At 61.6% G+C, this 57,073-nt stretch carries 47 protein-coding genes (2 of these 47 cut by a window edge); 18 read left to right on the top strand and 29 right to left on the bottom strand.

Going from position 1 to position 57,073, the window contains the following annotated elements:
• From ACZ5WW_RS18115 to tkt, 3 genes are all read right to left on the bottom strand, one after another.
• Positions 1-238, bottom strand: the start of a protein-coding gene (locus tag ACZ5WW_RS18115) for an MFS transporter (RefSeq protein ID WP_377165642.1). The gene continues 1,010 nt to the left of window position 1, outside the view; only the first 238 of its 1,248 coding nucleotides appear in the window; its start codon is at positions 236-238; its stop codon lies off the left edge, out of view.
• Positions 239-292: 54 nt separating this feature from the next.
• A complete protein-coding gene (locus ACZ5WW_RS18110) occupies positions 293-1,192 on the bottom strand; it encodes a helix-turn-helix transcriptional regulator (RefSeq protein ID WP_377165644.1) in 900 nt (299 codons plus the stop codon).
• 126 nt (positions 1,193-1,318) lie between these two features.
• Positions 1,319-3,295, bottom strand: coding sequence for a transketolase (gene tkt / locus ACZ5WW_RS18105; RefSeq protein ID WP_377165646.1), 1,977 nt, complete (start codon positions 3,293-3,295; stop codon positions 1,319-1,321).
• 160 nt (positions 3,296-3,455) lie between these two features.
• Here tkt and ACZ5WW_RS18100 point away from each other — a divergent pair, with 160 nt between their 5' ends.
• The 3 genes from ACZ5WW_RS18100 to ACZ5WW_RS18090 all read left to right on the top strand — a co-directional run bounded on the left by ACZ5WW_RS18100 (position 3,456) and on the right by ACZ5WW_RS18090 (position 5,868).
• Positions 3,456-3,854, top strand: coding sequence for a thioredoxin family protein (locus ACZ5WW_RS18100; RefSeq protein ID WP_377165648.1), 399 nt, complete (start codon positions 3,456-3,458; stop codon positions 3,852-3,854).
• 104 nt (positions 3,855-3,958) lie between these two features.
• On the top strand, positions 3,959-4,345 hold the full coding sequence (locus tag ACZ5WW_RS18095) for a BlaI/MecI/CopY family transcriptional regulator (RefSeq protein ID WP_377165650.1): 387 nt from the start codon (positions 3,959-3,961) through the stop codon (positions 4,343-4,345).
• The gene (locus ACZ5WW_RS18090) at positions 4,342-5,868 is read left to right on the top strand and encodes a M56 family metallopeptidase (RefSeq protein ID WP_377165652.1); all 1,527 of its coding nucleotides are present in this window, start codon (positions 4,342-4,344) and stop codon (positions 5,866-5,868) included. The genes ACZ5WW_RS18095 and ACZ5WW_RS18090 overlap by 4 nt, the downstream gene beginning before the upstream one ends.
• A 78-nt stretch (positions 5,869-5,946) precedes the next feature.
• Here the strand turns inward: ACZ5WW_RS18090 and ACZ5WW_RS18085 are convergent, their stop codons facing one another.
• Entirely contained in the window at positions 5,947-7,431 is a 1,485-nt protein-coding gene (locus ACZ5WW_RS18085) for a sulfatase family protein (RefSeq protein ID WP_377165654.1), read from the bottom strand.
• Between the two features lie 30 nt (positions 7,432-7,461).
• Entirely contained in the window at positions 7,462-9,363 is a 1,902-nt protein-coding gene (locus tag ACZ5WW_RS18080) for a sulfatase family protein (RefSeq protein WP_377165656.1), read from the bottom strand.
• Positions 9,364-9,506: 143 nt separating this feature from the next.
• On the opposite strand from ACZ5WW_RS18080, the gene ACZ5WW_RS18075 reads away from it, so the two are divergent.
• Complete coding sequence (locus tag ACZ5WW_RS18075; protein WP_377165658.1) at positions 9,507-10,937, top strand: DUF1501 domain-containing protein; 1,431 nt, start codon at positions 9,507-9,509, stop codon at positions 10,935-10,937.
• Between the two features lie 24 nt (positions 10,938-10,961).
• Here the strand turns inward: ACZ5WW_RS18075 and ACZ5WW_RS18070 are convergent, their stop codons facing one another.
• A complete protein-coding gene (locus tag ACZ5WW_RS18070; protein ID WP_377165660.1) occupies positions 10,962-12,236 on the bottom strand; it encodes a Gfo/Idh/MocA family protein in 1,275 nt (424 codons plus the stop codon).
• A 133-nt stretch (positions 12,237-12,369) separates the two neighbouring features.
• On the opposite strand from ACZ5WW_RS18070, the gene ACZ5WW_RS18065 reads away from it, so the two are divergent.
• Positions 12,370-12,999, top strand: a complete 630-nt coding sequence (locus ACZ5WW_RS18065) for a cyclase family protein (RefSeq protein ID WP_377165662.1) — start codon at positions 12,370-12,372, stop codon at positions 12,997-12,999.
• Positions 13,000-13,003: 4 nt separating this feature from the next.
• Here ACZ5WW_RS18065 and ACZ5WW_RS18060 read toward each other — a convergent pair whose 3' ends face one another.
• The 5 genes from ACZ5WW_RS18060 to ACZ5WW_RS18040 form a co-directional block, all read right to left on the bottom strand.
• Positions 13,004-13,612, bottom strand: a complete 609-nt coding sequence (locus ACZ5WW_RS18060; RefSeq protein WP_377165664.1) for a L,D-transpeptidase family protein — start codon at positions 13,610-13,612, stop codon at positions 13,004-13,006.
• A gap of 69 nt (positions 13,613-13,681) precedes the next feature.
• Positions 13,682-13,882, bottom strand: a complete 201-nt coding sequence (locus ACZ5WW_RS18055; protein ID WP_377165666.1) for a hypothetical protein — start codon at positions 13,880-13,882, stop codon at positions 13,682-13,684.
• A gap of 8 nt (positions 13,883-13,890) precedes the next feature.
• Complete coding sequence (locus tag ACZ5WW_RS18050; protein ID WP_377165668.1) at positions 13,891-14,736, bottom strand: DUF6576 domain-containing protein; 846 nt, start codon at positions 14,734-14,736, stop codon at positions 13,891-13,893.
• Between the two features lie 95 nt (positions 14,737-14,831).
• Positions 14,832-20,165, bottom strand: coding sequence for a C39 family peptidase (locus ACZ5WW_RS18045; protein WP_377165670.1), 5,334 nt, complete (start codon positions 20,163-20,165; stop codon positions 14,832-14,834).
• Positions 20,166-20,260: 95 nt separating this feature from the next.
• Positions 20,261-21,562 carry an ABC transporter permease gene (locus tag ACZ5WW_RS18040; RefSeq protein WP_377165672.1) on the bottom strand — a complete coding sequence of 434 codons (1,302 nt, stop codon included), beginning with the start codon at positions 21,560-21,562 and terminating at the stop codon, positions 20,261-20,263.
• A gap of 98 nt (positions 21,563-21,660) precedes the next feature.
• On the opposite strand from ACZ5WW_RS18040, the gene ACZ5WW_RS18035 reads away from it, so the two are divergent.
• A complete protein-coding gene (locus ACZ5WW_RS18035; protein WP_377165674.1) occupies positions 21,661-22,302 on the top strand; it encodes a DUF4412 domain-containing protein in 642 nt (213 codons plus the stop codon).
• Between the two features lies 1 nt (position 22,303).
• Here the strand turns inward: ACZ5WW_RS18035 and ACZ5WW_RS18030 are convergent, their stop codons facing one another.
• Together ACZ5WW_RS18030 and ACZ5WW_RS18025 are read right to left on the bottom strand one after the other, a co-directional pair.
• Complete coding sequence (locus ACZ5WW_RS18030; protein ID WP_464694176.1) at positions 22,304-23,323, bottom strand: beta-ketoacyl synthase N-terminal-like domain-containing protein; 1,020 nt, start codon at positions 23,321-23,323, stop codon at positions 22,304-22,306.
• Between the two features lie 2 nt (positions 23,324-23,325).
• The gene (locus ACZ5WW_RS18025; protein WP_377165678.1) at positions 23,326-24,597 is read right to left on the bottom strand and encodes a beta-ketoacyl-[acyl-carrier-protein] synthase family protein; all 1,272 of its coding nucleotides are present in this window, start codon (positions 24,595-24,597) and stop codon (positions 23,326-23,328) included.
• Positions 24,598-24,659: 62 nt separating this feature from the next.
• Here ACZ5WW_RS18025 and ACZ5WW_RS18020 point away from each other — a divergent pair, with 62 nt between their 5' ends.
• On the top strand, positions 24,660-25,847 hold the full coding sequence (locus ACZ5WW_RS18020; RefSeq protein ID WP_377165680.1) for an AMP-binding protein: 1,188 nt from the start codon (positions 24,660-24,662) through the stop codon (positions 25,845-25,847).
• A complete protein-coding gene (locus tag ACZ5WW_RS18015; RefSeq protein WP_377165682.1) occupies positions 25,844-26,518 on the top strand; it encodes a class I SAM-dependent methyltransferase in 675 nt (224 codons plus the stop codon). The genes ACZ5WW_RS18020 and ACZ5WW_RS18015 overlap by 4 nt, the downstream gene beginning before the upstream one ends.
• Here the strand turns inward: ACZ5WW_RS18015 and ACZ5WW_RS18010 are convergent.
• On the bottom strand, positions 26,465-27,292 hold the full coding sequence (locus ACZ5WW_RS18010) for a polysaccharide deacetylase family protein (RefSeq protein ID WP_377165684.1): 828 nt from the start codon (positions 27,290-27,292) through the stop codon (positions 26,465-26,467). The genes ACZ5WW_RS18015 and ACZ5WW_RS18010 overlap by 54 nt on opposite strands.
• Entirely contained in the window at positions 27,289-28,089 is an 801-nt protein-coding gene (locus ACZ5WW_RS18005) for an LpxL/LpxP family acyltransferase (protein WP_464694175.1), read from the bottom strand. Before ACZ5WW_RS18005 ends, ACZ5WW_RS18010 begins: the two co-directional genes overlap by 4 nt.
• 224 nt (positions 28,090-28,313) lie before the next feature.
• On the opposite strand from ACZ5WW_RS18005, the gene ACZ5WW_RS18000 reads away from it, so the two are divergent.
• Positions 28,314-29,867, top strand: a complete 1,554-nt coding sequence (locus ACZ5WW_RS18000) for an NAD(P)/FAD-dependent oxidoreductase (protein WP_377165688.1) — start codon at positions 28,314-28,316, stop codon at positions 29,865-29,867.
• A 3-nt stretch (positions 29,868-29,870) separates the two neighbouring features.
• Here ACZ5WW_RS18000 and ACZ5WW_RS17995 read toward each other — a convergent pair whose 3' ends face one another.
• Positions 29,871-30,626, bottom strand: a complete 756-nt coding sequence (locus ACZ5WW_RS17995; protein ID WP_377165690.1) for a phosphodiester glycosidase family protein — start codon at positions 30,624-30,626, stop codon at positions 29,871-29,873.
• 74 nt (positions 30,627-30,700) lie between these two features.
• Between ACZ5WW_RS17995 and aroC the strand changes: the two genes are divergently transcribed.
• Both aroC and ACZ5WW_RS17985 read left to right on the top strand, forming a co-directional pair.
• On the top strand, positions 30,701-31,786 hold the full coding sequence (gene aroC, locus ACZ5WW_RS17990) for a chorismate synthase (protein WP_377165692.1): 1,086 nt from the start codon (positions 30,701-30,703) through the stop codon (positions 31,784-31,786).
• A 4-nt stretch (positions 31,787-31,790) separates the two neighbouring features.
• Positions 31,791-32,492 carry a hypothetical protein gene (locus ACZ5WW_RS17985; protein ID WP_377165694.1) on the top strand — a complete coding sequence of 234 codons (702 nt, stop codon included), beginning with the start codon at positions 31,791-31,793 and terminating at the stop codon, positions 32,490-32,492.
• Here the strand turns inward: ACZ5WW_RS17985 and ACZ5WW_RS17980 are convergent.
• Genes ACZ5WW_RS17980 through ACZ5WW_RS17970 form a run of 3 tightly spaced genes read right to left on the bottom strand, consistent with a single transcriptional unit; the run spans position 32,473 to position 35,952 of the window.
• A complete protein-coding gene (locus ACZ5WW_RS17980; protein ID WP_377165696.1) occupies positions 32,473-33,099 on the bottom strand; it encodes a hypothetical protein in 627 nt (208 codons plus the stop codon). The genes ACZ5WW_RS17985 and ACZ5WW_RS17980 overlap by 20 nt on opposite strands.
• 30 nt (positions 33,100-33,129) lie before the next feature.
• Positions 33,130-34,572, bottom strand: coding sequence for a C39 family peptidase (locus tag ACZ5WW_RS17975; protein WP_377165698.1), 1,443 nt, complete (start codon positions 34,570-34,572; stop codon positions 33,130-33,132).
• A gap of 45 nt (positions 34,573-34,617) precedes the next feature.
• Positions 34,618-35,952: a glucose-1-phosphate adenylyltransferase gene (locus ACZ5WW_RS17970; RefSeq protein ID WP_377165700.1), complete on the bottom strand. Its 1,335-nt coding sequence runs from the start codon at positions 35,950-35,952 to the stop codon at positions 34,618-34,620.
• Positions 35,953-36,077: 125 nt separating this feature from the next.
• On the opposite strand from ACZ5WW_RS17970, the gene ACZ5WW_RS17965 reads away from it, so the two are divergent.
• Together ACZ5WW_RS17965 and ACZ5WW_RS17960 are read left to right on the top strand one after the other, a co-directional pair.
• Positions 36,078-37,043: a c-type cytochrome domain-containing protein gene (locus tag ACZ5WW_RS17965; protein WP_377165702.1), complete on the top strand. Its 966-nt coding sequence runs from the start codon at positions 36,078-36,080 to the stop codon at positions 37,041-37,043.
• Positions 37,044-37,066: 23 nt separating this feature from the next.
• Positions 37,067-37,597 (top strand): peroxiredoxin, encoded by a 531-nt coding sequence (locus ACZ5WW_RS17960; protein WP_377165704.1) that lies wholly within the window; start codon positions 37,067-37,069, stop codon positions 37,595-37,597.
• 133 nt (positions 37,598-37,730) lie between these two features.
• Here the strand turns inward: ACZ5WW_RS17960 and accD are convergent, their stop codons facing one another.
• The 6 genes from accD to ACZ5WW_RS17930 all read right to left on the bottom strand — a co-directional run bounded on the left by accD (position 37,731) and on the right by ACZ5WW_RS17930 (position 44,590).
• A complete protein-coding gene (accD, locus tag ACZ5WW_RS17955) occupies positions 37,731-38,567 on the bottom strand; it encodes an acetyl-CoA carboxylase, carboxyltransferase subunit beta (RefSeq protein WP_377165706.1) in 837 nt (278 codons plus the stop codon).
• A gap of 142 nt (positions 38,568-38,709) precedes the next feature.
• The gene (locus ACZ5WW_RS17950; protein ID WP_377165708.1) at positions 38,710-39,468 is read right to left on the bottom strand and encodes a ComF family protein; all 759 of its coding nucleotides are present in this window, start codon (positions 39,466-39,468) and stop codon (positions 38,710-38,712) included.
• Between the two features lie 209 nt (positions 39,469-39,677).
• Positions 39,678-40,862, bottom strand: coding sequence for a DNA methyltransferase (locus tag ACZ5WW_RS17945; RefSeq protein ID WP_464694257.1), 1,185 nt, complete (start codon positions 40,860-40,862; stop codon positions 39,678-39,680).
• Positions 40,859-41,812, bottom strand: a complete 954-nt coding sequence (locus tag ACZ5WW_RS17940; protein WP_377165712.1) for a hypothetical protein — start codon at positions 41,810-41,812, stop codon at positions 40,859-40,861. The genes ACZ5WW_RS17945 and ACZ5WW_RS17940 overlap by 4 nt, the downstream gene beginning before the upstream one ends.
• A 3-nt stretch (positions 41,813-41,815) precedes the next feature.
• Positions 41,816-44,146, bottom strand: a complete 2,331-nt coding sequence (locus tag ACZ5WW_RS17935) for a toll/interleukin-1 receptor domain-containing protein (RefSeq protein ID WP_377165714.1) — start codon at positions 44,144-44,146, stop codon at positions 41,816-41,818.
• Positions 44,147-44,428: 282 nt separating this feature from the next.
• On the bottom strand, positions 44,429-44,590 hold the full coding sequence (locus tag ACZ5WW_RS17930) for a hypothetical protein (protein ID WP_377165716.1): 162 nt from the start codon (positions 44,588-44,590) through the stop codon (positions 44,429-44,431).
• 366 nt (positions 44,591-44,956) lie between these two features.
• Here ACZ5WW_RS17930 and purT point away from each other — a divergent pair, with 366 nt between their 5' ends.
• On the top strand, positions 44,957-46,138 hold the full coding sequence (gene purT / locus ACZ5WW_RS17925) for a formate-dependent phosphoribosylglycinamide formyltransferase (RefSeq protein ID WP_377165718.1): 1,182 nt from the start codon (positions 44,957-44,959) through the stop codon (positions 46,136-46,138).
• A 56-nt stretch (positions 46,139-46,194) separates the two neighbouring features.
• Complete coding sequence (locus tag ACZ5WW_RS17920) at positions 46,195-47,037, top strand: transglutaminase-like domain-containing protein (RefSeq protein ID WP_377165720.1); 843 nt, start codon at positions 46,195-46,197, stop codon at positions 47,035-47,037.
• Positions 47,038-47,043: 6 nt separating this feature from the next.
• Here ACZ5WW_RS17920 and mtnP read toward each other — a convergent pair whose 3' ends face one another.
• Positions 47,044-47,916: an S-methyl-5'-thioadenosine phosphorylase gene (mtnP, locus tag ACZ5WW_RS17915; protein WP_377165722.1), complete on the bottom strand. Its 873-nt coding sequence runs from the start codon at positions 47,914-47,916 to the stop codon at positions 47,044-47,046.
• A 136-nt stretch (positions 47,917-48,052) separates the two neighbouring features.
• On the opposite strand from mtnP, the gene ACZ5WW_RS17910 reads away from it, so the two are divergent.
• Both ACZ5WW_RS17910 and ACZ5WW_RS17905 read left to right on the top strand, forming a co-directional pair.
• Positions 48,053-48,298, top strand: coding sequence for a DUF903 domain-containing protein (locus tag ACZ5WW_RS17910; protein WP_377165724.1), 246 nt, complete (start codon positions 48,053-48,055; stop codon positions 48,296-48,298).
• Positions 48,295-48,864, top strand: a complete 570-nt coding sequence (locus ACZ5WW_RS17905; protein WP_377165726.1) for a Maf family protein — start codon at positions 48,295-48,297, stop codon at positions 48,862-48,864. Before ACZ5WW_RS17910 ends, ACZ5WW_RS17905 begins: the two co-directional genes overlap by 4 nt.
• Before the next feature lie 2 nt (positions 48,865-48,866).
• Here ACZ5WW_RS17905 and ACZ5WW_RS17900 read toward each other — a convergent pair whose 3' ends face one another.
• Positions 48,867-50,558: a vWA domain-containing protein gene (locus tag ACZ5WW_RS17900; protein WP_377165728.1), complete on the bottom strand. Its 1,692-nt coding sequence runs from the start codon at positions 50,556-50,558 to the stop codon at positions 48,867-48,869.
• A gap of 113 nt (positions 50,559-50,671) precedes the next feature.
• On the opposite strand from ACZ5WW_RS17900, the gene ACZ5WW_RS17895 reads away from it, so the two are divergent.
• Positions 50,672-50,962 (top strand): hypothetical protein, encoded by a 291-nt coding sequence (locus ACZ5WW_RS17895; protein WP_377165730.1) that lies wholly within the window; start codon positions 50,672-50,674, stop codon positions 50,960-50,962.
• A gap of 75 nt (positions 50,963-51,037) precedes the next feature.
• Here the strand turns inward: ACZ5WW_RS17895 and ACZ5WW_RS17890 are convergent, their stop codons facing one another.
• Together ACZ5WW_RS17890 and ACZ5WW_RS17885 are read right to left on the bottom strand one after the other, a co-directional pair.
• Positions 51,038-53,464, bottom strand: coding sequence for a U32 family peptidase (locus tag ACZ5WW_RS17890; RefSeq protein WP_377165732.1), 2,427 nt, complete (start codon positions 53,462-53,464; stop codon positions 51,038-51,040).
• A gap of 85 nt (positions 53,465-53,549) precedes the next feature.
• Positions 53,550-57,073 carry the 3' portion of a beta strand repeat-containing protein gene (locus ACZ5WW_RS17885; RefSeq protein ID WP_377165734.1) on the bottom strand. 577 nt of this gene lie beyond the right edge of the window, so the window shows 3,524 of its 4,101 coding nt (coding positions 578-4,101); the start codon falls outside the window, past its right edge; it ends in the stop codon at positions 53,550-53,552.

The raw sequence follows: 57,073 nt of genomic DNA, 5'->3' as shown, positions 1-57,073 counted from the left end.
GCTGCAGCAGCGAGGCCGTGACCTGAAAGGTCAGCGTGATGAGCCCGAGCTGTGTGAAGGTGAGGCCATACGAATCCTTGAGCACCGGATAGATGGCGGGCAGCAGGGCCTGGATGGTGTCATTCAGCATGTGGGAAAAGCTGATGGCAAACAGCAGCGCAAAAACGGTCTGCCCCGGGTCCGTGGCCGCTGGGGTGACCGCATGAGGTGGTTGGTCCTCGATCAGGGTCTCTTTCATAAGGACCGTGACTCTTCGGCTGAAGCTGCGGGCGGACAATGCCGGCCTCTGGTGCTAGGCGGACTCCGGCTGGTATTTTTCTCGGATTTCCTCGCGGAACTCCATGGGGGTCTGTCCCTCATGACGGCGGAAAAAGCGCGTGAAGTAGGACGGGTCCTGAAAGCCCGTCTGGTAGCCGATCTCGGAGACGCTGAGATCGGAGTGCAGCAGCAGGCGCTTGGCATCCAGCAGACGGCGCAGGCGTATCAGTTCCCCGGCGGCGTGGCCGGTTTCCTCGCGGATGACATCGTTCAGATGGTTCACGGTGATGCCCAGTTCCTTCGCATACGGCGCCAGCGCCGGCCATTCACGAAAGTGCTGCTCCAGCGCCAGATGAAACCGGCGCGTCAGCTGTGTCGCACGCGTGGTTTCGCGCACCGCGTGCTTCTTCGCATAAAGGCGTGCCGCATGGATGAAGACGATGCGCAGTGTGGCGCGCAGCACCTCCTGCACGCCGCTCTGCGGGGCATCGTACTCCGTCTGCAGCTCGGCAAAGAGGGAGATGATCTTTGCCGCCTCCGCCTTGCTCACCGTCAGCCAGGGCGTCACGCCTGAGCCGAAGAAGAAAGGCAGCTCAAAGAGCAGGCTGGGCGGCGGCGCATGATCATCAAAAAACGCCTGCGTGAACGACACCACCGTGCCGCGCATCTGCGGCGCGGGGTGGATGGTGTGCACCTGCCCGGGGCTCAGGAAAAACAGCGTCACCTGTTTCACCTCATGGTCACGGAAATCATGCATCAGCCTGCCTCCGCCCGTGATGAGGAAGAGCTGGAAGAAATCATGGAAATGGGGAATCAGCCGCTGCGGCTCCTGCATCATGGAAAACTCCAGCGGCATGACCACACAGCCCTCCGCACGCAGCCGGTCCTGCCCGTACCTGCTCATCTGCAGGGAGGGGATGGTGCGGCGGTTCATGGTGTACGGCGATGAGTGGACATGTGATTACGAGGTCCGGCGAGCCGAAGATGTGTGGACATAAAAAAGAGAGGCTGTTTCCAGCCTCTCTTCGTGAGTTTTCAGAACTGTTGGTTATCAGTCCGCTTACGCCAACGCCGCAGCCACGGCCTCGGCGGTGATGCCGAGCTCCTTGAAGACGGTGGCGCCGGGGGCGCTGATGCCGAAGCGGTCGATGCCGATCACCTGGCCCTGCGTGCCGACGTATTTCCACCACAGACCGGAGACGCCGGCCTCGATGGCGATGCGCTTGGTGCAGGCGGCGGGCAGGACGGATTCGCGGTAGGCGGCGTCCTGACGGTCAAAGCGCTCAAAGCAGGGCAGGCTGACGACGCGCACGCCGGGCTTGCCCTTGGCACCTGCCACGGCCCACTGCACTTCGGAACCAGTGGCGATGACGATGGCTTCCAGCGGAGCGGTTTCCTTCACCAGCACGTAGCCGCCCTTGAGGGTGCCTTCGCGGCGGGTGGCGGCGCTGGCGATGCCCTGGTGTGGCAGGTCCTGACGGCTGAGCGCGAGGAGCGTGGGGCCGTCTGCGCGGCTGAAGGCGGCGGCAAAGGCGGCGGCGGTTTCTTCGGCGTCGCCGGGGCGGATCACGTCCAGATTTGGGATCACACGCAGGCCGCTGACGGTTTCCACCGGCTGGTGGGTCGGGCCGTCTTCACCCACACCCACGGAGTCATGGGTGAAGATGTAGGTGACGGGCAGCTTGGCCAGGGCGGCCAGGCGGATGCTCGGGCGGCAGTAGTCGGCAAAGACGAGGAAGGTCGCGCCGCTGGCGAGGAAGAGGCCGTCGTAGGCCAGGCCGTTGCAGATGGCGCCCATGGCGTGCTCACGGATGCCGAACCAGATGTTGCGGCCGGTCGGATTGGCGGCGCTGAAGTCGCCCATGCCGGTGAGGTAGTTCTTGGTGGAGCCAAAGAGGTCGGCGCTGCCGGTGACGAGATGCGGCACGGCCTTGGCGATGTGGTTGAGGATCTCGCCACCGCTGTTGCGCGTGGCGGCCTTGCCTTCGGCGGGATATTCCGGCACCACCTTGAGGAGGTCTTCGGCCTTCAGGCTGCCATGGCGGGCGGCGTCCAGTTCTTTGGCGAGAGCAGGGTTGGCGGCGCTCCAGGCCAGGAAGACCTTGTTCCATTCGCCGTGGGCGGCGGCGCGCTTGTTCTTCAGGTCGGCAAAGTAGGCCTTCACCTCGTCGCTGACGTAGAAGTGGGTGCCTTCGGGGATGCCGAGGCCCTTCTTGGCGGAATCGACAAACTTCGCACCGCCCTCGCCGTGGCCCTTGGCCGTGCCGGCCACTTCGGGGATGCCTTTGCCGATGATCGTCTTGGCGATGATGATGGTGGGCTTGCCGTTGTCGCTCTTCTTGGCGGTGTCGATCGCAGCCTTGATGGCGTCGAGGTCGTGGCCGTCGATGGTAACGGCGTTCCAGCCCAGCGCGGTGTAGAGCGCCTGGGTGTCTTCGCTCTGGGTCACCTTGGCCATGGCGTCCAGCGTCACATCGTTGGAGTCATAGATGACGATCAGGTTGTCCAGGTGGTTGTGGGCGGCAAAGGCCACAGCCTCACGAGCCACACCTTCCTGAAGGCAGCCGTCGCCAGCGAGGGCGATGACGTGGTTGTCGATGATTTTGTGCTCGGCGGTGTTGTACTTCGCCGCAGCCATCTTGCCGGAGAGCGCGTAGCCCACGGCATTGCCGATGCCCTGGCCCAGCGGGCCGGTGGTGGACTCCACGCCGGGGGTCTCATGGAATTCAGGATGCCCCGGGGTGATGGAATGCAGCACGCGGAACTTGGACACATCGTCGATGGACACCTCGTAGCCGCTGAGGTGCAGCCAGGAGTAGATGAACATGGAGCCGTGGCCGGCGCTGAGGATGAAGCGGTCGCGGTTCAGCCATTTGGGGTCGGCGGGGTCGCACTGGAGGGTTTCGCCGAAAAGGACGGCGCCGACTTCAGCGGCACCGAGGGGCAGGCCGAGGTGGCCGGAGGAGCACTTGTGCACGGCATCCATGGCGAGACCACGGGCTTCGTTGGCAGCTTGAGCGAGGAGGGTTTTGTTCATGAGAGTTGGTTCAGGATCAGGTAGGGTCAAAAAAGCGCCAGATGCGGCCAAGCGCGGGAGCCTTTCTTACTAGTGCAGGGGTGGGTTTCAAGGTCGAAAACTGGGGGGAATCGGACGTTATCGTCCCTTGCCATCCGGCCTCCTGCCCGGATGGTACCACATGAACAAAGGAAACCTGCCCATCTGGATCGCCGGGGCTGTCCTGCTGTACATTGGCTGGATCGCCTTTGACATGCTGCGTCCGGTGTCTGGCGGCGGCAGCGGGGCTCTCACCACGATCAGCACCGTGCGCACGGCCAAGCTTCCCGTGCTGGTGGAGTTTTACGCCGACTGGTGCGGCCCCTGCAAGGTGGTGGGTCCCATGGTGGAGGAACTGGCCCAGGAACTCAGGGGCAAGGCCCTGGTGATCCGCATCAACATTGATGAAAACCCGACGCTGGCACGTGAGCATGGTGTCGGCCCCATCCCCACCTTCATCGCCTTCAAGTCGGGGCGCGAGACGGGCCGCGAGATCGGCGGCATCCCCAAAGAGCGCATGCGGGAGCTGCTGGGGCTGTGAGAGGCCCTGCTGAACAAGCAAAGCGAGGGCAAGAGTCAGCCACCTGCTGAAATTTCAACATGGAGCCTTGACATTGGCCTGCTGGTGTTGAAAAATCAACACCCATGTGGAACGACAAACATTCCAGTGAGCTCAGCCGTCGCGAGCGGCAGGTGGTGGAAATCGTGATGAAGCATGGGCGGCTCTCCGCTCGTGAGATTGAAGAAAAGCTGCCGGACGCTCCCACCTACTCGGCGGTGCGGTCCATCCTCCGCCTGCTGGTGGAGCGCGGGCATCTGATCAAAACACAGGCGGATGGGCGGGACTGGTTCTCGCTGCCGGTCTCGCCTCAAAAGGCGCGTGTCAGCGCGCTGCACAGCTTTGTGAGCCGCTTTTTTGAAAACTCCGCAGGCGAGGCCGCGCTGGCGCTGCTGGGACAGAAAAATGTGAAGCTGTCCAAGGAGGAAGCGGAAAAACTCATCCAGCTCATTGAGGAGGCACGCGAATCATGAACATCTGGTTCGAAGACTTGCTCCGTTTTCTCACCCAGAATCCAAACTTTGGACTGCTCGCGTCCGCCTTGCTCACCAGCACGGCGGTGGTTTGTGTGGCGAAGACCGTGGCTCTGCAACTGCGTCGGCGCTCCGCCCGGGCGCGCAGCATTGTCTGGCGGATCGCCATGCTGGCGCTGCTGGCAGTAGGTGTGTGGCGGCTGATGCCGGAGGCGGCTCCTCCTGTGGCGGTGGTGGAATGGCGTGTGTCATTCCCTGCTGCTTTGCCAGATGAGCCTGCTTTACCTGCACTGGTGCTCCCAGAGAAAAGCGCATGGCAGCGCGTTCTGATGTTTCTGGAGGGAGCCAGCATCCAGCTCTGGCTGGGCACGGCCACAGTGCTGCTGCTGAGGCGCGTGCTGAGGGCGTGGGCCGGACTGCTCTGGCTGCGCCGACGGAGTGATCAGGCACCTGATTTCATCCAGCGGCTGCTGTGGAAAATGAATGCACCGGATGGCCTGCAGTGTCGTGTCGCACAGCGACTCCATTCCCCCATGCTCTCGGGCTGGCGCAGGCCGGTGATCTGGCTGCCGCCAGATGCGGCCCAATGGGATGAGCGGCGGTTGGGCGTGGTGCTGCGCCATGAGCTGGCCCACCTGCAGCGTGCAGACGTGGCGTGGCAATGGCTGGCGCAATGCACCGCCTGCCTCTGGTGGTGGCAGCCGCTGGCATGGCTCGCGTTGAGTTCTCTGCGAAACGAAACTGAACACGCCGCGGATGACGCCGCTGTGCTCGCCGGAGAGAGCATGCATGATTATGCGCGGACGCTGGTGGAGATCGCCGCCAGTCTGCCCTCATCTCTGGGCAAATTGCCGGGGGTGGCGATGTTTGGAGGAGAGTCTGTACAAAGGCGCGTGCGGGAGCTGATGAAGGCCAGCCAGTGGCGCGGCCGCATCGGTGTCGGGGCGCTAAGTTTGATCTCCCTCGTAGCGGTGATCCTCGCGGTGCTGGCGGCGACGAAGGTGGAATTCAAACCGAAGGCACCGATGTATCAGAGCGAGGCAAAACTCGTAGCCGGAGGTCTGGATGACAAAGTTGAAAACTGGCAGGCCTGGCGCGATGATTTTAACGGCACAATCACTGAAACGCTGGAGTCTTCGGAAATGAAACGCCGGGCTTTGGAACGCACTCGGGCCTTACATCCAGACCTCAGGGGCAGAGATGTTGAAATCCATGTATCACTCCAGGAACCACAGATGCAGGGCTCGAGCATGTTTGGCGTGCAGGCGCTCAGTGAGGACAGGGAATACGCCCGGGTCTTCCTGGATGCATTGCTGGATGAATTCATCGCTTTTCGACAAGCGATCCGCAGACAGTCTGGCGGCAAAGCTCTGCAAAAGCTCAGTCAGGATGAGCGGGCGAATCCTCCTCCGGGGTCTGCCGAAAGCAGAGATTACGTAGCGATCCAGAAGCGCGCTCAGCCCGCCACCGAAGTCATGCAAAGCGGATTGGTTCCCGTTTGGAAGCTCTGGAGGAAAGAATAGAAACAGCCCGCTGAAGAAAGCACGACTAAGAAGCCGGTTCACAACAAAAAGGACCCCGCCAAAGCTACGGGCTGAACATCACCTCGGCCCAGGCGCATTGATGTGCGCGGCATCCTTGTCCCAGCCTGCGGGAGTGCCGCGATAGTCGGCTTCCTTGAGCTTGAGTTTGTTGCCGGTTTCGCGGTCAAAGGAGTCTTTGGAGAGGCTCGCCGGAGCGGAGTCGCCGGTGGCGGTGGTCCATTCGGTCATGGCTTTGGCGAGACGTGCTTTGACGGAGGCGTAGTTGGCATCATCGGCGAGGTTCTGCAGTTGCAGCGGGTCAGCGTCAGTGCGGTAGAGCTCCACGGTGGGGCGTGGGGAAAGGAAGACATCTGCCTGCGGTGGCGTGAGCTTTCCGGCATCGCGCACGGCGCGCAGGCTCTGGAAGGAGGGCGAGTGCACGGAGTCCGCCGGCCCCTGCCACGCGAGGTCGGGGCGTGAATTGACGATGTATAGAAAGCCCTCTGAGCGCACCGAGCGGCCGTGCGCCTCGTAGTCGTGCCAGTTGTGCTCGGAGAAGGCGTACTTGCGCGGGGTGGCAGCGGGATCGGCCAGCACGGGCGCAAAGCTGAGCCCCTGCATGGTGGGCGGTACTGCGACTCCAGCGAGCGTGAGCACGGTGGGCGCGATGTCGATGCTGCTGATGAGGCTTTGTGTAGGAGTGCCTGCTTTGGCGATGCCCTTGGGCCAGTGCGCGATGAAGGGCGTCTTCATGCCGGAATCATGCAGGCGTGTCTTGGCGCGGGGGAAGGGGCGGCCGTTGTCCGCCATGATCATGATGAGCGTGTCGTCCAGCGTGCCTTCCTTCTCCAGCTCTGTCACGACGAGGCCGATGAAGTAATCCCAGCGCGTGATCTCGTTGTAGTAGGAGGCCAGGTCATCGCGCGTGGCGGCATCGTCATTCAGGTAAGGCGGCACGATGACCTTGGCGGGATCGTGCTTGGGACCGTAGAGGTCGGCCTTCCAGTCCTTGTCGGCGTCCCAGGCGCGGTGAGCGTCCAGGGAGGCAAACCAGAAGAAGAACGGCTTGTCTTTGGGGCGCTGCTGCACGGTCTTCACCCAGGTGGCGTGGCCGCCTTTGTTGCCGGGCTCGTTGCCTGCATCCACAAGATCAAACGGCTCGGGCTGCGGCTGCTCGCCAGCGGCGGGTTTGTCGGAGGTCATGTGGTGCTTGCCCACCAGTGCGGTGTACCAGCCCGCCTCACGCAGCAGGCGCGGAAACCACGGCAGGTGCGCAGCGATGGGCTGGTGCAGCTCGGAGGCACGCCCATTGTTGTGCGGATAGCGGCCGGTGATGACGCTGGAGCGGCTGGGGCTGCAGCTGCTGGCCACCAGGATGGCCTCGTCAAAGCGCCGCCCTTTGGCTGCGAGCCTGTCGATGTTCGGCGTGCGTGCGGCTGCGTTGCCGTAGCAGCCGAGGTCGTCATAGCTCACGTCATCGGCGATGAAGAGGATCACATTGGGCGCTGCTGCAGCATTGCTGATGCAAAGCAGCAGGCAGGCGAGGAGGCGGGGCAGGGACATGGGGCAAAATGCAGATGAGAATCCGAGCGCCTACTTTTTCTTCCCCTTCTTCTTGGCGGCAGGCGCGCCTTCGGCATCACCTGCGGGGAGTTTTTCGCCCTTCAGGTCTGCCAGCAGGCGGGACACGTAGCCGTTGAAGCGGGCATCGGGAGACTCGCCTTTCGCTGGCAGTGCTTTGATCTGCTCGGCGATGGGCTGGGCCTTGTCGCCGAGATCGCCGATGGCATTGAGTGCGCTGATGGAGGTGAAGACATCGTGCTGGCTCCAGTTGGCCAGATTTGCCAGCGCGGTCAGGGCGGCGGCGCGTTCGGAGTCGCTGCCGTATTTGGCCAGCGTCCAGTGGGCCACGACCTGCACATAGGTGGAGCTGTCTTTGGCTGCTTGAGCAATCTCATCGTGTGCTGCGCTGAGTCCGGCACTGCCGCGCATCAGGATGCCCATGGCGGACCAGTAGCGCAGCGCGCTGTCTTTGTCGGCAAATCCGGCCTTCAGATCCGGCATGGCGTCCGCCTTCATGGAGGATGCCTGGCCTGCGGCTTTGAGGATGCGGGCCAGCGGATACATCTTGTCATCGTGCGCCATGTCGTAGGGCGTGGTGCCTTCGGAGCGGTGATGCATCTCGCCCTCGCAGATCATGCCCACATCGCGGATCTTCAGTGCCAGGCCTTCCTGCGTGGCGCGCATCCTGGCCAGCGTCTCGGCGTGCTCGGGTTTGGCGGCGAGGTTGTGTACTTCATCGGGGTCGCTCTGCAGATCGTAGAGTTCCTCGGCATCTTTGGGTGTCTTCCAGAAGATGGACTGCTCCGGCGTGGTCTTGCCCGCATCGTAGAGCTTGCGCCACACGGCGGTGGTGGGGGTTTCAAACTGGTAGTTCACATGCTGGCCCTGCGAGAGGTGGGGCATGTAGTTGCGCAGATAGACAAAGCGCCCGTCCGTGACGCTGCGCACGCAGTCGTAGCGCTCGTCCATGCGGCCGCGGAAGCCATACACGTAGGGCTGCGGCTCGGTCTGAAACTTGCCGGCAAAGGCGTGGCCCTGCATCCACTCCGGCGGCTGCACGCCGATGAGGCTGAGCAGCGTGGGCGCGAGATCGACAAAGCTCACGAGGCGGTCTGACTTCACACCGGCGCCATACTCCTTCGGCGCGAGGTGCTTCCACTTGGGCGGGAAGTACACGACCATGGGCACCTGCAGGCCGGAGTTGCTGGGCCAGCGCTTGTTGCGCGGCATGCCGCTGCCGTGGTCGGCGTAATAAAAGACAATGGTATCTTCTGCCAGGCCGGCGGCTTCCAGTTCCTTCAGGCGGTTGCCTGCCGAGGCATCCGCGAGCGTCACCTGATCATAGTACTGCGCCCAGTCCTGACGCACCTCGGGCGTGTCAGGGTGGTAGGCAGGCACTCGGGCCTTGGCGGGATCGTGAATGGCCACATGCGGGCGTTTGCGGATCTGGCTCTCGTGGCTGCACTGCTCATTGAAGATGGCAAAGAAGGGCTGGCCGTCCTTGCGGTTCTTCCAGTGCGCCTTGCCGTTCGACTCACCCCACACGCCCTCGGGTTTCTGCAGGTTGTAGTCCTCCTTGTTGTTGTTCGTGCAGTAGTAGCCCGCCTCGCGGAGAAACTGCGGATACATCTTGGTCCCCTTGGGCATGGCCGCCATGCTGCGCATGTGCTCGCCGCCGGTGGAGGGGGAATACATGCCCGCAATGATGGTGGTGCGCGCTGCTGCGCAGACGGGGCCGCAGGACCACGCGTGCTTGAAAAGCATGCCCTTCGCCGCCAGTGCATCCACATTCGGCGTGTCGGCATACGTGTCGCCATAGCAGCCCATGTGCGGCCCGTGGTCCTCACTGGTGAGCCAGAGGATGTTGGGCCGGTCTGCGGCAGATGCCGAAACGACAATGAAGGACGAAAGGAAGAGGCTGAGGAGCTTCATGGGCCGGGTGGAACGACGGCACTAGCGGCGATCCTTCACATGAATTCGCCCGCATGGACAAACCCGCCGCACGGATTGTGCTGCGCCGCTGGCCTGGATAGACGGCGTGGCCAATCAGCGATTTCTATGCGTCAATCAACGCCATGAACCTCCGCCACGAACTCCAGGCCGAATACGCCCGCTACCGCACCCGCCGCTGGTTTTTCAAAGACTGCGGCGTGGGGCTGGCCAGCATCGCGGCGGCGGATCTCATGTCGCGCACGGCGGGTGCCGCACCGGTTCCGGCAAATCCACTGGCGGTGAAAAAGCCTCACTACCCTGGCAAGGCCAAGCGGGTGATCTACCTCTTCATGGGCGGCGCGCCCAGCCATCTGGAGCTTTTTGACAACAAGCCCGAGCTTTCCAAATGGGACGGCAAGCTGCCACCGCCGGACCTTCTCAAAGGCTACCGCGCCGCGTTCATCAATCCCAACAGCAAGCTGCTCGGCCCGAAGTTCAAATTCGCCCGCCATGGCCAGAGCGGCGCGGAGCTGAGCGAGCTGCTGCCACATCTCTCCGGAATCGCGGACGACCTCACGATCGTGCGGTCGATGAAGACGGACGCCTTCAATCACGCGCCGGGGCAGATCTTGATGAGCACCGGCTCGCAGATTTTTGGCCGCCCCAGCTTTGGCGCATGGACGCTCTACGGTCTCGGCACCGAGAATCAGGACCTGCCCGGCTACGTGGTCATGCAAAGCGGCCAGAAAGGCCCCAGCGGCGGCATGAGCAATTTCGGCTGCGGCTTCCTGCCCACCGTCTATCAGGGCGTGCCCTTCCGCAGCAGCGGCGAGCCCGTTCTCTACCTGAGCAATCCGGAAGGCGTCAGCGATGCCACGCAGCGCGACACGCTGGACGTACTCAAGCAGCTCAACGAAGAACGCCTCGGCGCAGTGGGAGATCCCGAGATCGCCAGCCGCATCAACAGCTTTGAGCTGGCCTACCGCATGCAGCAGACCGCGCCTGAGCTGATGGACATCTCCCAGGAGCCCAAGCACATCCTCGACATGTACGGAGCCAAGCCCGGCGAGGCCTCCTTTGCCAACAACTGCCTGCTCGCGCGTCGCCTCATCGAAAGCGGCGTGCGCTTTGTGCAGCTCTTCCATGAAGCCTGGGACCACCACGGTGGTCTGGTGAACGGCCTCAAGCAGCAGTGCGGTCTCACCGACAAGCCCTGCGCCGCTCTCGTGCGCGACCTCAAGCAGCGCGGCCTGCTGGAGGACACCCTCGTCATTTGGGGCGGTGAATTTGGCCGCACGCCGATGGTGCAAGGCGGCAGCGATGGCCGCGACCACCACCCGAACTGCTTCAGCATGTGGTTCTCCGGCGGCGGCATGAAGCCCGGCATCACCCTCGGGCAGAGCGATGAGTTTGGATTCAATGTGACCGAAGACCCCGTGCACGTGCACGACCTGCACGCCACGCTGCTGCACCTCCTCGGCTTCGAGCACACAAAGCTCAACCAGCGCTTCCAAGGGCTGGATATGCGCCTCACCGGCGTCGCTGGTGAGCTGGTGCCCAAGCTCCTGGCGTAGGACAACCGTCCCGGTTGTCCCACCTCAGATCCCATACCCCGCCCGGTACGCCTTGTGGATGATCGCATCCGCCTCCGGCGTATTCGGCGACTTCATCGCCTTCGCATCCCACTCCACACGTTTGCCGAAGCGCACCGCCAGCAGTCCCACCAGCAGCGATTCCGTGAACGGCGCTGAGTACCAGAAGCCGCTCTTCGCATCCTGTGGGTTGCCGGTTTTGCAGGCTTCCAGGAATTCCTTGCGGTGGCCGCCCAGGCAGCGTGGGATGGTCTTCGCGGGGATGACGAACTGCTGCATATTCGTCTCCGGCACGAGGCGCGGTGTGCCAGACCAGCCACCGGCGAGGATGCAGCCTTTGTCTCCCACAAAGTAGATGCCGTTGTCGCCGAGGTTGCGGGTCTCCTCCAGGCCCTCGGGGCGTGGGGGCAGCTTGCCGCCGTCATACCACACCATCTTCACCGCAGGGCGGTCACCCTTGGCTGGGAAATGGTAGGTGATGATGCTCCATACGGGATAGGACTGGTTGTTGTTCGGCCCGCTTTCCGCCTCCACCCAATCGGGGGGATCGAGATCCAGCGCATAAAAGGCAGGATCAGCGTTGTGCACAGCCATGTCTCCCAAAGCACCGCAGCCAAAGTCCCACCACCCACGCCATTTGCGCGGGCAGAAATCGGGATGGTAGGCGCGTTCCTTGGCCGGGCCCAGCCACAGGTTCCAGTCGAGGTTCTTGGGCACGGGCGGCGCGTCCGTCGGGTAGGCCTTGCCCTGCGAGTCCCAAAACTTGCCAGGTCGATCAGACCACACATGCACCTCGCTCACTTTGCCGATGGCTCCGGCCTGGATCCACTCACGCGTCAGGCGGATGCCCTCGCTCGCGTGGCCCTGGTTGCCCATCTGCGTCACACGCCTGGTCTCCGCCGCCACGTCGCGCATGGCACGGGCTTCCGCAATGGTGTGCGCCAGCGGCTTCTCCACATACACATGGCGCCCGGCGCGCATGGCCATGATGCTCGCAGGCGCATGCACATGGTCGGGCGTGGCGACGAGCACGGCGTCGATGTCCTTCTGCTTGTCGATCAGCTCGCGGTAGTCGCGGTAGAGCTTCGCATTCGGGTACTTTTTGAGGGTGCCTGCCGCATGGTCCAGATCCACGTCACAGAGCGCCACGATGTTCGCCAGGCCGGAGTCGTCCAGGTCCCGAATGTCTCCCCCGCCCTGCCCCCCGATGCCGATGCAGCCGAGGTTCACCTTCTCACTCGGCGGCGTGAAGCCCGGACCGCCGATGACATGGCGAGGCACGATTTGAAAGCCGAAAACGGCCGCTGCAGTGGATTTAACAAACTGACGACGAGGAAGCTGGGACATCCCAAGAAAACGCAAAATAAAAACAACCTCTTGCTTAGAGCCTGCCCTCAGGCTCGTATTAGTCCTTATGAAACGACCTTGGAAAGACGTGTCCGTTCCCTTGCGCGATGGTATGGCACACTGGCCCGGTGATCCCGAGTGCCACATCAAACGCGTAGTCAGCATGGACGACGGTGCGGTATGCAATCTCACCCACCTCTCCATGAGCGCCCACACCGGCACCCACATGGACGCCCCGCGTCATTTCGTCGCCGATGGCATGACCATGGAGCAGATGCCGCTGGAGCCCGTCATAGGCCGTTGCCGCGTCTATGAGCTCGACTGTGAAGACCAGATCACCGCCGACGACCTCAGAAAGCTCAAGATCGCCCCGCGCCAGCGCCTGCTCTTCAAGACACGGAACTCCACCCGCAGCTGGGCCATGAACGAGTTCGACAGGGATTTTGTCTCCATCCGGGCTGATGCCGCCCAGTATCTGGTCGACCAGGGCGTCACCACCGTGGGCGTTGACTACCTCAGCATCGGCGGCTTCAACAAGGACGGGGTGGAAACGCACCAGATCATGCTCGGCGCTGGTATCTGGGTGATCGAAGGCCTCAATCTGGCCGAGATCAAACCCGGCTACTACGAGCTCATCTGCCTGCCCCTCAAAATCGAAGGCGCAGATGGCGCCCCCTGCCGCGTGGTGCTGCGCTAGCCGGCTACGGGTCCAGCTTTGAAGGGGCCGCATGAGCGGCCTTGTGGATGTGCACATGCACGCCGGGCCTGCACAGCTCCCAGCATTTCTGCTGCGGTGCCTCGGGGCAGCGCACGCAGCCGTGGCTGGTACAGCAGCCGCGCTCAAAGCCGCCGACGTGTACGCCCACGCCGTCGTCAGTCAGCCGCAGCCAGAACGGCATGGCGATGCCGAGATACTTGGTGCCCGCAGGCTTCGGCCCCTGGTGCTCCCAGGCCCGCGCCACCACGACCTCTCCGCCATCCGTCCTGACGTACTGGCCGTAGAGATCGGAGCGCTTGAGCGGCAGTTTTTCCTTCACCACAAAGTCACCCGTCGGGGTCTCATGGCCGGGCAGCCCGGGAGACACATCCATCTCCACCAGCACACACGCATTTTCGTCCAGCAGCTGTGCCGTCTGGCTGGCCAGCGAGATGTCCATGCGCACCTTGCCTGGCTTGGTGGCGGCACACCGTTCCTCATCGATGTGCCAGCGAGGATGCCTGAATGCCGGTGCGGCAGGCTGCTTTTTCACAAGCTGGCAGGCGGCGAGGCAGACAGGCAGCAGCAGGCAGAGATGGAGTTTGGTGGGCATGGTCAGGCAGAGGGTCCGTGCGAAATGTCAGGACACCCGTTGCATCATACGGGCTGCCCTGCGGCGGGATCAATGCCTGGCGGCGGCTTTTCTGGCCAGTTCAAACTGCGCAGTCTCCTCCTTCGTCATGCCAAAAAGGCGGAGCCTTTCAGTGCCACGCCAGCCTTTCGGCTCCACCCAGCGAACGGACCAGCCTGAGAGGTCCAGTGATTGGCGCGAGGTGGTGACAAACAGGCCTGCAAGCACCGGAAAGCAGCGGACCAGATTCATGGAAAAGGTCAGTTGGCCCGCCGCTTCATTTCCTCGCTCGCCTTGTCCAGGATGCGCCTCTCTTCGGCACTGAGGCTGTGCATGCCCTTGTGGCTGATCTTGTCCAGGATTTCATCCACCGTGGGCACGCTGCTGCTTTTGGGCGCGGCTTTGGCGGCCCGTGCGGCTGATGGCGCACGTCTGGGCCGGGAGGGGAGCTTGAGCGCGCCGGTCTCGTAGCGGATGAAAAGCCAGGCCACGGCGATGCACCCCAGGAGGATCAGCAAACCGGCCCAGTCGCGCACCAGGATTCGCTGCAGGGCATAGACGGCGTTGAAAATGGCCGCCAGCTGCCAGGCATCAATCGTGATCACGAGCAGCGATATTTTGGCGCGGGCATACAGCGCCGCGAAGGCGTTGAACACGCCAAACTCGAGCATTTGGATCCCTGCGGCAAAGGGCAGGCCCAGCATCATGGACATCCCGAAAGGCCCGCGATACCCCGCCAGCCCCAGCAATGTGGCCAGGAGGGGAGGCGTCAGCCAAAGCAGGATCAGCAGCTTGATGAAGGCACGCCTGCCCAGATGCCGCTCCACAGCCTCCCCAAAATTCCAAAGCATGTAGCAGCCCAGCACGACCCAGATGTCCGGCGGATTGAAAAGGACGTAGCTGAACAAGGTCCAAAACCGCCATTCAACGAATGCATTGTGGTATGTGTAGATGAGCCATGGAGCACCCGCGATGCCCAGGATGGAGGTCAAAACAATGCTCGCCACCCCCACAAGGGCGATGATGGCGGCGAGATACACAGGGTGTGTCTTCCACCACGTCAGCGGCAGGTGGTCTTTGGAGTCGGGAAGCCAGGAGTCAAACATGGTGGGGAAAGCGCACAGAAGTCACCCATGGTACGCTCCAGCGCCAATAAAGACTGTCATCCATTGACGCCATCTGCACACCCGGCGGCCTCCGTTCACTGCCTCAGCGGGGCTGGCATCGTCTGGGATCTGCGCAGCAGATCCTCCACCCTTTTTTCAAGATCCTGATCTCCGGCAGATTTGCCAGGGCGCTCGACAGGCGGCGTGTAAGGCATGGCCCGCGACGGCAGCTCGTAGATGGGTGTTCGCGACGGCGTCGTGGATGAGCCGCAATGGCGGAGCACGTTGATCGAAAAAATGACCGCGCAGACAAAGGCCGCCCTGGAAAATCCACCGCCCGATGCGGGCCGCTGCTCCCAGCTCCCGGTGCGGCCCCTCGTCTGCGGCATGGCCTCCGTTCGCGGCTTTGGCTGCTGCCAGGGCAGCACGCTTGCGCCGGTGTGCTCGCGCATCAGCCTCATGGCGCGCTCAAAGTCGCGCTTGGCCTGCAGCGAGACCGCCTGCTTCATGAAGTACTGGTTGCAGTCGGCCAGGAATTTCCTGTACCGCTCCCGCCCTGCGGCGGCCGGTTTCGTCATCACCTCACACAACGCACGGGTGATGTACATGGGCAGCCGCACCGGCGACTCCACATCGTCGTTGATGTCCGTGTCTTTCAGCAGCAGCAGCGCCTGGTCATAGTCCTCCTTCCAGGCACACCCCAGCGCCGCGATCACCGAGTGCAGGTTCCACGTGGAATCGCGGATTCCCTTCGTGACCACATGCATGCAGACCTCCTCCGCACGCTCCGGGCGCAGCAGCTCGCGCAGGCTCACGGCGAGATTCCACAGCACCCAGCCTTCCGCATCATCCCTCAGGTAGTCCGGCTCCAGCCAGTCTGCACAGGCCTGAAACTCCCCGCTCCTGGCGAGCGCGTAGCTCACCTTGCCCCAGATCTCCCCGCGCTGGCGCAGCTGCGGCTCGCAGGCCTGGATGAAGTTGATCACGTGCGGTTTCGCCGCCTGCGCCTCTCCGATTAGGTCAAGGTAGAGCGAAATGGCGGGATCCAGTCTGGCCCCGAGCCTCGGCAGCCATTCGACCAGCCGGCTCCAGCACTGCCAGCGCCGGTTCTGGGCCTCCCGGTGGACCCACAGCATGGCAAAGGCAGGCCCGAGCGTGTTGCTCTCCGCAGCAGCGTTGAGCGTCTGGTCCAGCATCAGGGCAAACTTGCGCCTGGAGTCGGTGAAGTAATCGAGAATGAGCTGCAGCAGCCCTCCCATCATGTCTGGGTGCACGGCCAGCGCGGAGAGATCCCTGCGCACCTGCTCCACATCATCCTTGCTGGCGGCTGCCAGCATGAGATACACACGGCTGATAAGCGCCGGCTGGCCGATGCCTGGCAGCAGCGCCGCCGCAGCACGCAGCCCATCCACATCTCGTTTTTCCCAGTAGAGGCCGAGCAGCCGCTCGGCAGCATACGGGCTGGAGGGGGCCACATGCAGCGCCTGCTTCAGGTGCTGGATTCCCTCCTCGCGTTTTCCCAGGCGCAGAGCCGCATCTGCCGCGACGCAGTAGGCACCGGCAGAGCGGGGCGCCAGGCGCACCATCTCCGTGGCCGCCTGCTGCAGCGCCGTCCAGTCTGAGCTCTGCTCCGCCCACTGCGCATACATCTCCCAGCCCCAGTAATAGTCCCGGTGCCTGTCCAGGATGGCGCGCATCTGGCGCATGGCTTCGGGCACGTTGCCCCGGACGGCGCGCAGCCAGGCCAGCCGCCCCTGCACCGTGTAGGGCACTTCACTGCCCCACGGTCCTTTGGCCGGCACCGCCATCGCTTCATCCAGTCGGCCCAGTTGCGCCAGGATTTCCATCCGGTAATCCCAGGCATCCAAGAGCCACGGATTGAGCCCCGTCGCATGGTCGAGCGCGCTGAGTATCGAGGAGATTTTTGCCAGCGGCAGGAGTTTGGCCAGGATGAGCCATGACCGCGCTTCATCAGGCCGCGTCTCTGTGAGGCCCGTCGCAGCCTCGATGAGCCGGTCCCTTTTCCTCAGCGTCTCCGCCCAGTTTTGCATGCAGCCCCACGCCCAGTTCTGCCCCGGGTCCTCCTTCACGGCGTTCTCCGCCAGCTGCCATGCCTCCTCACGTCGGTCCGTCTGCCAGAACAGCAGGGCCAGCGCTCGCCGGATCGTCATGTCCAGGGGCAGGCGGGTGCGTGCACGCAGGAGTTCTTCGATCGCCTCGCCCCCTTTGCCGTTGTCCTCCAGACATTCGGCCAGCAGGCACCAGCCATCCGTCCAGTCAGGGTTCAGATTCACCACATGCCTCGCGCAGGCGATGGCGGCATCCGGACGCTCCAGTGCCCGCCACACCAGCGCCATGTCACGCCAGGAGCCGGGTGTGAGCGCAAATTTTTGCGTGGCTTCCTGCGCCAGCAGCACCGCCTCGTGCTTGTGGCCGGAGTCAATCATCTGCGCCAGCAGCACAGACCACGCCTCCCACAGGTCCGGGCGCGCCTGCCAGATCTCACGCAGCTCCGCCAGCAGCTCCTCCTGGGAGAGGACGGTGAAGGCCAGCTCCCGGTAGGCATGCAGCGCGTTCCCATTCAGCACCTGCCGGATCATTTCCCGGCGGATGAAAGCCAGCCCCTCACGCTTGGCGGCGGTGTCCTCGCACAGCGAGAGCAGCCCTTCAAAGGAGGCAGGAAAGTTCACATCCAGCCGGATGGAAGTTTGGAAATGTTCGGCGGCTTGCTTCTCACGCTTGCAGCCGGCCAGCACCAGCCCCAGCACTCCATGGCTGGCTGCCTGGTCGGGGGCCACCTCCACCGCCTGCGACGCCGGCTCCACAGCCTCTTCGGCACGCCCCCCGTCACGCAGGATCAGCGCCAGCTCCCGCCATGCCCACGGATCTTCCGGGTGCAGCGCCGCCACTCGCCTGGCCTCCCTTTCCGCCAGCTTGGAGTCCTCCTCGCGCAGCCAGTGGATGTGGAGCTGCGCCAGATCGTGGTGGTGCGGGAAGCGCGCGCACACCTCCGCGAGATGGTTCAGAGCCGCCTTCTGCCCCCGCGTGGCCGCCAGCTCACGCACGATCCAGCCATGGGCGTCCAGCGCCAGCGGTTCCTTTTCCAGAATCTGCCGCCACACCCCCATCTCACTGGCGTGATCTCCAAACCGCCGGTGCAGCGCGGCACAGGCACGCAGCCACTGGCCCGGCGAGCACCGCCCCTCCGCACGCCGCAGCAGCTCCCAGGCCTTCGTCTGCTCCCCCAGGCGGGCCTCGATGCGCGACAGCTGGATCAGCAGCTCGCCGTCATCCGGCCGGCTTTGGACCGCAGCACGCATCACATCGACCGCTTCTGGCAGGCACATCGAGTCCAGCGCCTGCGCCAGCGTCAGCGCCGGCCCTCCGGACCTAGCCCCATAGCGGCGCCAGCGCTGCCTCAGCCACTCCAGCGCTTTCTCCGTGTGCCCCTGGGTCTGCGCATGCGCAAACCACGTCTGCACCACGTTCTCCACCTTGTCCGCCAGCGAAGCCGCGAAACGGTGAAACGTCAGCCATTCCTCCACCGGCGCACGCTGTGTGCGCCGCAGCATCTCCGCCAGGCTCACCACGCTGCCCGCATCTCCCGCCATCCGTGCATGCACACGCCACGCCAGCAGCCTCGCCTCATCCCAGTCACGTGCGTCTTCCATCAGCACGTCCACGAGGTTTTTGTACAGCGTCACAGGCGCCTTGTCCTCTTTCACCGCCTCGCGCAGCAGTTGCAGCCGCTCAGCCCGCCGGCCCATGGAGCGGAGCGCGGCGTTCTTCCAGTGCACCAGCCGTGGGTCTCCCGGAAATTTTTCCAGCAGCCGGTTGATGCTGTGCAGGCGCTCCACCTCATTGCCGTCAAAGTTCGCCAGCGACATCTGCCCGACGAGCACCAGCCGGTGCTCCGGCGCCAGCATCTCCATTTCCTTGAGCGCGGCGGCAGCGGCAGTGCGGTCATACTCGGCCAGCGCGCTGATGAAGCGGTGGTTGATGTCATAAAGCCCGCTGTCAGGCAGGTTCAGCCCGTTGATTTGCCCTGCCTGCTCCGGCGGCACCATCACCATGCCCTGCGGGCCCGTCAGCCTGTAATTCTCCAAAAACTCGGCGGCTTCGATCTCCCGGTAGTGCGGTTCGGACGGGTCTTGGATGAACAGCGTCTCCCGCAGCAGGTCATACCCGATGACTGCCTGAGCGTGAGCGGACCCCGCCTCCACAGTGCGCAGCACAAACGGCACCTTCAGGCTGATCAGCTGCCTGGCCGCCTCCAGCGTGACGGTGAATTCGCGCACAAAGAAACCGTTCGCGAGCGCCCATGCCCGTTCGCCATGGTCGTAGGTGCCGTCATAGCAGATGGCCTCGGCAATCTGCTCCATCGTCACAGGCCTGTCCCAGAAATGGGCCATGGCTGCCAGCGTCGCAGGTGCGCAGGTGTTGTGCTTCTGGTGCACAAACTCAAAAGGCAGCCGCTCGCGCACATGCGTGGCATCAGGAGCTTCCAGGCGCTTTGCCAGCGCGTTGTAGTAATCAGATTGGATCCCCCTGGCAAGCACCGCCGCCCCTTTGAAATCCCCCCTCAGGGTCAGCAGATCCACCCGCCTCGCAGCCAGCCACTCCCGGCTGTCCGCTTCAGACAGCACCGCCAGCTTCTCGTAGGCGTCTGCCAGCTCCTCCATGCCCGCGTGATCGTCATCCTCCCGTTTCAGCGCCATCAGCTGCGCCGCGATGGCGCACGACTGCATCTCTCCCATCGCCGCAGTGAGAAAGCCCACCGCCTCATCCCGGCGCCCCAGCAGGTGCAGCATGCGCGCGCGAAACTGCACTGCGGGCCGGAACCACGGGCGCAGCACCAGCGCTTCGTCCAGCGCCTCCAGGGCCTCTTCCCGGCGCTCCTCACTCGCCAAAATGCTGCACTTCTCCACCTGCAGCCACGCACTGGGCTCATGCACCGCCACCGCCTCGTGCCAGAGCTGCCAGGCCGTGTCAAAGTCACGGTACCCTGCGGCGATGACCGCCCGCATCGCCTTGAAATCTGAGAGCTGCACCGGCATGAGAGCCGTCATGGATTCCGCAGCCATGCAATGCCGCCACGCAGGCAGCGGACCCCGCCGCTGCTGCAGGTAAAAACCATAGTGCACCGCAGCCTCCGTACTCTGCCGGTCTTCATGCCGAGCCCGGCAGATCAGCAGAGACGCCAGGCGTCCCGCTCCCAGATTTCCGGCCAGCCGGTATCCAAAAGTCTGCGCTTTGGCCCCCCGCCACAGGTCCAGCGGTCCCGCCTTCAGCGCACTCTGATACGCCTCCACATACTGCCCCCGCTCATAGTGGGTCAGCGCCTCTTCAAGCACCGCCTCCTGGACATTCACCCGTTCCTGCGGCCGCTCACGCCTCTCCAGCTTGCTGATTTTAATCGGTTTTCCCATGCTATGACATGGAGATAGTGAATCACCCCGAACACATCAAGCATCAAACTTTAAATCAATCCGTTGTTTTGCTCAAAAATGGATAAAAATCATGCCTATCTTCGGGCACGATCCACAAGCACGGCCCCCAAAATCACCAGTCCAAGCACGATCTTCTGCGTGTTGCTTTCGACGTTGGTGAGATTCATGCCGTTTTGAATCACCGCGATGATGAAGGCCCCGATCAAGGTTCCCGCCATGGTGCCCCGGCCGCCGCTCAGGCTGGTCCCACCCACCACCACGGCCGCGATGACATACAACTCATACATCTGCCCATAGGTCGGCGAGCCGCTTTTCAGCAGTGAAGCCGTGACAACTCCGCCGAGGCCCGCCAGCAGCCCGCACAAAACGTAGGCTGTCAGGACCACACGCCGGACCGGTACGCCGGAAAGCTGCGCAGCCTCCACATTGCCGCCCACCGCATAGAGGTTTCTGCCCAGCCGGGTCTGCGTCATCATCACATGCGCGGCGGCGTACAGCACCAGCATCAGCACCACGGCATTCGGCAGCCCCAGCAGGTCCGCACCGCGCCCCAGCCACACAAAGGAATCCGGCACCTGGTACACCGACTGGTTCTCCGCCAGCCGGTAGGCCAGCCCGCTGCCCACCAGCATCATCGCCAGCGTGACGATGAAGGGCGGCATGCGCAGGCCCGTGATGAAGACGCCCGAGGCCAGCCCGCAGGCCCCGCTCAGCGCGATGCCGCAGAGCCCCGCCGCCAGCATGCCACCCACGCCCGCCTGCGTGCCGCCGCACACATCCCGCACAAAGAGGGTCGTCACCACTGCCGACAGCGCGATGAGGCTTCCCACGCTCAGATCAATGCCGCCGGTGATGATCACCAGCGTCATGCCAATGGCCAGAATGGCGATGACCGCGATCTGATTGGCGATGTTCAGCAAATTGTCCGTCTTCAGAAAAACCGGCCACGCATGCGCCCGGGGCTGCAGCACCACGGCGTTTTTAAGCGCAGGAAAATCACGGCCCAGATTGGCAAACACCAGCCACGCGGCGGTGGCCCGGTTGCAGGCGATCACGTCCGGCCCGCTGCCCGTCGCAGCCGCACGCTCCAGCGCGGCTCGGGCGTCCCGGGGCTCCCCTCTCACCACCTCGGCACGTGCTCCGAGTTCTGCCTTGAGAGCCTCGGCAAAGCCCGCGTCTGCCGCAGTCGGGCGCACCGCGATCAGCACTTTCGCCTTCGGATCAATCTGCGAAGCGACGTCTCTGGCCGCCGCCTCATCCTGCGGATACTGCCGCGTCCAGGTGGCAACGCTGAAAAAGGCGCACAGCAGCAGCAGCGCGAGGAGCATGCCGGAGCCGGCGAAGCGGTGTCGTATGTTGGCTGTGGGGCGGCTCATGGGGAAATCAGAATCAAATCAGGATCAGCCGCACAGTTCAAGACCGGAGACGTTCAGCATTGACCGCCGCCGTGAAATCGCGCTAGGATTTGACCGCCATGAAAACTCCAGCCCTTTCCTGCATCGCCCTGCTGCTGACCGCCACCTTTGCCAGCGCCGACTGGGTGATGGTGCAGAAGGTGGACACCGCCGGCCAGCCCAGCGAAGTGACCACCAAGATCAAAGGCGAGCAGGCACGCGTGGACATGGGGGAGAAGATGACCGTCATCGTGGGTGCCGAGGGCATCACCATGCTCATGCACGAGCAGAAGATGCTCATGAAGATGGACCCTGCCGCGCTCAAATCCGCTGCAGGCATGGCCGGCAAGATGGCCGGCGGCCCCGTCGCCAAACCCGTGGCCACCGGGCAGAAGGAAAAGGTGGGCGAATGGGAGACCGAAATCTACACCTGGGAGAGCTCCATGGCCAAAGGCCGCTTCTGGGTGGCTAAAAATTTCCCCGGCTACAAGGAGCTCAGCGCCGCCAACGACAAGCTCGGCAAGGTCGTGGGTGGCGCCATGTCCAGCCTCTCGCCGCAAGCTTCCGATTTTGACGGCATGGTCGTGAAGTCAGAGATGACCATGATGGGCAAAAACGTGGTCTCCCTGCTCGTCTCCGCCAAAGAGCAGGACGTGGATGCCAAGGACTTCGTCCCCCCTGCCGGCTACAACGAAATGAAAATGCCAGCCCTGCCGAAGTAGCCTACGGTTCCAGCACGCACGCATAGGCGGCGGTGTTTGCCCCCGGCATGGAGATCACCACCGGGCGCTGCGTCTGCCTCGCCGCCAGAGTTCCCAGCACCAGTTGCAGGGCGCACCCCGCCCCCATGCTTTCCCCCAGCACATGCTTCGGGCTCAGCACCGCCTCCCATGGCCGCACCGCCCAGGCGGCGGCTTCGGCATGGTCGATTTTGGAGATTCCCGTCCGGTCATTGATCAGCGTCGCCGGCCCCTCCACCCGCGCCAGCGTCCTCGCTGCAAGCTCCGGCAGCAGTCCACAGCGCTCCTCCCAGGACAGGTAGGCCAGCGGCCCTGTCACTTCGCTGACACGCGGCCCACCGCCGCCCGCAGCCAGCAGCAGCGCCCCCGCGCCTTCGGACGCCACGAGCTTCGGATGGTAATACGTCAGCGCCTCCGCGCTCAGCCAGTCGCACTCCTCGGCGGCGAGCACCAGGCACTCCTCCACAATCCCGCTCCTGATCCAGAACGCCGCGGTGTCCAGCGCCTCCATGATCGAGTTCGGGCTGCCCACCAGAGTGCTCACCGCACCGTCCACCCCCAGGAAGGAGGCAAGGTGCGAGGCCGGCGCGTTAAACACCGTCTCAGGGAAAATCAGCGGGCTCGCCTGCGCCGGATTTTGCAGCACCTCGTGGTAAAAGCGGCCGGTGTAGTTCACACACCCGTTCATCATCACAAACAGGATGCCCAGACCGCTTGGCGGCGCCGCCGGGTCATGCCCTGCATCCGCCAGCGCCTCCATCGCCGCTGCCACGGAGTAGCGCGTGATCGCGCTGGAGCGGCGCAGGCGCGGATGCCGCGCGACCTTCTCCGGCGGCGAAGCCGGCGCAAAGCGCGATTCACATGGCCAGTTCCTCCCATCCCCAGGACGCGCGCATGTTTGGGCTGGCAGCGGCCTTCCTGCCCGCACGGCCTCGTGCAGCGCCGCTGCGTTCCAGCCGGCAGAGCTCACCGCACCGACTCCGCGGATGCAGATCTTGTCCATGTTCATGCCGACCTCCTTTGCAGCACCAGCGTTGCGTTCGTACCGCCAAATCCAAAAGAGTTGGTCAGCGCATAATCCAGCGAGGCCCGGCGGAACTGGCGCACCAGGTCAAAGCGCACCGCCGCATCGGCCTCACGCACATTCAGGCTCGCCGGCAGCCACTGCCCCTGCAGCGCCATCAGGCAGATCACCGCCTCCACGGCTCCCGCACCGCCCAGCAGGTGTCCCATCGCGGACTTCGTGGAGCTCACGGGGATCCCCGCCACCGCATCCCCCGCCCACGCGGCGATCGCGGCCGCTTCAGCCACATCATTAAACGGCGTCCCCGTGCCATGGGAGTTAATGTAGCCGATCTGCTCCGGCAAAACTCCCGCCTGCTTGCACGCGGCAGTCATGGTGCGGATCGCCGCACGGCCCGCCGGATCAGGCTGCGTCAGGTGGTGCAGGTCCGTCGCCGTCGCGTAGCCGGAGACGTCTGCCAGCGCCGCGCTCTGGCGCACATCCTCCGCCTCCAGCAGCATGACCGCAGCCCCTTCACCCAGGGCCAGCCCGTCCCTCTGCGCATCAAACGGGCGCGGGATGCCGCTCGGCGCCAGCGCATGCAGACTGTCAAAACCGGCAAACACCAGCCGCGCCAGCGCATCGTAGCCGCCCGCCAGCACACGCTTCGCACGGCCGGACCGGATCATCTCCGCCGCCCAGCCGATCGCATTGGCCCCGGAGGCACAGGCATTGGAAACAATGATGACCGGCCCGCGCCAGTCAAACTCGGCCGCCAGGCTGCTCATCTGCCGCTGCGGCTGGTAGTGCTCCGCACGCGAGAGCTGCGAAGGCACACGCCCCGCCTCATGCCTCGCATGCTCAAAGTAGGACTCCCCCAGCGGCATCGCACCGGCGGACGTACCGATGACCATCGCGTCGATCCCCTCCATGCCCTGCCTTCCCGCCTGCGCCAGGGCCTCGCGCACCGCCATCAGCAGCATCTGCGTACCACGGTCAATGAATGTCTGCTTGTGCGCCGGCGTGCGACTGAAAAAATTCTCCACTGGCAGATCCACCACACCCGCGGTCTTCGCGATCATCTCGCTCGTGTCAAACAGCTCCACCGGCCTGAACGCAGTACGGTCTGCCGCCAGAGAGCGCTCATTGGCCTGCCAGCCAGCACCCAACGGCGAGACGATCCCCGCTCCGGTGATGGCGATTCGCTGTCTTGAAGGTGAGGGCGGGGAAGAGGTCTCGATGAGATTCGTTGTTTGGAGGGTTGAACTGCCCACGCAAGTGGTCATTCTGCTGCACGGCGCAGCACATCGTTTACGCTTCGCCGCAAGGACTGCAAATGTTTGGTGAACGCTGGGATCGTATTGTGGCTGAGCGCGGCGCGCAGGACGCATTGTATCTTGCAGACGGCAGCGCCACCACCTTCCGCCAGCTGGACGCCGAGGCACGTGCCCTCCGCCCTTCCGGCGACCACGTGCTCGCACAGGGCGATGTCCCGCAGCTTCTGCGCCAGTTGCTCGCAGGCTTTCTCCACGGCATCCCCGTGCAGATGGTGGAAAAGGACCGCTCACGCCGCGTCCCCGCCTCCCAGCCCCCGCACGGCACCGCCCTCATCAAGCAGGCCGTCGGCGGCTCCGGCGTCCGCCGCTGCCAGTTTTTCACCTTCGCCCAGATCGCCGCAGATGTGGACCGGCTCCACTCCGCGCTGGACCTCGGCTCACGCGGTGTCGGCGTCGCCGCGATTTCCTGCGCGCACTCCTTTGGCCTCACCATGACGCTGCTGCAGACCCTCCTCAACGGCGTGCCCACCTGCCACGCACCCCAGCCTTTTGCCCAGCCTCTGATGGATGCCATGCAGCACCACCCCCGGGTGTTCCTCCCTGGCGTCCCCGCCTTGTGGAAGGCCTGGCTCAATGGCAGTGTGCGCCTGGAAAATGTCTCGCTGGCGATTTCCGCAGGCTCCCCCCTCACCCTCAGCCTCGAGCGCCTGGCTCTGGAGCAGCACGGACTCAAAATTCACAACCTCTACGGTGCCAGCGAATGCGGCGCCGTCTCCTGGGACGCCACACCCGGCCTCCGCGCAGACGGGGACTCCCTCGGCACCCTTCTCCCCGGCGTCCAGGCACACACAGACGACGCTGGCCGCCTCGTCGTCAGCAGCACTTCCGTGGGCCTCGGCTACGACGAGCCCCTGCCCCACGAGCGCTACGGCAGCGGCGTTTTCACCACCTGCGACCAGGTCGAAATGCACGGGTCCCGCCTGCACTTCCGGCAGTCCCTGGGCGCAGGCATCAATGTCGCCGGCCGCAAGCTCAGCCCGGTGGAGATCGCTGAAAAAATCACGCGGGCATCACACACCGACTCGGTTCGGATCCATGGCGTCCCCAGCCGCGACCCCGAACGCTGCCAGGACATCGTCGCGGAGGTCGGGCTGCCGCAGGCCGGCATCGACGCCGCCTTCAAAATCAAAGCCTGCTCCCTGCTCGCCCCCTGGGAGGTCCCTCGCAAATGGATCGGCACATCATGAACGCTCCCCTCTCCCCCCAGTCCCTGCGCCGCATCTCCCGGCTTTGCAGCTTCCGCACCAAGCGCTGGGAGCGCTACTACACCAAGGTAAAGCTCCGCTCAGACCCGGTCTATGCGGCGGTGGCACAGCTGCTCGCAGGCTCCTCCCTGCCGGTGCTGGACATCGGCTGCGGCATCGGCCTGCTCGCCTTCTATCTGCGGGAGGCTGGCTACACCTCTGCCATCACAGGCTTTGATTACGATCCGAATAAAATCGCCTGCGCACAGAGCATGGTCGCACGCAGCGACTACAGCGGCCTTCATTTCATGAACGGAGACGCCCGCCACGGGCTGCCCGAAGCCGCAGGCCATGTGGTCATCCTCGACATCCTGCAGTTTTTCACGCGGGATCAGCAGACCGCCCTCCTCACCGCAGCGGCGGCTCGCGTGGCGCCAGGCGGCAGGCTTGTCATCCGCTCGGGCCTCCGTGACGACTCCCCACGCTTCCGCATCACCGTGGCTGGAGACTGGCTGGCCAGGCTGACCTTTTGGATGAAGGCCCCCCCGCTCTGCTACCCGGACCGTGAGCTGTTCGAGACCACCCTCGCCGCCGCCGGACTGCGTGTGCAGGTGCGCCCGCTATGGGGCGGCACCCCGTTCAACAATCACCTCATCGTCGCCGAACGCCAGTGAGGTGGGCGGCGTGTCGCATTTCAGACCGCTCGCCTTCAGCATCCCGGCCACCACATCTGCCACCTCGACCGCCACCGGCGTCCCTTCATGGATCAGCACGATCGCCCCGGCCTTCAGCCTGCGGGAGATGCGCCCCGTGATCGCAGGCACCTCCTGCAGCACACCATCAAAACCCCGTGCACTCCACAGCATCATCTTCAGCCCCAGCACCTCCGCTATCAGCGCCGTGAACAGGTTGTGGTGCCCGGCGGGTGGACGGAAAAAACGCGGCGGGCGGCCCGGGCACAGCGCGCTCAGAGTCTCCTGGCATCCCGCGATCTCCCTCCACAGCCGCACCGGCCGCAGCATCCAGAAGGTCGTGGCAGGGTGCGTCTGTGTGTGATTCCCGATCTCGTGCCCCCGCGCCATGATTTCCTGCACAAGGTCCGGGTGCTGTGCGGCACGCTCTCCCACAAGGAAGAACAGCGCCTTGATCCCATGCCGGTCCAGGATGTCCAGGATCGCAGACGTGTGCTCGGGGTGGGGCCCGTCATCGATCGTCAGCAGCACCTGCCCGCCGGCCTCGGGAAGTGTTTTGATCATCCGGCCAAACAGCGCGCAACGCGGCACCAGCGTGCCGACCATCATCGTTGTCAGCACCAGCGCAAAGAGCGCAAGCGCCTCCGCCCCCCGTCCGTTCCAGCCCAGCCAGACCACCACCGGCACCGGGGCCAGCCCCAGCGCCATGCGGAGGTACGCGCGCCTCAGGGCGCATGCACGGACGGCCGGGTTCATGGAGGGTCGCGGGTCACGAGCGGTTCAAACACGAACCATTGGTCCCAGTGTTTCAGCAGAAAGCCATGCATCACCTTCAGCCACGCCGCGCTGATCTCGTCCGCCTTGGGCTTGCGCCCGCCTTCAAAGAAAGGTTTGCCGATCTCAATCCGGTACGAGAGCCGTCCGCGCCGCGTGAGAAACACCGGGTAGCAGGGCACGCCGGTCACCTCGGCCAGGATCAGCGGACCGCGCGGGATCCGGTACGTCACCCCGTCGATGCTCGCCTGCGTCGGCGCCACATCCCCGATCACACGGTCCCCCTGCACACAGACCACCTCCCCCGCCAGCAGCCTGCGGCACAGCTCCATGCCCAGGTGCCCTCCGGGCTCGTTGTAGTGAATGTGCAGGTTGGGCTCGCGCCTCTCCTCCTCCTTCAGCTCCTCACTGCGAAGCTTTTTCAGCGAGTCCGAGGCCTCGGGCATGCGCACCGTATGGATGGGCCGGCTGAATTTGCGCGCAAACAGGCTGGCCCCGATGTCGTAGTTCCCCGAGTGCACGGTGAAGATCAGCGCGCCGTCCGCGTGTTTCTGCAAGGCCTCAAAATCCTCCCGCCCGATGATCTCCCAGTCGATCTCACGGCGGAAATGCAGGTACCACAGCCGGTCCAGGTAGGTCAGCGCAAACTGGATGAACACCTGAAAACCCGCCAGGCAGCTCGAGCCTCTCCCTGGCAGGAGCGCGCCCAGGTTTGCCCTCAGCGCCTCTCGCGGCGTCACCGCCAGCAGGTAGCCTATCGCGGTGAAAGGGTAGGCCATCACTGTAAACACGGGCGCCGGCAGCCACCGCATGAAAAACAGGATCACCCGTGTCCAGCATGCGTCATGCAGTCCCATGGGCTGGGGTGGCGTGTGCGTATTCGGCTGGCGGGTTGCAGAATCAGCGGATGGCATTATTTAAAGGCGTACTTGGAACAAGGGGAGACGTTCTGTTTCGACCGTCGCACCGCCTCCGACAACTGACTTTTTCACCTCTTGCACTCATGACCCCTCCTGGCACAGATTATGACGTGGTCATCATGGGCGGTGCATTTGCTGGCGCCTCTGCCGCCATGCTCCTCAAGCGCGAACACCCGGAAATGCGCATCCTCATCGTCGAGCGCACGGTGCAGTTTGACCGCAAAGTGGGGGAGAGCACCTCTGAAGTCGCGGGCTGCTTCCTCACCCGTGTCCTCCATCAGGGGCATCACCTCAGTGCCCACCACTACCAGAAGCACGGCCTCCGCATGTGGTTTTGCAAGACCCCGGACGACGACGTCGGCAGCCTCACCGAGGTCGGCCCACGCTACCAGTCCCGTCTGCCCACCTTTCAGCTCGACCGCGCCATCCTCGACGAGCATTTGCTCAAGGAAGCCTGTGATTTCGGCTGCGAGCTCCTCCGGCCGGCCACCATCAAAACCATCTCACTCTCGGAAGACGAAGCGCCCCACACGCTGGAAATCATGCCGCAGGAAGGCCAGATGCGCACCGTCACCACACGCTGGCTCATCGATGCCTCCGGCAAGGCCGCCGTCCTGGCCAAAAAGCTCGGCCTTCAGCGCACGATGGAAGAGGAGCACCCCACCTCGTCCATCTGGTGCCGCTTCCGCAACGTCAACGGCCTCGACAGCTTCAAAAGCCGCAAGCTGCACCCCAGCCTGCTGAAAAACGTTCACCAGCTCCGCACCACCGCCACCAACCATCTCATGGGCCACGGCTGGTGGTGCTGGATCATCCCCCTCTCCGACGGCAGCTTCAGCGCCGGAGTCACCTGGGACCGCCGTTTCTACAATCTGCCAGAAGGGCCCTCCCTCCTCGCCCGCCTCCAGGCCCATCTGCTCACTCACCCCATCGGCCGGCTCATGTTTGAAAACGCCGTCCCGGACGCCGACGACACCTTCTACTACAAGAACCTCGCCTATCGCTCCGAACGCATCGCCGGCAACCGCTGGGTCATGGTCGGAGACGCCGCCGGCTTCATGGATCCCTTGTACAGCCACGGTCTCGACTTCTGCGGTTACACCGTGTCAGCCGCCACCGATCTCGTCCGGAGAAACTTGGCCGGTGAGTACACCGCCAAGATCACCGACTACCTGAACATGGCCTACCCGCGCAGCTGGCGCCTCTGGTTCAACTCCCTCTACAAGGACAAATACTCCTACATGGGAGATGCGGAGCTCATCAACGCCACCTTCCTGCTCGACCTCTCCGCCTACTTCCTTGGTCCCGTGCGCGGGGTCTATGTCACTCCCGAGGTTGAGTGGAAGCACATGCCCTACGAAGGGCCCATAGGCGCCCTCTTTGGCAAGTTCATGGCCTTCTACAACCGCCGCTTCGTTCACCTCGCCCAGGAGCGCCGGCGCAAAGGCATCTACGGCCGCTGCAACAACGGCCACGTCTGGATGCCCCACATGAGCCTCTCCCCGGATTTCACCGCCTCGCGTCTGCTCTGGGCCGGCATCAAGGTCTGGCTCAAGGCTGAAATCACCACCTGGCTCGCCCCCACTCCCTCCACCGCCCCGGTGATGATGCAGGAGAAAAAGCCCGTCGAGGCCTGACCCTCACTCCGCCACAAAAAACATTCCGGCAAAGGTGTTGGTGGTGAATTTCACCTCCGGCTTCGGATCCACCGCCATGCTGGAGATGTCCCCGTCGAGATACAGCGCATCCTCGCAGCCCAGGTGCAGGAAAAGGCGCGTGAACTGGTGAAACGTCACCCGGCCCTTCACGGGGTCATCGCGGTCGCTCATGGCAAAAATGATCTGCCCGTCCTTCCTGCGCACCCCCACCGCATTGCGCAGCCTTTTGTTGGGCGAGTTCACCTGAAAGGCCGGGTGGATCACCCCCTGACGCAGCATCAGCGGCCCCGACTGCGTGGCCAGCCGCGGTTTCAGCCCGCTTTGGCCAAACTCCGCCGCCTCCATCACACCCGGCCCGGCTTTGTCGTCGAGGTAAAACACACCGTTGGGCTTCAGGAAAAAATTGCCGTCCCCAGCCTGGAGGTTCAGCGGCACCAGCTCCTTGCCCGCGCAGACCGTCAGCCCGCAGGGCTTGGGTCCGCGTTCGTAGATGCCCGCATTGGTCGCAAAGATGATCTTCTTCCCACGCGCAGCCAGCTGCCTGCTCAGACCGTTGAAATCCCCCAGCGGTCTGCCGCTTTCATCCAGCCACGCAAGCTGCAGCCGCGCCCAGTCCGCCTTGTCCACACGGTACAGGTGGTAGCGCCCGCCCTCATGCTCCACCGTCTCAGCACCATGCAGATGGGAGGTGAGCGTGGCAAAGCCGAAGAGCGTGAGCAGCCAGCTGGGAAAATGCATCCCGCAGTGTGCCCACTTCACGACGTTGCACAACCATCTTGAACCCTTGGCGGATTGCCCCATGATGCCCCCCCATGTCCAGCAGTCTCGGCACAATCTTCCACATCAGCACCTGGGGTGAATCCCACGGCATCGGCGTCGGCGTCGTCATCGACGGCTGCCCGCCCCGCATCCCCCTCACCGTGGAGGACATCCAGGCCGAGCTCGACCGCCGCCGCCCCGGCCAGAGCAAGATCGTCACCCCCCGCAAGGAGGACGACAAGGCCGAGATCCTCTCCGGCGTGCTCGACGGCCTCACCCTCGGCACCCCCATCGGCATCCTCGTGCGCAACACGGACCAGCGCCCCTCCGCCTACACCGAGATGCAGCAGGCCTACCGGCCCAGCCACGCCGACTACACCTACGATGCTAAGTACGGCATCCGCGCCGTCTCCGGCGGCGGGCGCTCCAGCGCCCGCGAGACCATCGGCCGTGTCGCCGCCGGTGCCATCGCCCGCAAAGTCCTCCAGCACTCCCTCACCGGCTACGAATGCCTGGCCTATGTGAAGACCGTGCAGCACATCGAGGCCCAGGTCCCCGCCGCAGCAGATCTCACCTCGGCGCTCATTGAATCCAACATCGTCCGCACCTGCGACCCCGTGGCGGCGGAAAAGATGATCGGGCTCATCGAAAAAATCCGCAGCGAAGGCAACAGCGTCGGCGGCATCATCGAGTGCGTCGTGCGCGGCGTCCCACCCGGACTTGGCGAGCCCGTCTTTGACAAGCTGGAGGCAGACCTGGCCAAGGCCATGCTCAGCCTCCCCGCCTGCAAGGGCTTCGAAGTCGGCAGCGGCTTTGGCGGCACCACCCTCACCGGCCTGGAGCACAATGACGAATTCTACATGGACGGCAGCACAGTCCGCACCCGCACCAACCGCAGCGGCGGCATCCAGGGTGGCATCAGCAACGGCGAGGACATCGTCTTCCGTGTCGCCTTCAAGCCCACCGCCACCGTCCTGCGCGAGCAGAAGACCGTCACCAACACCGGCGAGGACACCACCCTCGCCGCACGTGGCCGCCACGACCCCTGCGTCCTCCCCCGCGCCGTCCCCATGGTGGAGGCCATGGTCCACCTCATCATCGCAGACCACTTCCTGCGCCAGCGCGCTCAGAGAGGGTAAGGGCATGCGCTGGTGGCTCCTGCTGCTCGGGGTGACGACCTGCTGCCCGGCGCAGCCGCTGCCGGTCATCCCATTGGGCACCACGCCCAGGGAGGTGGAGGTTTATGACGATTCCAGGCGTCAGGCATTTCTGACCTCCGCCAGCGCGATGGTCACTGGAGTGGTGATTTCATCATCCTCGGAAGTCCATCAATCACCCACGGAGATCCTGCTGGAAGAGACCTGCCTCCTGCAAATCGAGACGATGAACGGAACCCTTTCTGGACTCGCTGGCGCCACAACGCTTCGGCTGGGTACCAGCTACGAACATGACAAGTACCTTCAACTGGAGCCGGACTGGGGAACCTACAGGCTTCTCAGCAAGGGGCAGAAGGTGGTGGCTTTGCTCAATGAGGAAGAAGGGCAGCCGGAAATCCGCCGCCAGGGCCTGGTCGTTTTAAACGAGAAAACACGAGCCCTGCCCGACATCCTTCGGCGCACAGGATTGGATGCCAGCTGTTTCACCGCAGCGGACCTCGCCATCCTCAAAGAGGCCAGCCCGCTGTTCCATGAAGAAGTGGTCACAGTGGCCGGGGCGATGGCCGACATCAGAAGTGACCATGCTGCCTGCCTCAACAAGCTGGTGGGTGTTTGCGTGGCAGCCTTCTTTGCAATCATTCTCTGTGCCGATCATTTCAGGAGTCGCTTTACCGCGCGCTGCATTTGAACTGAAGGCGGATCATCGGCGAATGTGGCTGGAGCTGCCTCACATCAAAAGAGAACCCGCGCTGACCGGCAATGAGGCTCCATTCGGAGTCCGTCTTTTTCTCGATGCTCACATCATCCCTGAGAAAAAGAACGCTGAAATCCTTCTCCATAAGGACCATGAAAAGATAAGCGCGCTGGTATCCCAGCAGCTGCTCCGCCCAGCGGGCTTCTTCCATCAGTTGGGCTTTGGCAGCAGTGGCAGGGTAGGAAAGCTGCCATTGGGAGTCCCTCATGCTTCGCACGTTGACTGCGTAGGCCCAGTTCTCGGCGAGCTTTCTCAGATGCTGCCTGACTGCCTGCACTTCCTCAGGATTGAGTGCCAGTGTCCGGATGGTGGCAGCTTGCAGCACATCATCCTCACGGTCTTTCATCACTCCAAGCAGGCCGAGGATGGAGGAAGGAACCAGCTCATGGTCCACGTACGGCACCCCTTGAAAAAGAGATGCGGGTGAGAGGGCTCCATCAGCCCCGGATGCGTTAGACTTCGCCGGAAACAGCCGGGCATGCAAAGCCACCCCGAGGCTCGCGCCGGCTACAAATGTCAACACCAGCCGGAGGAGTTTCATGGGGGGCTTTCCTCGTGCCAAGGCCCACCCTCAAAAACCCACCACATAAAAGTTCTGGTGGGACACCTGCTCCGCTTCAGGCAGCGTGATCCACCGCTCCTTGTAGCGCTCGCCCCAGCTGTCGCTGAACGCGATCTCATTGGTGTCCTTGTTGTACCCGATGATGAGCACGATGTGCGCGGTGTCCTTGTCCTTCGGAAGCGCGTTGTTTGCAGACTCCTTCGTGACCTTGTCCTTCCAGGAAGCCCAGTTGGTCACGCCCTTGCGCTCCTTCGTCCGCTGGTTCGCCGTCTCGTTGAACTTGCTCGTGCTGCACAGCGTCCACATCAGCGGCACCCCTTTGTCGATGTACTTCGCGATCTCCTTCATCTTCATCTCCCCTTTCCAGGCGTCAAAAGAGCGGCGCTTGCTCCGGATCTGCGGTGCCACACCTTCCAGCAGCTTTTCCACGCTCGTGCCTCCGCCAAAGCCGCTGTCCCCCGCGTTGGCTAGAATGTACATATCGGCAGGAATGCCGAGGTAGCGCATCGCGCGCTCCGCAGTCGCCGGCACACAGTAGCCCTTGGGCCCTTGGTCCACCATCGGCAGATCCCCCACGACCACGTCGCCGTTCTCACGTTTCTCCAGGTTGGCCAGCACACGCGCCCGGATCACCTTGTCACCCGTTTCTTCCACCTTGCCGCCCGCATCCGCAAACGCAGTGGTCACGATCTGCAGCCCCACATACACGCCTTCCGCCTCGGCCAGCAGAATCGCATGCCCGCGCCAGTCCCAGCGCTGCATGTTCATGCGCCCCGCCTTCTCTCCAAATCGCTCCTTCTTCGGCGCCCCCAGCTTTTGGGTCAGCGTGTCGGCGATCGCCACCAGGTCCTTGTCCATCGCCTTTTTCACGATCTTCGCCGCCTCCTCAGGCGGCGTGTCTTTGTCAAAGTGCATCTCCCCGCTGCCCTTGGCGCTGAAAAGATCCCCCTTGTTCGCAAACACGATCGAAAATCCCGTCACCCTGTCATTCTCCCCGTACATCGCCACGGAGTACGGATGCGCGCCAAACATCATGTAGTCTTCCTTCGTGTAGGAGCGGTAGCTGCTCGTGTTCTTCGTCTTCGACTCCTGCGGAATCTTCAGCTTGGCGGCGATCTCTTCGGCAGACGAAGTCCACAGCGGCTCGTCTCCAAACAGCGGCTGCCCCACCGCTTCGTTCACAGACGCCGGCTCCAGCTTGTCATTCGGCCCGGCCTTCCCGCCCATCGTCTTCACATACTGCTGGTCCGCCGCGGAAAGCGACGCCAGCGCAAAGGTGAACTTCTGCCCGTTCGCCGTCTCCAGCGTCACATTCGCACCGCTAACCCCCACCAGCTTTGCCTGCACCGCCTTGCCTTGCGTGTTCGTAAAGGTCCGGAGCTGGGACGTCTCGGCGGCTGCGCTGGCAAGGCTCAGGCCCAGCACTAGCAAAGTTCTTGCGGTTGGGTTCATGGCGTTTCTTTTATCGAAGCCATGAACGCTTGTGAAGCATAAAAATTAGATCCACGTCCCGGCGGGAATGACAGCATCCTTCGGCACACAGATGATGCCGTCCCGGATGTAGAAATTCTCTCCGTCCATATTCTCCGGCTTTCCTTCCGGTGTGATCACCACATTGTCTCCAATGTGCACGTTCTTGTCGATGATCGCCCGCTCGATCCGGCAGTTCCGGCCGATCCCGGGCGGCGGACGGCTCGGGTCCGTACCCACCGCACCCGCGTAGTAGTCCGCACCCATGATGATGCACTCGCGGATCGTCGTCCCCGGCTCGATCTTCGCACGCAGCCCGATCACCGCCGTCTCGATGTGCGCATCCGTCAGCACACTCCCGTCCGCGATCAGCGCACCACGGATCGTCGCCCCGTTGATCTTCGTCGCAGGCAGAAAGCGCGCATGCGTAAAGATCGGCGCCGAGCTCTCAAAAAAGTCAAACTGCGGCACCAGCCGGCACAGGTCCAGGTTCGCATCAAAGAAATTGCGGATCGTCCCGATGTCCTCCCAGTACCCCTGGAAGTTGAAGTTGTGCACCCGCTTGTTCTTGATCGCCGTCGGGATGATGTGCTTGCCGAAATCATTCAGCGTGTTGTCCAGGCACTCGATCAGCACATCCCGGTGGAACAGGTAGATCCCCATCGACGCCTGAAACCTCGCCTCCCCCTGGTCAATCCCCAGCGACTGCAGCGTATTCGCAGGGATCCGCAGCTTCTCCAAAACCGCCGGGTCCTTCGGCTTCTCCACAAACTCGTAGATCCTCCCGTTCTCATCCGAATGCATGATCCCAAACGACGTCGCCGCCTGCGCATCCACCGGGATCGTCGCGATCGTGATGTCCGCATTCGTCGCCACATGCTGGCGCATCAGCATCCGGTAATCCATCCGGTAAAGCTGGTCCCCGCTCAGGATCAGAAAGTAGTCATAGTCACCCTCCAGAAAGTACCTCAGGTTCTGCCTCACCGCATCCGCCGTCCCCTGGTACCACCGCTCACCCTCCGGCGTCTGCTGCGCCGCCAGCACCTCCACAAACCCACGCGTGAACTGGTCAAAGCGGTACGTCCGCGCCAGGTGCCGGTTCAGCGACGCGCTGTTGTACTGCGTCAGCACATACACCTGCCTCAGCCCCGAATTGATGCAGTTGCTGATCGGGATGTCCACGATCCGGTACTTGCCCGCCAGTGGCACCGCAGGCTTCGCTCGGTTCTCCGTCAGCGGAAACAGCCGCGTCCCAGCCCCGCCCCCCATCACAATCGCCAGCGTGTTCCTTCGCAGCAGCGTATCAGCTTCAATGTGGACTTTCGATGGTGGAGGTGCCGTTACAGTAGGGGGGGTGCTCATGGTCCTGCGTTGGTTGGCATTAATTCTCTGAAACAAGGACAACTAGCAAGCGTTATCCCTGCCCCAAAATTGGCGAGCAGACGCGCCTCGCAATCTTTTTTAGTTCTATCACCCCATCCATCCACATGTCCACCACGGCGTTTCGATTCCCGCTCTTTGCCCTCGCCTGTCTGCTCGCGTCACCAGCCCCGGCCGCAGTCAGCTTCGAAAAAGACCTCCTCCCCGCCATCACCAAAAAGTGCCTCGACTGCCACAAGGCGCCCCACACCGAAAACGGCCAGAAAAAAGAGCCCAAGGCAGGCCTCCGCCTCGATGCCTCCTGGGCCATCCTCAAAGGCAGCGAAAACGGCCCCGTCCTCACCCCCGGCTCCCCGGACAAAAGCGGCATCTACGAATCCGTCACCCTCCCCAAAGACGACGACGCCCACATGCCCTCCAAAGGCGAAGACCTCACCCCCGCAGAAATCGCCCTCCTCAAAAAATGGATCGAAGAAGGCGCCGACTTCGGCGGCTGGGTCGGCAGCGTCGAAGGCATGCCCGCAGGCGCCATGACCGAATCCGCCAAACCCTACAAACCCCGCCCCCACGACCTCTTCTACACCGCCCTCGAAAAAGAAGTCAAACCCCTCCCAGACGACACCCTCGCCAAAGCCCGCGCCGCCGGCGCCCAGGTCTCCCCCGTCAAAGTCGAAAGCCCCCTCCTCCGCATCGACTTCCTCACCGGCGTCTCCAAATGCGACGACGCAAAAGCCGCCGCCATCCTCCCCCTCAAAGACAACATCGTCCAGCTCGACCTCGGCCGCACCCACATCACAGACGCCACCCTCAAGACCATCGCCCAGCTCCCACGCCTCATCTCCCTCGACCTCCGCCAGACCCAGGTCACCGATGCCGGCCTCGAATCCATCACCACCCTCAAAAAGCTCCAGACCCTCAACCTCTACGGCACCCAGATCACAGACACCGGCCTCCAGCACCTCGCCAAAATCAAAACCCTCAAAAACCTCTACCTCTGGCAGTCCAAAGCCACCCAGGCCGGCGTAAAACAGCTCACCACCGCCATTCCCGGCCTCAAAGTCAGCATCGAATAAGCACCCCCAGCCGTACCCACCCCATGAAAACACGCCACTTCATCCTCGCCACCATGTCACTCCTCAGCACCCTCTTCGGCACCGCCACCGCCAGCGAAGGAGAAAAAGTCAGCTACCCCGCACCCGCCGTCAGCGGCATCAATCAGGACGGCGCCACCGTCAGCTTCGCAGACATCTACAAAAAAGGCCCCACCGTCGTCTTCTTCTACCCCAAGGCCGACACCCCCGGCTGCACCAAGCAGGCCTGCTCCCTCCGCGACGCCTTCTCAGACCTCTCCAAAGACGGCGTCCAGATCCTCGGCGTCAGCTTCGACAAACCAGACGCCCAGAAAGCCTTCAAAAACAAATTCACCCTCCCCTACGACCTCATCGCCGACCCCGAAGGCAAGATCGTCCAGGCCTTCAAAGTCGAAAAAATGGCCAAAGGCCTCCTCTCCCTCGCCAAGCGCTCCTGCTTCCTCATCAAAGACGGCAACGTCATCTGGCAGGACTACAAAGCCTCCACCGACCAGCAGGCCGCCGACATCAAGCGCGTCCTCGCAGAGACCAAGTAACCGCCTCACCCATCACACCACCACATCAGGCCGGGGACCACACACCCCGGCCTTTTTCATGCCCACGCACACACACCCAGCGCGCGCACACCCCGCCTCAACGATTGCAAACCACCGCAAACCACCGCCAACTCTACTTCGAGCCCGCCATATACCTCAGCACCTTCGCCAGCGTCCCCCGCATCTCCTTGCGGTCCACGATCATGTCCACCAGCCCGTGCTGCATCATGAATTCCGCCGTCTGAAAACCCGGCGGCAGATCCGCGTGCGTCGTCTCCTTCACCACACGCGGCCCCGCAAAGCCGATCATGCACTTCGGCTCCGCAATGATCAGGTCCCCCAGCGTCGCAAAGCTCGCCGTCACCCCGCCCGTCGTCGGGTGCGTCAGCACCGAGATATACGGCAGCCGCGCCTCCGCATGCCGCGCCAGCGCACCGCTCGTCTTCGCCATCTGCATCAGGCTCAAAATCCCCTCATGCATCCGCGCACCACCCGACGCCGAAAACACGATCACCGGCTTCCGCTCCGCCGTCGCCACCTCGATCGCCCGCGTGATCTTCTCGCCCACCACGCTCCCCATGCTCGCGCCCAGGAAACGGAAATCCATGATCGCCAGCAGCACCGCCTGGCCCTCGATCATCGCACGCCCCGTCACCACCGCCTCCGTCAGGCCCGTCTTCGTCTGGTACGCCTTCACCTTGTCCAGGTAGCCCTTGAAGCCCAGCGCATTCACCGAGTCCAGGCTCTTGTCCATCTCCACAAAGCTCCCCTCGTCCACCAGGCTCGCGATCCTCTCCTCTGAGCCGATCGTGAAATGATACCCGCAGCTCGTGCAGATCCTCAGGTTCTTCGCCAGCGCCTGCTCAAACAGGCTCTCCCCGCACGAAGGACACTTCGTCCACAGCCCCTCCGGCATGTCACGTTTCTTCTCGCCTAAAGCATCAATGTTACGTTTTTTGAAAAATCCCATGGTAGGTCAGTCGGTATGCGCGTTCGGCACAGGCAGGCCTTCCCGTGCGCTCCCCGATTAGCATGTCGCGGGAGTTGCAGAGCGGAAAACCACCCCACGTTCGCACTGTCAGGCCCGGCCAAAGTCGGACGCGGGGCCGATCCTAGCCGCGTGTTGCCGTGATGACCACCACTTTTTCAGCCCCACCCTCACCCCGCAGCACCCGCGCACACTCGCTCGTCGTCGCCCCCGTCGTGAAAACATCATCCACCAGCAAAATCCGCCGCCCCTTCAGCCCCCCAGGCCCCGGCCCGCCGCCCCACCATCCCCCACGCCTCAGCCCAAACGCCCCACGCAAATTTTGGAGCCGCTCCTCCCGGTCTAGACCCGCCTGCTGCACCGTCTCCCGCGTCCTCACCAGCGCCCTCACCGCCCGGATCCCCGTCAGCCGGGAAAGCCGCTCGCACAGCTCCCAGCTCTGATTGTACTCCCGCTCCCCCTCCCGTTCCCGATGCAGCGGCACCGGCACCAGCAGCCACTCCCCCAGGTCCTCCCCCGCCAGCCTCGGCTCCTCCAGCGTCCTCAGCATCACACTCGCCAGCGCACCCCGCAGATGCAGCCGCCGCTCATACTTAAAGCGATGCACCAGCTCCCGCGCCGCCCCCTCCGCCCGGCACGCCGCCACCGCAAACTCAAAATGCAGCCTCCGCCCGCTGCAGTTCATGCAGCGAAACACCCCCTCCACCGCCCCCTCATACACCTCCCCGCACACCCCGCAATACGGCGCCACCACCCACGGCATCGAGTCCTCACACCCCGCACAAAACCACCCCTCTCCAACCGGCACCCCGCACACACAGCACAGCCTCGGAAACACCAGATCCACCCACGCCTCCCACACCGTCCCCAGCCACCTCTGCACACCTCTAGGATTTGGTGGACCCGGAAACGCCATTCTCCAGCCTAGAAATACCTACACCCAAGTCAAACCCAACCCGCTTCCCGCACCTAAATTCCCATCCACGATCCCGCATTCCCAAAAATTCGCGGATATTTGCGTCGGCCTTCGCCAAAACACCTAACGTCAAAGGCGCAGCCTACCCTTTACAACCAAGACACCACTTCGCTATCTCATACACGATCACGCCGAAATGCTAAAACCATTTCTTCTTTAATAAGTCCTTTGTGTCCAGATCTTTTTGGCGCCAACATTCTGTCTTTAATCGGATCTGCAAAGCTGTCGAAAAGAGTCATTCCGATCCCATTCATTATTTCCGAAAGTATCTTCCAAGTCTGTATCTTTTTGCCGCAAACTAGGTTATCCCCGCACACCAAAACAAAAACTCCATCTGGTTTCAATACACTGATAGCGTTCACTAGAGCATTTCGCATATCGCAAAAGTAGCGACGCACCACGTTTGCATGCCGAACGGAAACCGCCTCTATAGCACGCAACTGAGGCACTAACGCATTGGACGCAATGACCTCCTCGTCTTCCACTCCAAGCATTAAATCACCTCGTTCGGTCCCAATAAACCTCTCTTTAATATCCCTGATTTTAAATGGCAGCACATCCTCCAAAATGTGCAGCTCCAATTTAAAATTTCTATAATAGTCTTGCGCATTAATGTATGGGGGAGATGTAATGACATGGGAATGCGCTTTCATTAATCCCTTTAATGCCCCCTTGCGACTCACATCAGTAGTTGTCAGCACATCAAACTTATTGGACCTTCGGTTGTCTGCACAATAATAATAGCTAAGCTCTTCTATCAAATATCTTGTGGTTTTAATCGGATCGTAGTGTATTCCTCGTCGATCCTGAGTCGCTGTTTTTGAAATAAATGGTTTAGGACTTCTTTGATCGGCTCGTGAGCAAAGACGCACAGATAAATAAAGAGCTAATAAAATTGCCGAATATTCCGGTTCTTGTCGATTGGGAATACTATCAACCGCAGCCCGAATAAATTCGAATTTACGGATAGTTGCCGCACTAAACCAAAAATTCTTTTTTTCCCATTTTATCACCATAGGGCCGGATGAGGCTACCCGCTTGAGTGCCGAGTCAAATAATTCCAAAGCATGCTCTTTAACGAAGCCACTTAATTTTACTCGACCAAAGAGTGGAGCTACAGGATTAACATCCACCCCTGAAACTCTCATGTTTTTATCTTTGGCGGCAACTAAGACCGCACATGAGCCACAAAACGGATCGAAAACACTATCCCCATCCTTCGCATATCGTTCGATGAGGCGAGACGCCAGCTTTGAAACCATTTTTGCAGGATACCGATCAATGTATGTGGGAATCCTCATTCCGTTTCCCCCCCCTTTAGGGTCCATGACGGACCAATTCCGTGCGAAAAAAAGCCATGATTGTGCCGCAATGGAGCTGGGTACAAGACCGCAGGCGGGTCTTCGCATTCACGAATATAGCAGTACATCCCAAATGTTTGTGGCTTGGTTCCAATCGGACAAACAATTCTTGAATACTCACTCCGAACTTTTGGATCTCCAAATGTTTTGTTCATAGCATCAACCGTCCCAGCAGGATCCACAGCATCAACACGAATAAGTGAATTCCCACCGACGAGAGCTAGCAGTTCTTTGTTTAGCTGTTCGGTGCGACCACTCCATTTAGGTTTATAGGGTGGATATGGAATCGCAATGCTAAGACACATCGGCTGAACATGTTCGTATGCCGCAAGTGCACGATCACCCTCGTAGCCCAAAAAAAGCATTAAGTGAGTAGGCCTGCTCATATCAGGACAAGCCGAGAAGCCTGGAATTTGCTCAATTGATTTTAGACCAAATGATAATGGCACATATTCTGACACATCATACTCATCGGGTTCCGTATAGGCAATAAATAGGCGATCCCAGCAGCCATTATCGTCTAGCCATCTTAACATCATTAAAAGATGACGCTTTGTGAAAACTGTGATATCCAACAATATCGGGGCTGAGGGATTCAAAGATATTATTTTTTTAAGCGCGCCCATGTTATTATGCAGGCTTTGCACCGCACAGCTTTCCGTAAATATTAATTCATTTACTTTTGCGCCTTGAAATTCCAAAGCACGAATCATTTCACTGTGATGCTCTTCTCGCCGATCATTTACATCGTCGTAATGAAACACAATAGCGTTAGAAAGAGGGGACTTCTCCAACGCTGCCACTATCCCCTTGCATCTTCCCTCATGACTTGAACAAGTGATCAGAATTCCTCCTTTAGAGAGATCATGACATGAAAAAGGCTTCTTCATAAGTTACAAGAGAGTGCGATCATTGCGTGCGGCTGACCCACCTTCCAACGCTTTCATAAGAGACCTTTTTGCGCGCGCTCTTGTCAATGGATCGAGAAGCTGCCTCAAATCATCGCCGTGCACAGACGTTCTCCAGCGAAGTCTTGGACTTATCTGCAAGACAGGAGCAAAAATTCTTGAGACATTAAACTCCGCAGATTGTGGATCTGAACTATGTCTGGGTTTAAACGCGGGACGCCCCTCTCTTGTTTGAAAGATTCCTTCCCTTGTCCCAACGTTTAATATGCGCCTCAGGGTTAAAAATGTTGGTCTCTCTAAATTTTCGGGATCGACAATAGTAAGGCGAGCGGCCTCGGGTTCACTGCCATGTTTAAGCAATTTATGCCTCAAACAATCGCCTAAATCTAAAAGGAAAAATTTCAACATCTCTCCGTCAGATTCCACGTTTCTACCAAGCGTGGTTAAATTGTGCTTGGATACTAAGTGGGCCGCTTTTGTTTGAACTTCAGCTTTTAAAGTGAGTAATTTTGATCCGGTGGATTCCGAGGAATTACGTAGATAATAGGCAACTGCCAGCATTTCTTGAAAGTATCTGATTACCCCTGAACTAAGGAGTGATAAAGTTTTGAATCCGGCGAATCGCTTTTCTGGGTGCGCTCCTTTTTGACCATATAACTCTCTGTAGGTTGCAGCCTCGCGATAATAAACCGTTTTTTCTCTTCGCTCTTTATCAGGCAAATTTGCCAATTCTTCTGTTGTCATTTTTGCAAGTTCCGCGACTCTGCGGATTAGGCCTTCGCTTGGTACTTCGTCATCTTGGAAATCTGGGAGCAATTCGTTAATGGAAATCGAGAGTCCCTCGCTGTCTAAAATATTTTTTACAATATGCTCAAGTAAGTCTCTATATACTTTAAAACTAGCTGGATCCTCCACGTCATATACTAACATCATGCGAGTATAATCATGCGTCTCTTGCAACTCTTGGCCAATTGTAGTCCCTGAAATTTCAGAAGTTCCGAGCTTTTTGGCCACTTTAACTGACAGTGCTGGAGCAGCCAGTTTTACAAAAGTATTTACCACACGTTGTTGGAATGGGAATAGGTTTTCATATTCATCAAGAAGAGCCACAAATAGCGAATTCTTAATTTCTGGAATGTGACTTTTGACGATTTCAATAACGTGTTTTAGGGCTTCGAGGTCGAGTGAGGCTATCGGCACCTTGGTATTTTCTTGATAGATAAACTTACGCCTGATGAAGTCAGCTATCAATCTATGCAATTTCGCAAAAATAGCCATCAAGTCGAGGAAAGTTCGAGGAGGCAGCACCTGCTCGACGAACACATATTTATAAACGTCATCCACTAAAGCAGCTTCGCATGTCCCGTTGATTTGCAACAAATTTTGCGATGAACACTGATGAAGTTCTGAAAATAAGCTCTCCAATAAACAAACAATAAACTCTTGAGCGCCAATATCTGCGACGATTTCTTCTTGATAAGCTTTGAGAATATCAGACCCACTTCCCTCATTATCCGTTTGTTGAGAAACTCCGATATTGCAAAATGCACCCCGAGTAAACTTTAGATAAAACCCAAATATTTTATGCCGATCGGATGACGATTTTTGCCTGGAGATATACACTCGAGCTCTTAACGATAACAAAAGCATTGATTTGCCAGTACCTCTCGATCCCTCGAGAAAGCAGGGGGTAATTTCTTCCAGTGTTCCGGTTTTTGATGCATCTGGAGATGCGAAAGCACGACTCAAAAGATCTGTTCTCTCTTCAAAATATTCAGCTCTAATCCTACGAAAGGGATTCGGAGAGTCTAACTTCAGTGCAGCATTCACAACAGAAGTTGCAGTCTCAGATGGTAACAATTTACTGCATATTTTTTCAATTAGATTCTTGTAACCTTCTGTATCTTGCAAATTAAGAGTTCCCCATACCTTCGGACCAAGCATTGTGCTGATTTTCGTATCATCTAGTTTAATTACAATGCAAGTTCCTCCCGAATCTGCCACCTCCTTCCAAATAGCTGCATTTATTTCTTTTTTTTGCCATTTTGCTTGGGCTGAGTTTTTTGAATGTAGGATAATTACTGCGCTGGCCCTATTGATTCCGTCTTCCATGAATTCGACCACATCATCGCCTAAGCCTAGGTCTTTTGTATCAATTCGCACTTCATGTCCCGCCATCTTAAGATCTTCCGCCAACTTATTGGCAACATGAGAATCTGCCGTGGCATGGGAAATAAATATCTGCTTCATAATAGTCAGCACTATGCTTGGGCTGTTTTTCTCTTGCGCAACGTGTTTTAGCGCTGCGTGTGCCACCGTGGGTTAGTTTCGCCCAGGCGGGTGCTACACCTTTATTCACTTCTTTGCCGGTCCCTTGGAGAAGAACGACCCCCACAGCTTCCTTGCCAGCGCCGCAACTTCCTACGGCGTAAAACACGGCTCTCGCCTTGGCCCACGCTCATCTGCCTTCGTCTTCGTCACCGCACCGGGCCATACAGCGCCACGATCTGCCTCAGCGCTTGGATCCGCACACCCAGCATCTGAGCAAGCACCGGCTGCGGCACCTCCTCGTCCAGCGCGGCTCGTGAAAACGTCGCCTCAGCCGACTCCCAGCGCCAGCCCTGCCTGCTCCCGCAGCGCCGCACAGTCTCCCCTCCGCTTCCTCACGCCGCAGTGAGCGTCTGTGCGGCCATACCACCACAGTCCCTGCACCACATTCAGCTTCAGCGCCAGCTCATCCGCCACGTCCGGCAGCGGCAACCCCGGCACAGATGCATCTCCGTCACCCGCTCCACCTCTTATCCCTCCCCTCCAGCTGCGACAACTCATCCCTCTCTGAAATTTTTCCACCCAAAATCTTTCTACCATTCTCCTCTCACCAACCCCTCAAAATCTTTCACCAACCCATCCCTCCTTGCGACCCGTTCATTCCCGTCCCTCCACGGCACAAAGTCCCTGTTCCCACGCATCGCCAGCCACCCTGATCTCTGCCCATCGAGCTTGGACATTCGACATTATTTCGTCATTCGGATTTACTCATTCGTCATTCCGCCGCCCATCTTCCATCTCCCATCTCCAAACCACCGCAAACTTGAACCCCCGCTTCCCCGCGCCAAAGTCCCATCCATGTCCCGCATCGGCACCCCCCTCTCCTCCTCCGCAACCAAAGTCATGCTCCTCGGCTCCGGCGAGCTCGGCAAGGAAGTCGTCATCGAGCTCCAGCGTCTCGGCTGCGAAGTCATCGCCGTCGATCGCTACGCCAACGCCCCCGCCATGCAGGTCGCCCACCGCAGCCACATCATCTCCATGCTCGATGGCGACGCCCTCCGCCGCCTCGTCGAACTCGAAAAGCCCGACTGCATCGTCCCCGAGATCGAAGCCATCGCCACAGACACCCTCCTCGAGCTCGAAGCCGAAGGCTTCCGCGTCGTCCCCACCGCCCGCGCCGCCAAGCTCACCATGAACCGCGAAGGCATCCGCCGCCTCGCCGCCGAAGACCTCGGCCTCAAAACCTCCCCCTACATCTTCGCCTCCACCGAGGAAGAATTCCGCGCCGCCATCGCCAAAATCGGCATGCCCTGCGTCATCAAGCCCATCATGAGCAGCTCCGGCAAAGGCCAGAGCGTCGTCAAAACCGAGGCCGACATCCCCCACTCCTGGCAGTACGCCCAGGAAGGCGGCCGCGCCGGCAAAGGCAAAGTCATCGTCGAAGGCTTCGTCGACTTCGACTACGAGATCACCATGCTCACCGTCCGCCACGTCGGCGGCACCACCTGCTGCGCCCCCGTCGGCCACACCCAGATCAAAGGCGACTACCGCGAATCCTGGCAGCCCCACCCCATGTCCCACAAAGCCCTCGCCGCCGCCGAGCACATGGCCGGCGCCATCACCGAAGCCCTCGGCGGCCGCGGCCTCTTCGGCGTCGAAATGTTCGTCAAAGGCGACGACGTCATCTTCAGCGAAGTCTCCCCCCGCCCCCACGACACCGGCCTCGTCACCCTCATCTCCCAGGACCTCTCCGAGTTCGCCCTCCACGTCCGCGCCATCCTCGGCCTCCCCATCCCCAACATCCGCCAGCACGGCCCCAGCGCCAGCTGCGCCGTATTGGTCGAAGGCGAGTCCGCCAACGTCCAATTTGGCTCCCTGGACCAGGTTCTTGCCGAATCCGACACACAAGTACGCCTTTTCGGCAAGCCCACCGTCAGCGGCCAGCGCCGCATGGCCGTCACCCTCGCCCGCGCCGAAACCATCAACGAAGCCCGCGCCAAAGCCCACCGCGCCGCCCAGGCCATGGAAATCCGCCTGTAGTTCGTTTCCACATTTCGTGATTGCAACTGCCACGCCCTGCGTGGTATCACCACCAAATGCCTCCCAGTGCTCATCTGAGCCATCTCATCAAGCTGCTCGACGACGACTCCGAAGTCGTCCGCCACGCAGTCCGGCAGGAGCTCACCGGCATGCGCCGCGAGCTCCCCCGCCACATCGAGACCCTGGAGACACCCCTCTCGCAAGAGGAGGAAAAACTCGTCGCCCAGCTGCTGGAACCCGCAAGGCGTGGCGAATTGGAGGAAACCTGGATGCGCTGGCGCTGGATGGAGGGCCCCGACGCCCAGCTCGAAGAAGGCCTCAGCCAGCTCTCCGCCTACCTCAACGGCTGGAAAACCCAGTCCTCAGACCTCGCCAAGCGCCTCGATGCCCTCACCGAGGAAGCCTTCGCGGAAAAAGGACGCATGGACGCGCATGAGCTCGCACAATGGCTCTTCGCCTCGCACAACGGCGTCACCCGCTTCCGCGGCAACAGCAAAGACTACTACTCCCCCGCCAACAGCAACCTCTTCTGGGTGCTCGACACCGGTCTGGGCAATCCCATCAGCCTTTGCTGCCTCTACCGCCTTCTGGGTCAACGCTTTGGCCTCGAAATCGAAGGCTGCAACTTCCCCGGCCACTTTCTCTCCCGCGTCAAACATCACGAAAAGACCTGGCTGGTCGACTGCTTCAACCGCGGCCGCTTCATGCTGGCCGCAGACGTGGCCAAGCACCACCCCGCCGCCAATCCCGGCATGGAGGACCTCATTCACGAGCCCGCCACCGCCGAAGCCACACTGCTGCGCATCCTGCGCAATCTGGATGAAGCCTATGAGCGCCTCGGCCTGCTGACAGAACGCCAGTTCATGCGCCGCCTGGCAGTGAAACTGATGGAAGACTGACGCAGCTCAAAGAAAGCGCTGCAGGATTGGCAGCAGATTTTCCACCGTCTGCTCAGGCCACAACTTGCGATCCGTCATAAGAGCGCTGTCGAGCGAGCGGTGTTCCGGCCAGGACGGCTCCGTGGGAATGCTGGGAATCACCTGCGCCAGGATGGCCTTGGATGCCGCCACATTCGCATGCAGATGCCCGATGACCGACTCCGCCGTCACCGCCTCCTCCTCCACCTTCCAGCAGTCGTAGTCCGTCACCATCGCCAGCGTCGCCAGCGCGATTTCGGCCTCCCGCGCCAGCTTGGCCTCCGGCAGGTTCGTCATGCCAATGACGTCAAAACCCAGCTGCCGGTGCGCATTCGACTCCGCACGGGTGGAGAAAGCGGGGCCGTCCATGCACACATAGGTGCCGCCATTGTGCACCTTGCGCCCTTGTGCCACGCAGGCGTCGTGCAGCAGCCCCCGCAGCCCCGCCGAGATAGGATCTCCAAACGCCACATGTGCCACGATGCCTTTGCCGAAAAAGGTGTGCTGGTCGCGGCGGCTGGTGCGGTCAAAAAACTGGTCCGGCAGCACGATATCGCGCGGATGGTACTGCTCCTGCAGGCTGCCCACGGCAGTCACGGCGATGATCCAGCGCACATTCAGGCTGCGCAGCGCCCAGATATTGGCGCGATGATTCAGCTCTGTGGGCAGAATGCGGTGGCCTTTGGCATGGCGTGGCAGGAAATAGACGCGGCGCCCGGCCAGCGTGCCCGTCACGAGTGCATCCGAGGGGGGGCCATAAGGCGTCTCCACGCTGATTTCCTCGCGGTTTTCAAAGCCTTCGAGGTCGTACAGGCCGGAGCCACCGATGATGCCGATGGCAGGAGGAAGATTGGGGGTCATCCAGGCAGGGTAGGAGGCATGAAGGCTGCTTCAACTGACATCATTGTGTCGCTTGAAAATGTCACCTGTCTGAAGGATGAACAAAAACGCCGAAAGTCGTGTCTTAACATCATCGTTAATTCCCCATTCCCCCGCCATGAACGCCATGTGCCGTCTCCTGCTGCTCCTGCCAGCCATTTCCCTCGTTTCCTGCTCCATGCCGGACATGTTTGCATCCACCACGCCCCACAAAATCAAACTCAAGGACGGGCGTGAGGTGCCGTGTGAAGGCGCGCCGCAGTATCAGGAAAAGACCGGCTACTACCGCTACCGCACGCCGGACAAGCGGGACGCCGTGATCCGTGCGGATGATGTGGCAACCATCGTGGAAAAGCGGGCGTGAGCGGGAGGCCGCTCGTTCTGGCGTCCGCCTCACCGCGCCGGGTGGAACTCCTGAGCCAGGCAGGATTTGGCCACAAAGTCATCCTGCCGCAGGTCGATGAGGCCCATGATGCCTCACTCACCCCCGAGCAGCTGACCGTGGAGAATGCGCGACGGAAAGCTCTTGCGGTCAGCCGCACACAGCCCGGTGCGCTTGTGATCGGTGCTGACACCTTGGTTTACGTGGATGGCGATCCGCTGGGCAAGCCAGCAGACCTGGAGGAAGCGCTCCGCATGGTACGCCGGCTCTCGGGCCGGACCCACGAAGTCTGCACCGGAGTGGCGTTTGCCTGTGATGGCGCCGTAGTTCGAGAGCTGCACGTCATCACGCATGTCACCTTCAAGCCGCTGACGGACGAGCTGATCCGCGCCTATCACGCCCGGGTGAACCCGCTCGACAAGGCGGGGGCCTACGGCATTCAGGAGTGCACGGAGATGCTGCTCGACCACATGACGGGGTCATTCACCAACGTCGTCGGCCTGCCGGTGGATGAGGTGGCTGCGGCGCTGCGTGAGCTGCAGAGCTGAGGCTACTTCATTTTGAAGAATTCCTCGCCCTTGATGACTTTGCCTTCTCCGGCGACCACGGAGAAACTGCCGTTGTTACGCTTGGCCAGAGCGTCCATCTCGCGTGCGGCATCCACCTGGGCCATGACGCTGGTGTGGATGACGGTCATGGGCAGCTTGCTTTTGTTCACGGCGGTCACGATGTCGATCCAGCCGTTCTCGTCCTGGCGCTCGCCGTCGGTCATGAAGAAAATGACGTCCGGTTTGGGGTTCGCATTCAAAGCCATGAGCAGGCCGGATCCCCAGTTGGTGAGCCCGGGATTGTCCGCCTTTTGAATGAGGTCCACACTTTCCTGAATCGTAAACGGACTGGCCTGGATGTATTTGAAGGTGGGAATTTTCACCTCCTTGTAGTCATCCGGCCTGATGTTCCAGGTGTATTTGGCAAATGCCTCCCCATTCTGGCTGCTTACCTCGTTGTGAGGCCAGGCAAAGTCGGAGAAGTAGAGGACTTGGTATGCCGTTCCAAAAGGGATCTGCCGCACCGCCTTGATCAGCTCCTTTTTCAGCAGTTCGAAGCGGGTCATCCTAGGCCCATCTCCTTTGAGAGGCTGAGACATGGAGCCGGAGACATCCACCACAAAAATCACGCGGCGCCCGACAGCAGTCTGGCCGACAAAGCTAAATTTGCCGCCGCGCCCGATGCCGGCACCAAGGCCGCCACCCGCTCCTCCGAGGCCCATCGGCTGGCTTAATCCCGAAGCGGGTGCCTTGCTGAGGTCCATACGGTTGTTGATTTTGTCAAAGTCCAGCACCTCCATGGGCGCCATTTCAGGCATGACGATGTTAGAGGACAGAGTCTGCACCGTGATCTTGCGCTGGACCGGCCTGGCCTTGAGCCAGGGGTTTTTCTTGTTCTGAATCTTGTGGGTCAGCTCCGCAGCAGCGGCCTGTGAATGTGGTGAACTGCCGCCGGGCAAAAAGTCCACCTGCGGGTCCATGACCTGACTGACACCTATGAAAGCGGCGATGAGCAGCAGGAACATGTGCACGCCGAAGCTCATGCCGAGCGTGCGAAGGCCGATCTTGTCCGCCAGCTTTTGCCAGCGCAGTTTTTTCTCCTGATCAGGATCCAGAGGCTCTTCAGGGGGTGGCTTGGGGGCGATGAAAGGCTTTGGATTTTGGGCCGGCTTAGCATCATCGCCCTTAGCGGTCACGTCCTCAGGCGGTGCATGGTCCGCAGGTTGTTTCTCCACCTTTGTCCTGGCCTCCGAGGCTGCCTGAGGTAGGCGGGGTGTTGGCACTGCTTCAGGCCGGTCTCGCCCGGTTTGATCCTCCTTGTGCTCCAGAGGCAGAAGCCTGGTGGAGGGCAGTTCCGGTCCGATCTCCCGGCCCTGCACGCCCTGTTCTACTTCAGAGAATGACTGCACGGCACCCAGCTCAGCCGCAGGCGATATCTCCGGTGTCTGGAGAAAGAACGGTTGTTCAGACGGGGGCGGGGGCGCCGCCTCAAGGGATTGCTCTTCGTTGGTCACCTCCTGATGCACCGCCTCATCTGCAGAGGCCTGACTGGCCGCCTCTTCATGCAGGGGCTCAGTCCATTCCTGCTGGCTTACCTCCGGCGTGGATTTCGGCAACTCATTCTCCATAACCTCTCCATCCGTCGAATCGACGGTCGGCAGGAAACTAAAATCGTCGAAGACGTGCCTGGACATGGCGTTGAGAATCTGGCGGTTAAACCGCCGGCGTTCAAGGAAGTTCCTCTAAGTCCATCAAACCATGGCCTCAACTGGTTGACGCCAGCCTGCAGAGATTCCAAGCTTGGCGAATGAGATCGGCAGAGCCCGCAAGAGGACAGGATAAAATCGTCGTCGGCGAGGGACTCTACTTCCTGATCATCGTTCAGAATGGCCAAGTGACCCACTTCACCCCGAATGTGTCCCTCTCCCATGCGGACTTTGTCAAAAGGTCCGTCGGCAGGCTGCCGGAGGGTGCCTGGGTCGGTTCCGCCACGAAAAACGACGGCTACCTCACGGCCATCAACTCATACACGTTTTATCAGAACCAGTTGCCGGCATCGCCAGAGATCCAGAAGATTGTTCATGACAAGTTCTGCTGAGTTTTTGGAGAGGGAAGCATGAGGCGGACAAGAGTGTCCGCGCTCCTCTGGTCAAGCGTGTCCGCCCCCGTTGCCTCAGGCGAGCTCCGCCCAGGTGCCGCGGGTGACGCCGAGCTGGCTGTGAGCCTTCAGGTCGCGCCAGATTTCGTCGCCATCGCGCTGGCCGGCCAGGAGTTCCTGATAGGTGCGCAGGACGATCATGGCCTCGTCGGCATTTTCTTCGAGCAGCTCGACGCGGAAGCAGCGCAGGCCATGCTCGCGGAGTTCATCAAAGAACTGCGCGCCGGTTTGCGCCACGGCATTGAAAAGCGTGTTGCGGCAGCCGACGTCGGCTTTGAGGGGGTGCATCATGCCCACACGGTCGCGGAGGTGCACGCGGTGCCGGTCGCAGGGGCGGCCGCAGTTGGTAAAGTCGGTGCCGTTGCTGAGGAAGGCGGCGAAGGCGCAGTGCTCCATGTGAAACATGGGCATGTGCTGGTGCAGCGTGAGCTCAAACCAGGAAGGCGGCGCAGCGGCAAGGAGATCGACGACCTGCTCGATGTTGAGGTCGTAGCTGATGGTCAGACGCTCCAACCCGGCGTTTTTCAGAATCTCAGCGGTGAGGGGATTGGCGACGTTAAGCGAGAAGTCTCCGGTCATCGGGATGCCGGCGTCCTGGAAGAAGGACATGGCACCGAGATTGCGGATGAGCACGCCGTGCGGCTCTGCGCGCTGGATGAGCTTGAAGAAGCCGGCCTCGCCGGACTTCTGGATGCGGGGCGTGGCCAGCCAGACCTGGGCGGTGTCGCTGCGTTCCTTGATCTGCCGCACCATGTCGGCATAGAGGCGGATGTCTTCGAAGTCGAGGTAGAGGCGCGGCACGCCGAGGACCAATGCAGCATCCACATGCGCCTGGGTACGGCACAGCGCGTGCAGTTGCATGGGCAGCGTTTCATCGACCCGGCCACGGGATGGCATCAGCGACTCCAGAGTTACCGTGCTTTTGGCGATGGCTTTTGGCGATGAACTCTCGCCACTGCATGAGGCGATCAGATCGCGCCGCATGCGGTTCAGTTCGCTGATCGGGAGCATGACCTCGCCGGCCACGTCAAACTGCACTTCTCCAAGCTCGAACTCGGTGCCGCCGAGGCGGCTGAACTGCTCGATGAAGGCTGCCGGTGTGAGCGGGCGCTTCATGGCGGCCTGCAGCGGCATGGTGGAAGTCACCGCATGGGAGCCAGACTGCACGCACAGGGGCTCGCCGACTTTGCCTGTGACGTGGATGTCCAGCTTCCGCTGCTTGCGGATGGGGATGTCTCCTTCAAACGACTGACGCAGGGCGCGGTTGAGCGCAGGATCGCTGGTTTTGAAGACACGGGTGCCCGGAGACAGATTCTCCATGCGCAGGTGGCCGTGGCGGAAACTGAGCACACGACCACGAACCTCATACACGCTGCCGCCCTGCTCCTGATTGGTGTCGGCGAGGTTTTCAAAGACCACGCCGTCCCCCGGCTTGATGCCGATGTTGAGCTCATCCAGCTCCAGCGTGTCCGCGCCGAGGATGCGTGTGATCTTCCCGACGTAAGGGCCGCGTTTCTTGCCGTAATAAGCGCCTACCAGCTCCTGATGGTTCACACCATGCATCCAGCCGGTGAAGAGGCCGCGGGAAAAGGTCATCTCCAGCGCGTAGCGGTCCTCCGCGCTCGCAGGTGCAGGCTGGTTCGCCAGGGCGCGGTCAATGGCCTTGCGATACACCTGAGTCACTGCGGCGACGTATTCCGGCGTCTTGAGGCGGCCTTCGATCTTGAAGCTTTTGATGCCCAGCGTGATGAGGCGCGGAATTTCATCCACTGCCGCGAGATCCTGCGGAGAAAGCAGGTAGCGTTTGTCCTCAAGGTCGCGCGGCTCGCCATCGACAATCATTTCATAGGGCATGCGGCAGGCCTGGGCGCATTCGCCACGGTTGGCACTGCGGCGGCCCAGGGATTCGCTGGTGAGGCACTGGCCGGAGTAGGCCACGCAAAGGGCGCCGTGGACGAAGACTTCCAGAGGCACCTGAGCCGTCTTGAAGCGCTCCAGTTCGCGCAGGGAAAGTTCACGCGCCAGGACCGCCTGGTCGATGTTCAGCTTTTTGGCGAACTCCAGTCCTTCTGGAGAAGTGATGGTCATCTGCGTGCTGGCATGCAGGCGCAGCCCCGGGGCCAGCTCCTTGACCATGCGGGCGAGACCGAGATCCTGGACGATGACGGCGTCCACGCCGCACTCTTCGAGATAGCGGAGCTGCTTTTCGGCATCTGGCAGCTCCCGGGTGAAGATGAGAGTGTTGAAGGCGACGTAGCCCTTCACTCCGTGCTCGTGGAGGAACTTCATGAGCTCCGGCAGATCCTCCTCGGTGAAATTGTCAGCGCGCAGGCGCGCATTGAAGCGCGGCATGCCAAAGAAGATCGCGTCCGCCCCATTTGCCACGGCCGCACGGGCGCACTCCCAGTTTCCGGCAGGAGATAAAAGTTCGGGTTTGGGCATGGAGGGAGAGTAAGTCACGGCAGGGGGGAAGACATTACCCTGATTTCCGGACCTTGCAGGCATTATGCTTCAGCATTTGCCGCCTTCAGCGCCTGCGGCGACGGAAGGACCCCAGGCCCAAACCCAGGAGCAGCAGCATGGCGCGGCCGGGCTCCGGCACGACGTAGATGATGCCGTCCGTCAAAAACTGGTCGGTATCCCAAAACCAGCCGTTGGCGATCATGGAAGCGCCGAGCTGGAGATCGAGGTCTCCACCGGTGCTGGCCGCATTGAATCCGCCGGCGACGATGGCGGACGCGCCGCCATTGACGGTGCCCCAGTCGATGAGGTTGATGACATCGCCAAAGGTGGGATCATAACCGCTGGCGAGCTCCACTTTGATGGTGCTACCGGCGGCCAGGGTGAGGGTTCCCTGGACGACGAGGGCGTCATGATTGCCAAAGCTGCCGTTGAGAAGTCCGGCGGTCTGGATGCCATCGGCGGGGCTGGCATCGTTTCCAGTGGCTCCGGCGAGAGTGAACAGCACCCGCGGTGCGAGCGAACTCCCACCACCAGACAGGGTGAGGCTGCCGGTAGTGACATCGGTGAAGGTCAGCCGGCCGATTCCGGTGCCGCCGCTGTCTCCAGCGCTGAGCAGGCCATTGATGACGGTGGCACCCTGCACGGTGCCGGAGCCGGAGAGGGTGGCACCGCTGCTGACAACCACGGCTCCGTTGCCGCTCTGCCCCGTGCCCGCCTGACCGACCTGAAGATTGCCTGCGGTCACCTGGGTGGTGCCGACATAGGTGTTGGCACCGGTGAGGGTGAAGGTGCCAGAGCCCTGTTTCACCAAACCACCGGCACCGGCGATGGTGCCGGAGTAGGTGGTGTCTGCGCTGCTGCCAGTGGTGAGCCGGGTGCCCGGCGTGGCCATGGTGTCGGCAGCGGCGATGGTGCCCAGATTGACGGTGCCACCGCCTGCAAGAGACAGGATGGTCTGTGAAAAATCAGCGAGGCCATTGGTCAAAGCCAGCATGGCGGTGGGATCATTGGCGAGGGTCACCGCAGAGCTGGCGGACAGGGTGTTAACAGCACCGGCCATGAGGATGCCCTTGCTGATTGTCGTCGCACCGCTGTAGGTGTTGGCGCCTGTGAAGGTCTGGGTGCCTTCGCCAATCTTGGTCAGCGCCATAATACCGGTGCCGGTGTCCTTGATGACACCGCCGAAGAAGGTTGTGGCTGCGGCTGTGTCCGTGACGAGGGTGCTGGAGTTGTTATCCCCAATGGTGAGGGTGGAGGTGGTGCCTGCTTTGCCATTGGTGATGGCGGTGTTGGCATGAGTGCCATAGGAGATCAGGGAGTTGATGGTTTCGCTAAAGCCGTTGAGGTCAAGGGTGACGGGGCTGGTGCTGCTGCTGCCACTCAGAATGACGTTGCCCTTGCCGAGGCCGTTGGGGATGACCTCCGAGGCACCGAGACGAACGGTGACATTGGCGCTGTTGAAGGCGGTGGGACTGGTGCCAAAATTGGTGTTGATGGAAAGGTTGCCGGTGAAGTCATTGGCGGTGTTGTTGAGCTGGATGATGTTGGTGCCGCCTGCGCCGCCGGAGAGATCGAGGGCGTAGTCGCCGGTGATTTTTCCGGTGAAGGTGGTGACGTTGCTGGCATTGACGGCACCGAGGCGGGTATCGCCCGTGAGATTGATCTGGCCGGTGAGAGTCTGGCCGCCGCTGAAGCGTATGGCGCCGGGAATGCCGTTTTCGCCATAACCGGTGCCTGCAAGGTTGAAGGTCTGGGCATAGGAGCCTCCGGCATTGAGCCATAGCTGACCGCCGGCAGTGACGGTGACGGCGCCGCTGCCAAGGCTGCCGACGCTGTCGAAGCGGTTGCGGCCCAGGGTGATGATGGTGCCTCCGGTGTAGGTATTCACCCCGCTGAAGACGACCTGATTGCCAGAGCCGGTACGGATGAGGGTGACGGCGCCGGTTCCATTGTCGGTGATGGAGGAGCGGATGAGCATTTCGCCTGAGCCGGAATTGTTGATGATGAGCTCGCCAGCGGTGTTGTCCGCGCCACCGGCGGTGAGGGTGCCAACGCTGCTGGCAGAGCCGATGGTGAGCGTGGGGACGCCCGAGGTGACCTGGCTGCCCTGGTTCCAGATGGAGCCGGTGGCACCCAGACGGAGCGTCTCGCCTGCGGCAATGTCGATGAGACGGTTGAGGGCGGCATTGCCGTTGCCTGCGTCATTGCGCACCATGATGGTGTTGAGAGTGGTGACCCCGGAAGCGGTGGTGATGGAGGTGCTGCTGTCGCTGATCAGCAAGTTGGAGGCCGGAGAACTGACGATGTCTCCACCGGCATAGGTGCTGTATTGGGTGGTGGCGACGACGACATTTCCGAGGGCTGGGCCTGCGGTGCTTTTGACGGCCCAGTCATTGCCCAAGAGCGCCCAGCCGCCGAGGATACCGCTGGCGTCGTTGGCCGTGGTGGTGGTGATGCCGTTGGTGGCGCTTTGCGTGCCTGCGGCGGGCGTGAACTCCAGAATGCTGCCGCGATCACGCGAGATGCTGCCGAGATTCACGACGGTGTCGGTGTTGGCCGTGCCCTGAGTGACGGTGACGTAGCTGCGCCCGGCGAGAAGGTAGGTGCCATTGAATGTTTGAGAGACGGGGGCTGCTCCTGTGGTGGTGTTGCGACCGGCGACGGTGAGCTTGCCACCCCCGAGAACCAGCCGGCTGGAGGCGCTGATGATGTCAGCAGTGGGAGCGGTGATGGTGTAAGTGTAGGTGTTGGTACCCGAGGTGGCCGGTGCAATGGCGGTGGAGTTGAAGTCGAGCTTGATGCCGCTCGCGTTGGTCTGAGTGAGGGCGCCATTCACGGGGTTGTGAGAGCCGCCGAGGATGGTGGTGTCCCCGGTGTAGGTGTTGGAGGTGCTGGAAACGTAGGTGGCGGTGACTGCGCCGGAGGAGGTGGTGGTGCGGGTGACGGTGATTTGTTCGCCGCTGAGGGTGAGGGTTCCCGTGCCGATCTTGGTGAGGCCACCGCTGCCGCTGAGGGCACCACGGTAGGTGGTGGTGCTGTCGTTGTTGCCGGTATGGAGGGTGATGGCGCTGCCGCCAGCATCCTGGAGCGTGAGGTTGCTGGTGCCCTGAAGACCGCCGGTGATGAAGGTGCCGATGCCGGAGGCAAAGCTGATGTTCTTGGTGTTCACGTCGAAGTTGACGAGATTGATGGTGGCATTTTGGACCGCACGGGCGTGCCCGAGAACAAAACCGCCGGTGGCGGTGCTGGTATTGAGCGCACTGAGCGTGCCAGCGAAGGTATTGGCATTTGTGAGGGTGACGAAGCCTGTGCCGCCATTCACCTGCAGCGTGCCGCTGCCTGCTATGATGCCGGAGAAGGTGGTGCTGACGCCACCCTGGGCAAGATTGAGGGAAGCATTGCGCATGAGAATGAGGCCGCCGCCTTCGATGGTGCCGACCTGGTCGGAGACCTTGGTGTTGAGGACACCGCCAACGTTGACGGTGATTTTGGCGCTGTCGCCGACGCTGTTGGCGTTGGTGTTCCAGAGGAAGGTACCGCCGCTGTTGATGACAATGCCCGAGGTGGCGAGCTGATTGGCGCTGCCGC

The organism is Prosthecobacter fluviatilis (assembly GCF_055388355.1).
The sequence above is the reverse complement of the archived record's forward strand: the minus strand, read 5'-3'. Positions and strand labels throughout refer to the sequence as shown.

Excerpts from the sequence above, each read along its gene's own strand:
- ACZ5WW_RS18110 (WP_377165644.1), bottom strand. The coding sequence starts at position 1,192 with ATGAACCGCCGCACCATCCCCTCCCTGCAGATGAGCAGGTACGGGCAG.
- tkt (WP_377165646.1), bottom strand. The coding sequence starts at position 3,295 with ATGAACAAAACCCTCCTCGCTCAAGCTGCCAACGAAGCCCGTGGTCTC.
- ACZ5WW_RS18100 (WP_377165648.1), top strand. The coding sequence starts at position 3,456 with ATGAACAAAGGAAACCTGCCCATCTGGATCGCCGGGGCTGTCCTGCTG.
- ACZ5WW_RS18095 (WP_377165650.1), top strand. The coding sequence starts at position 3,959 with ATGTGGAACGACAAACATTCCAGTGAGCTCAGCCGTCGCGAGCGGCAG.
- ACZ5WW_RS18090 (WP_377165652.1), top strand. The coding sequence starts at position 4,342 with ATGAACATCTGGTTCGAAGACTTGCTCCGTTTTCTCACCCAGAATCCA.
- ACZ5WW_RS18085 (WP_377165654.1), bottom strand. The coding sequence starts at position 7,431 with ATGTCCCTGCCCCGCCTCCTCGCCTGCCTGCTGCTTTGCATCAGCAAT.
- ACZ5WW_RS18080 (WP_377165656.1), bottom strand. The coding sequence starts at position 9,363 with ATGAAGCTCCTCAGCCTCTTCCTTTCGTCCTTCATTGTCGTTTCGGCA.
- ACZ5WW_RS18075 (WP_377165658.1), top strand. The coding sequence starts at position 9,507 with ATGAACCTCCGCCACGAACTCCAGGCCGAATACGCCCGCTACCGCACC.
- ACZ5WW_RS18065 (WP_377165662.1), top strand. The coding sequence starts at position 12,370 with ATGAAACGACCTTGGAAAGACGTGTCCGTTCCCTTGCGCGATGGTATG.
- ACZ5WW_RS18060 (WP_377165664.1), bottom strand. The coding sequence starts at position 13,612 with ATGCCCACCAAACTCCATCTCTGCCTGCTGCTGCCTGTCTGCCTCGCC.
- ACZ5WW_RS18055 (WP_377165666.1), bottom strand. The coding sequence starts at position 13,882 with ATGAATCTGGTCCGCTGCTTTCCGGTGCTTGCAGGCCTGTTTGTCACC.
- ACZ5WW_RS18050 (WP_377165668.1), bottom strand. The coding sequence starts at position 14,736 with ATGTTTGACTCCTGGCTTCCCGACTCCAAAGACCACCTGCCGCTGACG.
- ACZ5WW_RS18045 (WP_377165670.1), bottom strand. The coding sequence starts at position 20,165 with ATGGGAAAACCGATTAAAATCAGCAAGCTGGAGAGGCGTGAGCGGCCG.
- ACZ5WW_RS18040 (WP_377165672.1), bottom strand. The coding sequence starts at position 21,562 with ATGAGCCGCCCCACAGCCAACATACGACACCGCTTCGCCGGCTCCGGC.
- ACZ5WW_RS18035 (WP_377165674.1), top strand. The coding sequence starts at position 21,661 with ATGAAAACTCCAGCCCTTTCCTGCATCGCCCTGCTGCTGACCGCCACC.
- ACZ5WW_RS18030 (WP_464694176.1), bottom strand. The coding sequence starts at position 23,323 with ATGGACAAGATCTGCATCCGCGGAGTCGGTGCGGTGAGCTCTGCCGGC.
- ACZ5WW_RS18020 (WP_377165680.1), top strand. The coding sequence starts at position 24,660 with ATGTTTGGTGAACGCTGGGATCGTATTGTGGCTGAGCGCGGCGCGCAG.
- ACZ5WW_RS18015 (WP_377165682.1), top strand. The coding sequence starts at position 25,844 with ATGAACGCTCCCCTCTCCCCCCAGTCCCTGCGCCGCATCTCCCGGCTT.
- ACZ5WW_RS18010 (WP_377165684.1), bottom strand. The coding sequence starts at position 27,292 with ATGAACCCGGCCGTCCGTGCATGCGCCCTGAGGCGCGCGTACCTCCGC.
- ACZ5WW_RS18005 (WP_464694175.1), bottom strand. The coding sequence starts at position 28,089 with ATGGCCTACCCTTTCACCGCGATAGGCTACCTGCTGGCGGTGACGCCG.
- ACZ5WW_RS18000 (WP_377165688.1), top strand. The coding sequence starts at position 28,314 with ATGACCCCTCCTGGCACAGATTATGACGTGGTCATCATGGGCGGTGCA.
- ACZ5WW_RS17995 (WP_377165690.1), bottom strand. The coding sequence starts at position 30,626 with ATGCATTTTCCCAGCTGGCTGCTCACGCTCTTCGGCTTTGCCACGCTC.
- aroC (WP_377165692.1), top strand. The coding sequence starts at position 30,701 with ATGTCCAGCAGTCTCGGCACAATCTTCCACATCAGCACCTGGGGTGAA.
- ACZ5WW_RS17985 (WP_377165694.1), top strand. The coding sequence starts at position 31,791 with ATGCGCTGGTGGCTCCTGCTGCTCGGGGTGACGACCTGCTGCCCGGCG.
- ACZ5WW_RS17980 (WP_377165696.1), bottom strand. The coding sequence starts at position 33,099 with ATGAAACTCCTCCGGCTGGTGTTGACATTTGTAGCCGGCGCGAGCCTC.
- ACZ5WW_RS17975 (WP_377165698.1), bottom strand. The coding sequence starts at position 34,572 with ATGAACCCAACCGCAAGAACTTTGCTAGTGCTGGGCCTGAGCCTTGCC.
- ACZ5WW_RS17970 (WP_377165700.1), bottom strand. The coding sequence starts at position 35,952 with ATGAGCACCCCCCCTACTGTAACGGCACCTCCACCATCGAAAGTCCAC.
- ACZ5WW_RS17965 (WP_377165702.1), top strand. The coding sequence starts at position 36,078 with ATGTCCACCACGGCGTTTCGATTCCCGCTCTTTGCCCTCGCCTGTCTG.
- ACZ5WW_RS17960 (WP_377165704.1), top strand. The coding sequence starts at position 37,067 with ATGAAAACACGCCACTTCATCCTCGCCACCATGTCACTCCTCAGCACC.
- accD (WP_377165706.1), bottom strand. The coding sequence starts at position 38,567 with ATGGGATTTTTCAAAAAACGTAACATTGATGCTTTAGGCGAGAAGAAA.
- ACZ5WW_RS17945 (WP_464694257.1), bottom strand. The coding sequence starts at position 40,862 with ATGAGGATTCCCACATACATTGATCGGTATCCTGCAAAAATGGTTTCA.
- ACZ5WW_RS17940 (WP_377165712.1), bottom strand. The coding sequence starts at position 41,812 with ATGAAGAAGCCTTTTTCATGTCATGATCTCTCTAAAGGAGGAATTCTG.
- purT (WP_377165718.1), top strand. The coding sequence starts at position 44,957 with ATGTCCCGCATCGGCACCCCCCTCTCCTCCTCCGCAACCAAAGTCATG.
- ACZ5WW_RS17920 (WP_377165720.1), top strand. The coding sequence starts at position 46,195 with ATGCCTCCCAGTGCTCATCTGAGCCATCTCATCAAGCTGCTCGACGAC.
- mtnP (WP_377165722.1), bottom strand. The coding sequence starts at position 47,916 with ATGACCCCCAATCTTCCTCCTGCCATCGGCATCATCGGTGGCTCCGGC.
- ACZ5WW_RS17910 (WP_377165724.1), top strand. The coding sequence starts at position 48,053 with ATGAACGCCATGTGCCGTCTCCTGCTGCTCCTGCCAGCCATTTCCCTC.
- ACZ5WW_RS17900 (WP_377165728.1), bottom strand. The coding sequence starts at position 50,558 with ATGTCCAGGCACGTCTTCGACGATTTTAGTTTCCTGCCGACCGTCGAT.
- ACZ5WW_RS17895 (WP_377165730.1), top strand. The coding sequence starts at position 50,672 with ATGAGATCGGCAGAGCCCGCAAGAGGACAGGATAAAATCGTCGTCGGC.
- ACZ5WW_RS17890 (WP_377165732.1), bottom strand. The coding sequence starts at position 53,464 with ATGCCCAAACCCGAACTTTTATCTCCTGCCGGAAACTGGGAGTGCGCC.